35 protein-coding genes are annotated in these 41,612 nt (G+C 60.1%); 17 read left to right on the top strand and 18 right to left on the bottom strand.

All coding sequences use genetic code 11. The annotated features are described in order from the left end of the window. Positions 1-419: 419 nt before the first annotated feature. Entirely contained in the window at positions 420-1,772 is a 1,353-nt protein-coding gene (locus AC3WOB_RS24720) for an ImmA/IrrE family metallo-endopeptidase (RefSeq protein WP_492276472.1), read from the bottom strand. 258 nt (positions 1,773-2,030) lie between these two features. Between AC3WOB_RS24720 and AC3WOB_RS24715 the strand changes: the two genes are divergently transcribed. Beyond that, the gene (locus AC3WOB_RS24715) at positions 2,031-2,474 is read left to right on the top strand and encodes an IS3 family transposase (RefSeq protein WP_492276471.1); all 444 of its coding nucleotides are present in this window, start codon (positions 2,031-2,033) and stop codon (positions 2,472-2,474) included. Here the strand turns inward: AC3WOB_RS24715 and AC3WOB_RS24710 are convergent. The 3 genes from AC3WOB_RS24710 to AC3WOB_RS24700 all read right to left on the bottom strand — a co-directional run bounded on the left by AC3WOB_RS24710 (position 2,403) and on the right by AC3WOB_RS24700 (position 6,527). Further along, complete coding sequence (locus tag AC3WOB_RS24710) at positions 2,403-2,888, bottom strand: hypothetical protein (RefSeq protein ID WP_492276470.1); 486 nt, start codon at positions 2,886-2,888, stop codon at positions 2,403-2,405. The two genes, AC3WOB_RS24715 and AC3WOB_RS24710, sit on opposite strands and share 72 nt — an antisense overlap. Before the next feature lie 226 nt (positions 2,889-3,114). Beyond that, positions 3,115-5,340 carry a hypothetical protein gene (locus AC3WOB_RS24705; RefSeq protein WP_492276469.1) on the bottom strand — a complete coding sequence of 742 codons (2,226 nt, stop codon included), beginning with the start codon at positions 5,338-5,340 and terminating at the stop codon, positions 3,115-3,117. A gap of 8 nt (positions 5,341-5,348) precedes the next feature. Beyond that, positions 5,349-6,527, bottom strand: coding sequence for a hypothetical protein (locus AC3WOB_RS24700; protein ID WP_492276468.1), 1,179 nt, complete (start codon positions 6,525-6,527; stop codon positions 5,349-5,351). 710 nt (positions 6,528-7,237) lie between these two features. On the opposite strand from AC3WOB_RS24700, the gene AC3WOB_RS24695 reads away from it, so the two are divergent. Next, positions 7,238-7,567, top strand: coding sequence for a YciI family protein (locus AC3WOB_RS24695; protein ID WP_492276467.1), 330 nt, complete (start codon positions 7,238-7,240; stop codon positions 7,565-7,567). Between the two features lie 82 nt (positions 7,568-7,649). On the opposite strand, the gene AC3WOB_RS24690 is transcribed toward AC3WOB_RS24695, so the two are convergent. The 3 genes from AC3WOB_RS24690 to AC3WOB_RS24680 all read right to left on the bottom strand — a co-directional run bounded on the left by AC3WOB_RS24690 (position 7,650) and on the right by AC3WOB_RS24680 (position 10,780). Next, positions 7,650-8,450 carry a hypothetical protein gene (locus tag AC3WOB_RS24690; protein ID WP_492276466.1) on the bottom strand — a complete coding sequence of 267 codons (801 nt, stop codon included), beginning with the start codon at positions 8,448-8,450 and terminating at the stop codon, positions 7,650-7,652. Between the two features lie 306 nt (positions 8,451-8,756). Beyond that, positions 8,757-10,346: an SUMF1/EgtB/PvdO family nonheme iron enzyme gene (locus tag AC3WOB_RS24685; protein WP_492276465.1), complete on the bottom strand. Its 1,590-nt coding sequence runs from the start codon at positions 10,344-10,346 to the stop codon at positions 8,757-8,759. Further along, the gene (locus AC3WOB_RS24680; protein ID WP_492276464.1) at positions 10,346-10,780 is read right to left on the bottom strand and encodes a hypothetical protein; all 435 of its coding nucleotides are present in this window, start codon (positions 10,778-10,780) and stop codon (positions 10,346-10,348) included. The genes AC3WOB_RS24685 and AC3WOB_RS24680 overlap by 1 nt, the downstream gene beginning before the upstream one ends. A gap of 312 nt (positions 10,781-11,092) precedes the next feature. On the opposite strand from AC3WOB_RS24680, the gene AC3WOB_RS24675 reads away from it, so the two are divergent. Then, positions 11,093-11,422: a YciI family protein gene (locus AC3WOB_RS24675; protein WP_492276463.1), complete on the top strand. Its 330-nt coding sequence runs from the start codon at positions 11,093-11,095 to the stop codon at positions 11,420-11,422. Positions 11,423-11,502: 80 nt separating this feature from the next. On the opposite strand, the gene AC3WOB_RS24670 is transcribed toward AC3WOB_RS24675, so the two are convergent. From AC3WOB_RS24670 to AC3WOB_RS24660, 3 genes are all read right to left on the bottom strand, one after another. Beyond that, positions 11,503-12,303 (bottom strand): hypothetical protein, encoded by an 801-nt coding sequence (locus tag AC3WOB_RS24670; RefSeq protein ID WP_492276462.1) that lies wholly within the window; start codon positions 12,301-12,303, stop codon positions 11,503-11,505. A 97-nt stretch (positions 12,304-12,400) separates the two neighbouring features. Beyond that, positions 12,401-13,381: a Bug family tripartite tricarboxylate transporter substrate binding protein gene (locus tag AC3WOB_RS24665; RefSeq protein ID WP_492276461.1), complete on the bottom strand. Its 981-nt coding sequence runs from the start codon at positions 13,379-13,381 to the stop codon at positions 12,401-12,403. Between the two features lie 113 nt (positions 13,382-13,494). After that, positions 13,495-14,421, bottom strand: a complete 927-nt coding sequence (locus AC3WOB_RS24660; RefSeq protein ID WP_059373274.1) for a LysR family transcriptional regulator — start codon at positions 14,419-14,421, stop codon at positions 13,495-13,497. A 92-nt stretch (positions 14,422-14,513) separates the two neighbouring features. Between AC3WOB_RS24660 and AC3WOB_RS24655 the strand changes: the two genes are divergently transcribed. Next, the gene (locus tag AC3WOB_RS24655; protein ID WP_492276460.1) at positions 14,514-16,781 is read left to right on the top strand and encodes a DUF3604 domain-containing protein; all 2,268 of its coding nucleotides are present in this window, start codon (positions 14,514-14,516) and stop codon (positions 16,779-16,781) included. A gap of 12 nt (positions 16,782-16,793) precedes the next feature. Here AC3WOB_RS24655 and AC3WOB_RS24650 read toward each other — a convergent pair whose 3' ends face one another. Beyond that, positions 16,794-17,765: a LysR family transcriptional regulator gene (locus tag AC3WOB_RS24650; protein WP_207464206.1), complete on the bottom strand. Its 972-nt coding sequence runs from the start codon at positions 17,763-17,765 to the stop codon at positions 16,794-16,796. Positions 17,766-18,051: 286 nt separating this feature from the next. Here AC3WOB_RS24650 and AC3WOB_RS24645 point away from each other — a divergent pair, with 286 nt between their 5' ends. The 6 genes from AC3WOB_RS24645 (at position 18,052) to AC3WOB_RS24620 (ending at position 24,966) form a co-directional block, all read left to right on the top strand. Continuing rightward, complete coding sequence (locus tag AC3WOB_RS24645; RefSeq protein WP_492276459.1) at positions 18,052-19,380, top strand: MFS transporter; 1,329 nt, start codon at positions 18,052-18,054, stop codon at positions 19,378-19,380. Beyond that, positions 19,377-20,156 carry an SDR family NAD(P)-dependent oxidoreductase gene (locus AC3WOB_RS24640; RefSeq protein ID WP_492276458.1) on the top strand — a complete coding sequence of 260 codons (780 nt, stop codon included), beginning with the start codon at positions 19,377-19,379 and terminating at the stop codon, positions 20,154-20,156. Before AC3WOB_RS24645 ends, AC3WOB_RS24640 begins: the two co-directional genes overlap by 4 nt. Positions 20,157-20,190: 34 nt before the next feature. Further along, the gene (ilvD, locus tag AC3WOB_RS24635; RefSeq protein WP_492276457.1) at positions 20,191-21,933 is read left to right on the top strand and encodes a dihydroxy-acid dehydratase; all 1,743 of its coding nucleotides are present in this window, start codon (positions 20,191-20,193) and stop codon (positions 21,931-21,933) included. Then, positions 21,930-22,823, top strand: a complete 894-nt coding sequence (locus AC3WOB_RS24630) for an NAD(P)-dependent oxidoreductase (protein WP_492276456.1) — start codon at positions 21,930-21,932, stop codon at positions 22,821-22,823. Before ilvD ends, AC3WOB_RS24630 begins: the two co-directional genes overlap by 4 nt. Positions 22,824-23,225: 402 nt before the next feature. Further along, entirely contained in the window at positions 23,226-24,041 is an 816-nt protein-coding gene (locus AC3WOB_RS24625; RefSeq protein WP_148260612.1) for a hypothetical protein, read from the top strand. 49 nt (positions 24,042-24,090) lie between these two features. Beyond that, positions 24,091-24,966, top strand: a complete 876-nt coding sequence (locus AC3WOB_RS24620; protein ID WP_013394426.1) for a M15 family metallopeptidase — start codon at positions 24,091-24,093, stop codon at positions 24,964-24,966. A 131-nt stretch (positions 24,967-25,097) separates the two neighbouring features. On the opposite strand, the gene AC3WOB_RS24615 is transcribed toward AC3WOB_RS24620, so the two are convergent. Beyond that, the gene (locus AC3WOB_RS24615) at positions 25,098-25,715 is read right to left on the bottom strand and encodes a cysteine hydrolase family protein (protein WP_492276455.1); all 618 of its coding nucleotides are present in this window, start codon (positions 25,713-25,715) and stop codon (positions 25,098-25,100) included. Positions 25,716-25,866: 151 nt separating this feature from the next. Here AC3WOB_RS24615 and AC3WOB_RS24610 point away from each other — a divergent pair, with 151 nt between their 5' ends. Next, positions 25,867-26,817, top strand: coding sequence for a GlxA family transcriptional regulator (locus AC3WOB_RS24610; protein ID WP_492276454.1), 951 nt, complete (start codon positions 25,867-25,869; stop codon positions 26,815-26,817). 174 nt (positions 26,818-26,991) lie between these two features. On the opposite strand, the gene AC3WOB_RS24605 is transcribed toward AC3WOB_RS24610, so the two are convergent. Together AC3WOB_RS24605 and AC3WOB_RS24600 are read right to left on the bottom strand one after the other, a co-directional pair. Beyond that, the gene (locus AC3WOB_RS24605; RefSeq protein ID WP_492276453.1) at positions 26,992-27,753 is read right to left on the bottom strand and encodes a hypothetical protein; all 762 of its coding nucleotides are present in this window, start codon (positions 27,751-27,753) and stop codon (positions 26,992-26,994) included. Beyond that, positions 27,750-28,244, bottom strand: a complete 495-nt coding sequence (locus AC3WOB_RS24600) for a hypothetical protein (RefSeq protein WP_492276452.1) — start codon at positions 28,242-28,244, stop codon at positions 27,750-27,752. Before AC3WOB_RS24600 ends, AC3WOB_RS24605 begins: the two co-directional genes overlap by 4 nt. Before the next feature lie 260 nt (positions 28,245-28,504). Between AC3WOB_RS24600 and AC3WOB_RS24595 the strand changes: the two genes are divergently transcribed. Beyond that, on the top strand, positions 28,505-29,428 hold the full coding sequence (locus tag AC3WOB_RS24595; RefSeq protein ID WP_492276451.1) for a bifunctional helix-turn-helix transcriptional regulator/GNAT family N-acetyltransferase: 924 nt from the start codon (positions 28,505-28,507) through the stop codon (positions 29,426-29,428). A 60-nt stretch (positions 29,429-29,488) separates the two neighbouring features. After that, positions 29,489-30,385, top strand: coding sequence for a DMT family transporter (locus tag AC3WOB_RS24590; RefSeq protein ID WP_492276450.1), 897 nt, complete (start codon positions 29,489-29,491; stop codon positions 30,383-30,385). Positions 30,386-30,408: 23 nt separating this feature from the next. Here the strand turns inward: AC3WOB_RS24590 and AC3WOB_RS24585 are convergent, their stop codons facing one another. The 4 genes from AC3WOB_RS24585 to AC3WOB_RS24570 all read right to left on the bottom strand — a co-directional run bounded on the left by AC3WOB_RS24585 (position 30,409) and on the right by AC3WOB_RS24570 (position 32,896). After that, positions 30,409-30,981 carry an HD domain-containing protein gene (locus tag AC3WOB_RS24585; RefSeq protein ID WP_492276449.1) on the bottom strand — a complete coding sequence of 191 codons (573 nt, stop codon included), beginning with the start codon at positions 30,979-30,981 and terminating at the stop codon, positions 30,409-30,411. Positions 30,982-31,027: 46 nt separating this feature from the next. Further along, positions 31,028-31,336: a hypothetical protein gene (locus AC3WOB_RS24580; protein ID WP_492276448.1), complete on the bottom strand. Its 309-nt coding sequence runs from the start codon at positions 31,334-31,336 to the stop codon at positions 31,028-31,030. Between the two features lie 141 nt (positions 31,337-31,477). Further along, positions 31,478-32,122: a hypothetical protein gene (locus AC3WOB_RS24575; RefSeq protein ID WP_492276447.1), complete on the bottom strand. Its 645-nt coding sequence runs from the start codon at positions 32,120-32,122 to the stop codon at positions 31,478-31,480. Between the two features lie 243 nt (positions 32,123-32,365). Then, entirely contained in the window at positions 32,366-32,896 is a 531-nt protein-coding gene (locus AC3WOB_RS24570; RefSeq protein ID WP_492276446.1) for a hypothetical protein, read from the bottom strand. 82 nt (positions 32,897-32,978) lie between these two features. Between AC3WOB_RS24570 and AC3WOB_RS24565 the strand changes: the two genes are divergently transcribed. The 4 genes from AC3WOB_RS24565 to AC3WOB_RS24550 form a co-directional block, all read left to right on the top strand. Continuing rightward, complete coding sequence (locus AC3WOB_RS24565) at positions 32,979-34,079, top strand: NAD(P)-dependent alcohol dehydrogenase (protein WP_207464219.1); 1,101 nt, start codon at positions 32,979-32,981, stop codon at positions 34,077-34,079. A 243-nt stretch (positions 34,080-34,322) separates the two neighbouring features. Further along, a complete protein-coding gene (locus AC3WOB_RS24560) occupies positions 34,323-36,332 on the top strand; it encodes a DUF4034 domain-containing protein (protein ID WP_492276445.1) in 2,010 nt (669 codons plus the stop codon). A 4-nt stretch (positions 36,333-36,336) separates the two neighbouring features. Then, complete coding sequence (locus tag AC3WOB_RS24555; RefSeq protein ID WP_492276444.1) at positions 36,337-38,277, top strand: M48 family metalloprotease; 1,941 nt, start codon at positions 36,337-36,339, stop codon at positions 38,275-38,277. A gap of 687 nt (positions 38,278-38,964) precedes the next feature. Next, positions 38,965-41,612: beta strand repeat-containing protein (locus AC3WOB_RS24550; RefSeq protein ID WP_492276443.1), on the top strand; the 2,648-nt coding region annotated here is incomplete at its 3' end.

The raw sequence follows: 41,612 nt of genomic DNA, 5'->3' as shown, positions 1-41,612 counted from the left end.
GGCGCTTGGTATGAAGACCCCGGCTGAGACATTTGCATTAGCCGCTTAACCTGAGCAGGTTCTGCTGGGTCAATACAGACTTTCGGAAAATGGAGCGGGCTTGCGCTGCGATTTGGGCTATTGCTCGAATTGTGGGGAACGGCGCGAATGAGCCTGAGGCTAGTGGCGGGCAACCGCTGGATGCTTGGATTATGTCCAATTTGATCGGAGGAATTGAAAGCCTATGCGATCACATGGCGGAACTTGTGGGGTCGAATCTTGATGAGCCCAATCTTCGGAAAAGTGTGCCGGGCGACGATTGACTGCATGCGGGAGGCGAAATTGTAGTCTGACACCTCATCCGCGCCTGCGCGTGCACCAACCGCCAATTTCGACCGTTCAGTAAAATCGTGTCACGCCGGAGAGCGCCGCGTTTGCTATCAGCCAAGCAAGCCCGCCAAAATAGATTGCACTGATCTGTGCCCGAGCAGGTCTCTTGCATCCCTCAACAGTCCTAGCGATTCCAACCGAATTTTCACGGCCGATCGGGAAACGCCGTATCTTTGCATGAGCCCGCTAGTTACTGCATCGAAATGTTGCAGATTGCAAGGTTGGTTGTCGACATAGAGTTGTCCAAAACCTCGATTGGGAATCTCAAGTCCTCGTACAGAGCGGCGAAAGTCGTCCGTTACGTTATCCCGGGGCATCAACAAGCTCGCCGCTAGAAAGTTCGCTTGGAACTCCATGCGTGCAACATCAGCCCCCTCGAACGCGATGGAACGCTGCAGCGCAAAATCCTTGTCATCGCACGACTCCCGAACAAGAAAGCGTCCATGATTCAGCAGGTGATGGGAAAGCTCGTGTGCGAGAGTGAACCGGTCCCGTGCACGATGAGGAGAACCTACTGCGTACACTTGGATGACGGGAGGATCAAAAGTTATTCGACCGAGAACAGGGGGATTCGCGGTCGAGTTGGGAGAAGGAACATCTCTTTGCACCTTCAAACCGGAGCGGGCTGCCTCGCGCTCACACAACAAGTTGAGATCTACCTCTCCTCGAGAATAGTTTAGAGTGACCAGGATATCGGTTGCTAGACTCTCCAGCTCGTCCTTGTCATAGAAAGGAACTCGGTTACTCAGCTTGCTCCGCCGGTTCGCCACTCGACAAACGTCGTCTTGAGTGAGCACAGAATCAAGCACCAAATCTTCGAAGAAATCCCATAAGGAGTTCGTATCGCGTATCGGGGACTGCAAATAGAGGTCGAACGCTTGGCTTTGAAAGGAGTCAGCCGAGAGCGCAGAGCCTATCAACTCGGAGGCCTCGGGCGCCGTGGTTTGTGAGGAGGCTGAGAGAGAGCGTTTGAGTTCCCACTTGAAGTCTTCTGGACCAAAGTAGCGCATAAGGCCGATGCCTTTTGACTTCGCAAACTCGCGTGCGCCAGATTGAAAGGCAGCGGTGGATGCAATAACGGCGTTACCCTTGGCAGCTGCAACCTGCTGGACCTTTGCAAAGAACTCCTCCACATCGTCAACCGGAACTGAATGTTGGTAGTTCTTGCACTCGATCAACACAAGGCAGGAATAATTTTGCGCACCGGGAAGATACACCTCAATTGCGACGTCAAAGATAATATCGGTTCCCCGATCCCTCGAAAAATAGCCCTTCTTCCAGAAAATCTTACAACATTCCTTTTTCGCCCAGAACCTATCAGCTTCAATCTCTGCCTTGAACAGCTCAAATATGCGGTGCTCAAGTGAGTTTCCCTTCGCAAGAGTAGAGGATGCGGCGGCCATTTGTGCGATCTACGTTGGATGTAATGGACTGACAGGGACTATATTCCCCCCTTTAAAAGGAGGAGAATAGGTTGTATTCACAGCACTACTGATTTCGCTTATCAGAGTTTTAGGAGTTTACCGTAGTAAATTAAAAAAGGTGTCAGTCTGGGCCAACCCTGGTTTTCCGGACACTCGTAAAAGCAGGCAGTACTTTAAGGAGGTTTCCCATGGATAAATCCAACTCCGAGGGCAAGCCGGACGATACCAAGCGGCAGCGTGCTTTGTGCGGGAATTGCTGTGAGGCACTCCTTTGTGCAGGCTCATCAGCAGCTGTTTCGAGTCGCTCGGCTATGCTGGGCGTTGCACGTCAGCCGCAGCGGATATTTCGACTGGCAACGTCGTGAACCCTCGGCAAAGCAGCAAGAGAACGTCAAGCTGCTCGCGGCCATCGAGCGGACCCATCAAACTTGCCCGCAAGCGCATGGCGCAGAGAAGACCTGGCGGACGCTTAACGCCGGCGGTGTGGTGTGCGGCAAGCATCGCGTCGCAAGACTGCGGCGTCAGGCAGGCATCGAGGCACTGCACAAGCAGCGGTTTAAAAAAGGTGTCAGGCTAAAATTTAGCCAGTTAAATTGTAGTCTGACACCTTTATTTTATTTTATCTATTTTTCCCTCTTCGATCTTACGACGCTCAGCATTAAGCTGCTCCTTCATACTTGAGAGAAAAACACCCCAAACAACGAGACCGTAAAACCAAAACGGCGCAATCAATTTCAATTGATCAAATAGCTCTGAACAGAATATTCCAAACAATGCGAATGCAATAAGAACAACCGACGTTAGCTGTATTACCGGAAAGTCGACGTGGATATGGATCATGGTAAGAACGGCGTAGCCGACAACTCCAAAGAACGATGCCCATACAGACTTGAGCACGAAGATTACAATCAATCTTCGAAGCTCCACCTCGGGCGGTAGGCCCTCACCCAGACCAAACCAAATTGAGTCGTCCCAAGAAATCGCGGCACCAGTCTGGAGAAAATAAGCAACACAAAGCATCGGCAATGCAAGTAATGCACTGACACCTTTAATGCTTGATATATCTGCGATCTTGGGTGCAACAACTTCGACCACGAAGATTCCTTTAAATTGGTAGCGTGCGAAATTAAATTATCAGATCACGCTATCGCGGATAAAATCACCAAATAATATATTATTTCAATCGTGAAATTGAATTACCATTTTGCGATACCGAATTGCAGACCATCACGCCGTCCTTGAGCGTTGAAAGTCGCTGGAATAAAAATAATACCTCCGACAAGAATAACAGGATCCGCATCAACGGCTGCATCTTACCGATTTAGAACGATATTCTATCTATGAGGGCCCTCATATAGTCTGGAAAACTAGTGAGATCAAGCTCCCGCTTCAATGCCGCCATGTGCCGCTCGTCCAATGAAAGACGCGCGCAAGCCAGAGATAGCAAGAATTCCGGCAAAGCGTCGCCAGCATTACGCCCCCATGCTGCGATCTCATCGAAAATGATTTCCAGCATTTCCCCGCTACATACTTCGTCCGCCGCATATCGGAGTTCAGTCGGTCTAGCAAATCTCAGAAGAGCCGCGCGCAAAATTGGATCATTGTAATTTCTAAAATTCTCAGGACATATAAGAGCCTGCCCATATAAGGAAGAATCGGCCCGAAAGCTTCCATCTTTTCCCCTACCACTATGAATCGCACGATCTCGATAGCGCGCGCTAGTCAAAATACTGGCAACGACAAATCCAATATCCGCCTGAGATATTTTTTCCCGACTCAGCCCAGTGTCCAAATAAACGAAGTCATTGTTTATTGCCAGTTGGACCTCGGGACGAGATAGGAACAGAGTCGTCGACGCCGCAGGGGTAGCATTCAGAATATCTAGGCGCACCCGCAGTTCTTTTGGTGCTTTTGGCTCCGCGCAGATTTCAGCAAGCAATCCACGCTCCGCATCCCATGCAGACGGAGACTGACTCGATGGATATGCCAATTCGAAGACAGAACGGAAGACAAACGTATCTCGACCATGTTCTCCATATTCGAGAAATATTTTCAGATCAGCAAGATCGTCTGGACTCTCTGCAATAGTTAATGCAGAAATATAGGTTACGGAGCCCTTAGGAACGATGCGCCGAAGCGTAGCGTTAATTTGGCGCGCCCTCGCATGGTCATGCAAAAGCCCAAATAGAACAATTGCACCACCCTCCTCGACCAACGTTGCATTGGCCAAATTCTCCCACGCTATAAAGGCGACCTCACTTTCCTTGTAATAAACCCCTGCCTCTTGCAACAGCGATTTAGCTTCTTTTTCAGAAATATCGTCTAATACAACATACTTCAATGGAGATGGACCAAACCGCCGGATCTGCCGTATCAAATGCGGTCGAATTTCATCTTCAATAATCAACTTGTTTCCCGCGACGCACAGAGAACTCGACTCACCAGAATTTGGTTGCAGAACGATTTCAAATAGCCCCTTTCGCGCTAATTTCTCGACAGTGGTACGGGCCAATTGCCCTTGCGAAGTCTTCTTTATTTTTATGCGAATTGTCTCGCGCTTTTGAAATAGGAATTGATCGCCCTCCAACTCTGCAAGAATGTATCCCTCTGCGCACAATGGACAATTTTGAGAATTAAAATTTTTAATTGAAAGATAACCGAAGCTCTGGCCTGCTTGATGTGTCAGATTGCATACAGTTCCGTTTGGCATCGTCGACTCGGCATCCGATGCCAAATAAAACAGCGTCACTACGTTTCTCCGGGCCATTCCGCGTTCAACCAGCCTTTCCGCCAACGCCCCTGAAGTGGAAGCCGACACCAATGCAAGGTCACTTTGAGATTGTCGGGGTAAAGATTCGAGCCCCCCATATGAACTAAATGATTTTATCGGCACCGACTGAGTCCATAGCCCATATGCCGATGCGATTTGGAACATAGCCTGAGCGATTGATATAAGTGGAGCAGTGTCAACCAAGATCTGTCGAGGTGGTCGATGACCCAACTGAGCAAGGGAAAAAAAAGCTAGTGCACCACACGCGTGAGACGACAATAGAACATTCGCGGTACGCAGAAACTCGTTGGTGTGTTTGCCGGACCCTTTGCGAAAATGCACTCCTAGCGGCGCGGTTACTTTCCCATCATTTCGGTCAAATAGATCAAATAACCATGCATTTATCAGCGCCCCATCCACAAGGGTAGGCGAGTGCTTTATGACAGAATCATCCATCCAACCAAGTCGCGTTGCTACAACCTGCAGTTTATCTGCAGAGACATTGAGACTCAGAACATTAAAGCTGCCGTTTTGCTGAATGTAGGGCCTTGCTCGTGAAAGACTTGTGCCTTCTAGCAAACTAGACACAAGAGCCTCTGGCTCGCAAAATGGCGCAAGAATATAGATATGGGAAGTACCAGGACGGTTATTATAAATTTCCCGAATATCACTACTAATCCCTGCATCTTGAATATTCGGCTCGGCATATACGAGCAAACATGCACCACCATTTGGGCTGTTTTCACGGGACGGAGAGAATAATTGAACGGCGCGCATCTTATTAATCATTTCAAAGGAAATAGGACGCGCACCGCAGAGCCTACCAACTGCTCGTGCTCAGTCGGTATGGTTACGAATTTTCGATCAGCGTCCAAGAGAACCGGTTTCGGCATGCCGGGACGCGCATCCGAATCTCTAGATTCCAACTGAATTCTCATATCTCCTTCGAGAAATGTTCGATATGCGTAGGTTCGTCCAGAGCGAATTTCTATCAGGCCTTTAGCAGACATCAACGCACGCAACACTTCGTACAATCCCATCCCTCTATGCTCGAGCCGGTAATCAGGCATTTTCTTGTTATGGTGCCGTTGCAGGCAATGGTGCATGACATCCCATTCATCGTCTAACAAAACGGATGGATCGAGCCGATTTCGAGTAAACGAGGAGTAGAACCCTATGCCAGAGTCAAAAATCGATATCTCGAGATATTGCAAAGGGATTTCTCTTAACTGCCCACCAGGCGATCGAGATTTAGCCTTTTTTTCCACCCTTTTTATAATCATTCCCCGCAGAGAATTTTTAGCAAGTAGCCCGCCGCCAATATTTCTTTTCCCGTGCAGCTCAGTATTCTCAAAAAGCTCAGAAACAATAACGCCTAAAGCTTCTCTAAGCTTATAGGTGGATGATTGCTCAGTACCGGTGGCGAGATGATGTACTAGCAAGTCTTCTACTAGTGCCTCCATGCCATCTGTATCGTTTAGAACTCCATTTTTTGTATAGAGATCCGGGTGGGCCCCTCGACCTAGAGAATCGGCACAAAGCAAAATCTGGCAGTCCATAAATGAGTCAATCTTTAGACGATACGTGAGCAGACTTTTTCTTGCCGCACTTGCCAGCGCATTGCCATCATCAAGCTCTTTAGTTTTCCGATTCACCACCTTATGGCTAGAATTCTCTAAGCACAGCGATATTGATAGAACCGGAAAAATTGCGGGAGAGGAAAAAAATGTCTCAGCGGCCACCGCCTCCCATTCAAAAACTATCTCTGAATATATATGCGATAACGTAATCAATCGCTGGATAGCAACGACCTCAGACAAGGCCCCGTTATCCACTAAATTTATGTCTCGCCCAGATATTCCTATTCTTAAACAAGAAGCATCACCACCAAATTCACGCACGGGGGTCGCCTCAAAAAGCTCCATTACCCCTACATATGGCGGCGAATTCGCAGACTGATTCATGATAAGAGACTCAATAAGAAGTCAGATATGGATTGAGATTTCCTTGCGCGGGCCAGTTGTTACTGGCCGAAAAATCAAGCATTGATCTCTGATGTAGCGCGACACCGGCACCCTCTCGGCTCACGCATTCCCGGAACCGACGTATTGTTCCAGTTCGACCTTGTCCCGCAACTAGGTACGGGCGCGCGAAAATGGAAGGAGCCGCCGCTCTCCCCCGCTTCCCCACACTGCGAGTTCGAACAATAGATGCTACAACGCCGTAATTTTCGGCCGATACGGTGGTGCTGCACTCAATTGCTCTGAACGCTATACAGGCCGGCAGGATGGGACGCATAGTTTCTTTCCGTAATTTTTCTTTTATTCTGTCACATATTTGGTTAAAAATCCTCTGTAGCAAAAGCGGACTATCGATCACTCCGACGGAGCTAGGGCGCCGCTGGCAACAGAGCTGCGCCCCCTTCTCTCTTCAGTCACAACTCTCACTCACGTCGTCCATTGGTCTGGGCTCAAAGGCGGCAATTCAATCCACCTATTCCTCGCCGCTACACTTCCCAATGCTCCCATCGAAACGGCACCAGTCCGCTCGTCAAAACTCCCCTCATGCCCCTGCCTACCCTTCTTTCGACTCTGCAAAAAATGGTGTCAGACTACAATTCTCTCGCCAGATTGCAGTCAAACACCATTTCTCGCACGCACAAAGGGGGTAACCCATGCCAAAGTTCGTAACCATCGGATATGGCGACCAAGAGGGTTACGATCGCACCCCACAGGCCATCCGAAACGCAGCGCATGCGCACGACGCAAAACTGCAGAACGACGGTGTATTGATGGGCATTGCAGGCAAGCCCGTACAAGTACGCAACCACGAGGCCGCTCGGGTTGAAACAACGCCCGGCCCATTCATGAAATCTCCCTTACCAGTGGCCGGCTTCGCCATCATCGAAGCTGCCGACATGGCCGAAGCTGTAGCGATGGTGTCGCAAACACCCTGCGCCGTCGCACACGGGGTTGTTGAAGTGTGGCCGCTGGAACAGCCGTAGCGACACCTCTCATCGGCACCGCAGGTTTACGTCTCGCAACAACAAGGGAATAACAGCCCAGCGCCTCTCCCCTACTCCGCATTCACAAATGCCGATGGCTGCAAACCATAGCCTGCCCGGTCAGATCCCCGATCAACTTAGCCAGTCCCCGTGCGCTGCCGTCGTCCAGCCATTCCATCCGCACCATCCGAAACCCCATCGCCAAGCTGTACTGCCAATCCAGCTCCAATATCCGGTAATCGCGCCCATTCTCCGCGCAATGCCATTGCGCCGCCGGATCCTCATAAGCCGCCCCAATAAAATCAACATGCGAGTCAAACGGCGGCATGAATTCCAGCAGTTCATCTGACCCCGGCAAGCTAGGCTCGGACAGATTCTCCCCCACCGCCACATGCGGCTCAGGCCCGTCATAAGCCAGCAGCATCAACGGAAAATTCTTGGGGTCTGCATCATAGGAAGCCCGCGTGTCGTCGGTCAGATAGGCACGAGCCGCCGGCCCCAGGCAGTACTGCGGGCTGTTCCAGTCGCTGCTTTCGTTATCCGCATACCGGTCCCCCGGCGTAATACCGTGCTCAGCCAGCAACGCCATGGCCTCTTCCATCGTGTCGTTGTGGCGTATCGGCATATCCGCCGGCAGATACCCCGCCCCCACGTACATGGCGATCACGTCACCCGTGGTGCGCAGGCCTTCTTGATACTGGTACGACCCTTCGTTCAGACTGGCCAGGTCGAAGCTCAGATTCAACAGCGCGCGATACGGAATGCCGTCGCCGCGCGGTTCCATCACGTATCCCCCTTCCAGCAGTTTGGTTTCCAGCGCCCGCCAATCAGGCGGCGGCAAATGCATGTCGCGGGGGCACAGAAACTGGTGGTGTTCGGACATGGGCGGGACTCGCTCTGCTGAGGTGGCTGGGGCCGGCGAATTGTAAGCCGGCGCCCCGCGCATTTCCCCAGGCAGAGGAATCGGATAATAAAGGTGTCAGACTACAATTTCCCGGCCGTAAGATAACGAAAGTTTAGTCCGATACTTTTTCCACATGCAGCGCACGCAAGCCCCTCTCCCTCATAGGTCGCGCCACTCGATGCTTACTGCACGTTTCTCCGTGCTCTCGTGCTTTAAAATGGTGTCAGACCACAATGTAACTAGACAATTTTTAGTTTGGCACCATTTTTTCAAAAATGAACGACTTTAAGCTGCCTTTGGCAAACGTCGAAAAGGACGCTCGCGCGGCATCTTCGATGCCGATGAAAGCCGACTCACCACATCCGAGGGAAGATGGTCAAGCGCAATTTCCGCCGCTAACCGAAATCCCAAATCAGAGTGCTTAGTCCAAATACCGTCCTTCATGGCCGATGCCGAAAGCACGGGGTCAATTATTGCCAAATCGTCTAGAAACCCGCCGCCTCGAATCTGCTGATTTCGTTCGCGCCAGTCTTCTTCATCGCTGGATCGACCCAGCATTGCGACGCGCGATAAAAGCTCATGGTGTCCTAAAAGGGTCCACTCCCACACATTCCCGAAAAGGTCAATCAATCCATATTGATTCACTCTACCGTGACCTCCTGAGACCAAAGCAGGGGCTGGGCTTTTATCGTGTACCTTCAAGCCCATCCATTTTTCTCTTTCATATGAAGGTCTCGGAGCACCAAAAGCAGCAAAATCCCAGACATCCGTGGGAGCTAACTGTTGGGATAACCTATTGTCTATTTTGTTGACCCATAAGGTGAAAGCCAACGCATCTTTTAGATTTACGCAAACCACAGGCTGATCGGGATGAAAAAACCCTTCCTCCTCCCAAGGACGAAACGGCCCCGCCCATGCGCTCTTTCTCCCTTTCTCGAAAAAATGCTGACCAACCGGTTCTTCATATCTATTTTCTTTAACAAATCGGTGGTACTGGGAATTAGTTACGGGTGTTTTGCCTAGAGCCCATACTGAATTCTTGCTCGCCAAAAAAGGCAACACAATAAAATCCATTCCATTAACTGCCGAAAATTCTGACATAAGCCATTTCTCTGGTCCGCGAGTAAAAAAAAGCCTCCCTCGTTCCCGACCAAAGACAAACGGCACCGGGACGCGCGCGTTCGGGCTTTTTACATTATGAGCGTGCGCTCGATCGTTAAACCAAGCCCTCAAATCAGCAAGATCTATCGCACCATCTCTGTCTCGATCAGCGATGTCAAACGATGAGCCCAGCGCATCGCATATGCATCTCGTAAGAAAGCTCCCCCTTAATGCGTCAAATTCCCTCGCTCGCTCGAGCCTATCACTGGCAACGATAGCGATAAAAGAAGATCCTGCCTCACCAGTTTCAATGTTAGATTGTCCAAGAACGTTCTCCATGCGGGTACCGACGTCGTTCTTAAACCTACTCTCCGAGAAAACCATGCCCGCATGACAGCAGTCCAAGATCAAGATCTTGTGCCTGGCCGAACAGAATTTCATCGCCTTAACTATTGAATCAGCATGAAGTGCAGTTCTCAAAGGACGCTGAATTGTTGTTTTATCCAGCATTAACCACAGAGCAGCCCCTTCCACAAATCCGTGCCCAGAAAAGAAAATTATAAAAGTATCCTCGTCAGAGCAAGACTCTGCAATTTCATTGATAGATTTTTCGATATCTGACGGATCTTCAAGCGCTTGAGGTTCTTTTACCTCGAAACCACATCGGTGACTTCTCAAAACTTCTGCCATCTGTTTCGCATCATCACGCGCATACTGTAGCCTCCCGGATTCGGAAGGTCCATTTGAGCCAAACACGAATGCGCGACGCACCATTATTTATCTCCAAACGAGATCTCAATCCCGAATCCCTTGATCCCGCCCGATTGAATCGGGCTTTCTGGAATTAGCCCTTTTATCTCGTCCACCCATTGCAGAACCGGTTGACCGTTGGCGTCACGAACTAATTCACCTGAACTGTCTGCAACTGGCACCAACCGTCGTTCACGTATTACGGGATCCCTTCCCGCAAATGTTCGTAGGACCTCGCGCAGTATCGGGGTCGCTGCGGCAATCACGGCCGCAGACGCGAGCAATATCGTTGCGGGCTCCTTCTCTCCGCGGATATCAGGCGCCGGATTTTCACCAAGACGAATTGCTATTTTTTTCCCGGTCTGTTTTAGAAGCCACGAGGTATTAATATCATTGTCTGCGAGATAACGATGCACCTCGGGCGATAGAAAGAAATAGACTTCCTCAGGCTTGTCCATTGCACCTCCCTGTAAGTGCTAAGTCTTTGCGCTTTGCTCTGGATACTTGGAACACCCATCCGGTATTCGGTTGGATCCGGCAATGACTCTTCGTAGAACAAACAGAGGAAAAAGTCTATAGACTAAAAGATCTAGGCACGCCAAGTCATGAGCGCCCTGTCAAGTAGACATTGGCTGATAGATGATCGGCGAGGTTTAACCGAGGGATAACGTGCAACACCGAGCGCCCCTATCACATCGATGGTGCCAGACTACTATCTGCATTGATATTACCAATGCACCCGCATCCCATCCGAATAAAGGAGACAATCCATGCCAAAGTTCGTGACCATCGGATATGGCGATCAAGAGGGCTACGATCGAACCCCGGTGACCATCCGAAACGCAGCGCATGCGCACGACGCAAAACTGCAGAACGACGGTGTATTGATGGGCATTGCAGGCAAGCCCGTACAAGTACGCAACCACGAGGCCGCTCGGGTTGAAACAAAGCCCGGCCCATTCATGAAATCACTCTTGCCAGTGGCTGGCTTTGCCATCATCGAAGCCGCCGACATGGCCGAGGCTATAGCAATGGTGTCGCAAACGCCCTGCGCCGTCGCGCACGGGGTCGTTGAAGTGTGGCCGCTGGAACAGCCGTAGCGACACCTCTCGTTCGCACCGTTGATTTATTTCTAACGAGAACAAGGGAATAGCAGCCAGCGCCTACCCCTACCCCGCATTCACAAATGCCGATGGCTGCAAATCATAACCTGCCCGGTCAGCCCCTCGATCAACCTGGCCAGCCCCCTCGCACTGCCGTCATCCAGCCATTCCGTCCGCACCATCCGAAACCCCATCGCCAAGCTGTATTGCCAGTCCAGCTCCAGTATCCGGTAATCGCGCCCATCCTCCGCGCAATGCCATTGCGCCGCCGGATCCTCGTAAGCCGCTCCAATGAAATCAACATGCGAGTCAAACGGCGGCATGGATTCCAGCAGTTCATCTGACCCCGGCAAGCTAGGCTCGGAGAGATTCTCCCCCACCGCCACATGTGGCTCAGGTCCGTCATAAGCCAGCAGCATCAACGGAAAATTCTTGGGATCTGCATCATAGGAAGCCCGCGTATCGTCAGTCAGATAGGCACGCGCCGCCAGCCCTAGGCAGTACTGCGGACTATTCCAGTCGCTGCTCTCGTTATCCGCATACCGGTCCCCCGGCGTAATACCGTGCTCAGCCAGCAACGCCATGGCCTCTTCCATCGTGTCGTTATGGCGTATCGGTATCTCCGCCGGCAGATACCCCGCCCCCACGTACATGGCGATCACGTCACCCGTGGTGCGCAGGCCTTCTTGATACTGGTACGAGCCTTCGTTCAAGCTGGCCAGGTCGAAGCTCAGGTTCAACAGCGCGCGATACGGAACACCGTCACCGCGCGGTTCCATCACATATCCACCTTCCAGCAGTTTGATTTCCAGCGCCCGCCAATCAGGCGGTGGCAAATGCATGTCGCGGGGGCACAGAAACTGGTGGTGTTCGGACATGGGCGGGACTCACTCTGCTGAGGTTGCTGGGGCCGGCGAATTGTAAGCTGGCGTCCCGCGCTTTTAGGCAGGCAAAGGAATCAGGCAGTGCGCACGCTTAATCCACTTTCGCCCCCGACCGCTGCACCAGCGGCACCCATTTGGCGATATCCGCCTGGATAAATGCCGCCAAGCCACTGGGCGGCCCGTCGTGGAAGATTTCATACCCCAAGTCCTGCAGCCGCTGGCGCTGTTCGGCGCTGTCCATGACTTTGCGCGCCGCGGCGTTGAGTTTTGCCACGACGTCCGGCGGCGTGCCGGCGGGGGCCATCAGGCCGAGGTCGACGGTGATCACGTAGCCCGGCACGCCCTCTTCCATCATGGTCGGCACGTCTGGCAGCAAGGGGGATCGGGCCTCGCCCGTGACCGCCAGGGCGCGCAGCTTGCCTTCCTTGACCAGGCCGGACACGCTGGGCATGTTGTAGAAGGCGAAGGCGACCTCATGCGCCATGACGGCGGCCACGCCTTGCGGGGCGCCGCGATAGGGAATGTGCGCGGCCTGGGTGCCGGTGATCGACAGCAGCAGTTCGGCCGAGAGGTGGTGCGTGGTGCCGTTGCCGCCGGACGAGTACATCAGTTTGCCCGGTTGAGCTTTCAGGGCCGAGACCAGTTCGGGCACGGAGCGGTACGGGCTGTCGGACGGCACGACCAGCACATTGGAGCCGCCCGCCAGATAGGCGACCGGCACGAAGTCCTTGGTCGGGTCGTAGGACAGCTTCGAGAACAGTCCCAGATTGATGGCCCAGGTATTGTTGGAGCCCAGCACCAGCGTATAGCCATCGGGCGAGGCCTTGGCGACGTAGCTCATGGCGATCTGGCCGCCGCCGCCGGGCTTGTTCTCGACGACGACGGTTTGCCCCAGTTGCTGGCTAAGGCCGGGCTGGATGGACCGCGCCAGGATATCGGCCGTGCTGCCCGCCGCAAGGGGCACGACCAGCGTGATGGGACGATCGGGAAACGGCGCCGCCTCGGCTGGCGTCGCGACAAGCGACGCACAGGCCAGTACAGCCCCCAGTAGAACCCCTTGTAGTGTTTTCATGATGCCTCCGCGCTGGCGCGAGCTATGGAAACCATGCGGGCTTGCATGATGCCAAGCAGCGTATCGGAGGAGGCAACCCCGAAAAATAGGCGGGGTGCTATAGCGTCATGCCATCACGGCATGGCGGCGTCGCGGCGCAGGCGCTGGGAGACGGAACGGACCACGGCGACGAAGGCCTGAGCTGCGGGAGACAGTGGGTAGTTGGCCAGGCGCGCGATGGAGATCGGCCATTCCAGCGCCGGGTTGCGCAAGGCGATGCCCTTGATGCCGGCGGGCATCTGCCCGCGCGCGATCTGCGGCAGCATGGCCACGCCCATGCCGGCCTGTATCAGGCCGATGGCCGTGGACAGCAGGACGACGCGCTGTTCGACGCGCGGATAGATGTTCGCGGCGATCAAGCGGCGGCTGATGTTGAGCCAGGCGGGCGCTTCGGGATTCAGCTGGATACAGGGCAATTCGGCCAGCACCTTGGCGTCGACCTGGTCCAGCCTGGCCAGGGGATGATCCATGCGCGCGAACAGCGCGACGCCGCTGTCCGAAAGCTGTTCCACCATGATGCGGGAGTCGTCGTCCTGCATGACCGCGCCCAGGCCGACATCGGCCTCGTGCGAGAGCAGGCGCGTGCGGATCTGCTGCACCATGCAATCGACCACGATCAGGTCCAGTTGGGGGTGGCGCTGGCGGAACTCCATCAGGATGTGCGGCAACAAGGTGGCCGCGCTGACGTGGCCCACGGCGACCATGACTTTGCCCCGCTTCAGGTCGGAGTGCTCGCGGCACTCCTGGATGGAACTATCTATGGCCAGGATGGCGCGCCGCGCCGCGTCGACCATGGCCTGGCCGTCGCGGGTCAAGGAGACCTCGCGGCCGCGCACCACCAGCGGCTGGCCGACTTCGGCCTCCAAGCGGCGGATCAAGTGGCTGACCGAGGGTTGCGACAGGCCCAGGCGTTCGCCGGCGGCCGTGAAGCTGGCCGTTTCACCGATAGCGACCAGCGCGCGCAACTGGCGCAAGGAGACGGATTCGATCGGCTCGGTCATGTAGCGACGTCATGATGGAATAGTTTGCATACTATAGCTATATGGATGTGCGGTCCCTAAGATGGGATTTCCCTAACCCGCCAGGAACCGCGATGCCCCACTCTTCCTACGCCGCCGACCGCATGGGATCGGCCATCGTCGAACCTACCGGCCGCTTCGAAGCGGGCAGCTTCGCGTCGTTCACGCTGACGTACACCGCGGGCTATTTCGGCATCGACGACACCGGATCGATCAAGATCGTGCACCGCTTCGCCAGCGACATGGGCAAGCCGCAGTTCGATCAGCCGGACGGCTGGAACTACACCACGGTCGAGGCTTCCAACGGTGCGGTGTTGCAGGTCGAGTACGACGGCAAGCGCAATATCCGGCCCTGGGACAAGACACTATTCATCCGGGTGGTACGCGGCTACCTGGAGGAAGGCGATCGCATCGTGGTGCGCTTCGGCGATACGCGGCAGGGCTCGCCCGGCATGCGGGTGCAGACGTTCAGCGAGCCTACGTTCGAATTCAAGGTGCTGGTGGACGCCTTCGCCACCTATAACTACACCGAGCTTCAACACTCGCCGACTATCGCCGTGGTGGCCGGGCCGCCAGTCGCCTACAAGGCCATCCTGCCTAGCCAGGCGGTGGCGGGCGAGCCCTTCAGCCTGGGTTTCAAGGGCGAAGACAAATGGGGCAACCCCAGCGATCAGGTAGCGGGCGAGTTCACCCTGCGCAGCAGCCTGCCGCTGCGCGGCCTGCCCGCCACGTTCTCGATGCGCGAGGGCGAGTTTGCGGCGCGGCTTGAGGGGTTGGTGGCCGAAGCGCCCGGCGAGCTGCGCATCGAGGTGCTGCGCGACGGCCTGCCCGTGGCGCAAAGCACGCCCTGCCGCGTCGTCGCGGCCGGCGGCGGCACACGCGGGCACTACTGGGCCGACCTGCACGGGCAGTCCGAGGAAACCATAGGCACCAATTCCGCCGAGGACCTGATCCTGTTCGCGCGCGACCGCGCCTTTCTGGACGTCATGAGCCACCAGGGCAATGACTTCCAGATCACCACGCCGTTCTGGGAACAGTTGAACCAGCTGACCGCGCAATACAACCAGGATGGATCGTTCATCATCTTTCCCGGCTATGAATGGTCGGGCAACACCGGTTTGGGCGGCGACCGCAACGTGCTGTACCTGAAGGAAGGCCGCCCCATCCATCGCTCCTCGCACGCGCTGATCGACGATCTGTCGGACCTGGCGCTGGACGCCAACGACGCCGATGCGCTGTTCGACGCGTTGAAGGACGAGGACGTGGTGGTGTTCGCGCACATAGGCGGGCGCTACGCCGACATTACGCGGGCCCATGACGCGCGGCTGGAGCGCTCCATCGAGATCCACTCCGACTGGGGCACCTTCGAATGGCTGCTGGAGGATGCCTTCCGGCTGGGCTACCGCGTGGGCATCCTGGCCAACAGCGACGGACACAAGGGCCGGCATGGCGCCAGCCATCCTGGCGCATCGATGTTTGGCGCGTATGGCGGCCTGAGCTGTCTGATTGCCGACCAGCTGACTCGCCAGTCGATCGCCGAGTGCCTGCGCCAGCGCCGCCATTACGCCACCACCGGATGCCGCGCCTACCTGGACGTGCAAGCGCATTTCGATAGCCCGGCGCAGCGCTATTCCGACGATCCCAAGCTGGGCGCCCCCGTCACGCACGAGCCCGTCACGCAGGCCGATATGGGCGCCATCCTGTCGTACGACGGCGACTCGCTGGAACTGTCCTTCGAGGTCCTGACCCATGGCGCCATCGAGCGCGTGGAAGTCCGCAACCGCATGGACGTGGTGCAGACGCTGTACCCCTACGACGAGGCCGCGCTAGGCAGCCGGATACGCGTTGTCTGGGAAGGGTCCGAGTACCGCGGGCGCGGCCGCCAGACGGTCTGGGACGGTAGCGCGACCCTCGAGGGCAACACCTTCGTGGATCCGCTACCGATCAATTTCTGGAACCTGGACAAGACCCTGGCACAACCCCGCCCCGACATGCTGAGCTGGCGCTCACTGACCACCGGCGGCTACAGCGGCATCGACGTGCGGCTGAGCAATCCGCGCGCCGGCGTGCTGAAAATCGACACGCCGGTCGTGCGTACCGAGATCCCCGTCGACCAGATCGGACTGGAGCCGGTAGTCGTCGAAAACGGCGGCATCCGGCGCCGGCTTCAGGTCTATCGCCTGCCAGACGAGAACCCGGTGCAACGGATGCAGGCCCGGGTGCGCGTGCCGCTGCACACAGGCTCCGACAATGCGGTGTACCTGCGCATCACGACCGAGGACGGCTTCTTCATCTACTCCAGCCCGATCTATGTGGAGCGGGCCGGGTCCGGGCCGAAATAAGATGACTGTCCGCTAGGCGCCGGCGGGATCGATCAATTCCGCCGACGACTCCCGCAAACACTCGGCGAATAGCTGCGTGGTGGATGTCGTAGTGTCTTCGCGCCAGTACAGGATGGCCTCGCCCAAGGGGCCCAGCGGCGGCAGCGGCAGCATCCGCATCGTTCCGCGCTGCACGTAGCGGCGCGCGAGCGACAGCGGCAGGATCGAGACGTAGCCCCCGTCGCGCAGCAAGGACAGGTTCAGCGCCAAGGAACTGGATTCGATGGTCGGGCGCAACAGGGTCACGCCATGTTCGGCCAGGATCTCAACCATGGTCGCAAAAGCGGGCGAACCCTGCATCGGCGTGATCCAGCGCACGTCCTGCAGGTCGCCCCAGGCCACGGGGGTGTCGGGGCCGCCCAATGGGTGGCGCGTACCCACCACGAACACGAACGGCTCGTGATGCAGTGACTCGTGGCGCATCACCGGCAGATATCCGGTCACGCGGTTGCGTCCCAGGGCCAGGTCGAGGTTGCCTTCGTCCATCATCTTGAGCAGGCGATCGAGCGTGGCTTCGACGAACGAGAACGAGGCGTTTGGCGCGCGCCGCGTGAACAGTTCGACGGCATGCGCGATCAGGGGTTGGGGGATCGTCACCACGGCGCCGAATCTGACGTGGCCCGCCGTGCCAGAGGCCAGCGCCTTGACGTCGCGCCGCGCCAGTTCGATCTGGCGCAGGATCTCGCGCCCGCGTTCGACCAGCACGCGGCCTATGCGCGTCAATTCGATGGCGTTGCCCACGCGGCGCACGACCGGCGTGGCCAGCGCCTCCTCGATCTCCGCGATCTGCTTGGAGATGGCAGGCTGCGTGACGTGAAACGCGGCGGCCACCCGCGTCACCTGGCGCAGCTCGCCCAGCGCCACCAGGATGCGCAGATGCCCAAGCTTCAGGCCGCTGCGGAAAAAACGTTCTATCGAGTTGTCGGACGGCGTGCTGGCGGACATGGCGAGATTGGAAAGACAGGTGAGTGGGTCGCCATCGCATCTTGGCGCAAGCCGCCAATCATAACCAAATGGTAATGCCGAATGCGCAAAGTGTGATTTGCCGCGAGTAACGGGCAGCCCGTACCCTTCGAACGGACAGCACTGTAGTGCAGGCTTTTTCGTGAAGCATCGATGAATGGCCGGGAACAACGATGGATCCCGCGCCGATGCCAAACGCATAACCGAATGCGCAGGCTGCCGAATAACTCGATGTGCCCCATGGCACACACCCACGGAGACAACACCCATGAGCACGTCCCTTTCCGGCGGCGCGCCGGCCTATGCCGGCGCGCAGGCCACGCGGAATCCTGCGCAGCTAGACGCGCTGTACCGCAAGCTGGCCTGGCGCATCATGCCGTTCCTGTTCCTGTCGTTCATCGTCGCGTACATCGACCGCGTGAACGTGAGCTTCGCCAAGCTGCAAATGCTGGCCGACCTGTCGATGTCGGAAACGGTCTATGGCTTGGGGGCCGGCATTTTCTTTCTGGGCTACTTCATCTTCGAGGTGCCCAGCAATCTGATCCTGCATCGCGTGGGCGCGCGCATCTGGATCGCGCGCATCATGGTCACGTGGTCGATCATTTCGTCGCTGACGATGTTCGCGCAAGGACCGCTGTCGTTCTATCTGCTGCGTTTCCTGCTGGGGGTGGCCGAAGCCGGCTTCTTCCCGGGCATCGTGCTGTATCTGTCGACCTGGTTCCCGTCGAGCCGCCGCTCGCAGATCATCGCCCTGTTCATGGTGGCCATTCCGGTGTCGGGCGCCATCGGCGGTCCGCTTTCCGGCTGGATCATGGAGCGGTTCGGCGGCATGCATGACCTTGCGGGCTGGCAGTGGCTGTTCCTGGTCGAAGGTATCGGGTCGCTGCTGGTCGGGATTGCCGCCTTCTTCATGCTGCAGGACCGGATCGAGACGGTGAAGTGGCTGAACGCGGACGAGAAGCGCCTGCTGGCGCAGGATCTGGCCGCCGACGACAGCACCCGGGCCCGCCATAGCGTGCGACAGGTGTTCGGCGACCGCAAAGTGTGGCTGCTCGGCCTGCTCTATTTCTGTATCGCCATGGGCAACTACGGCCTGGTGTTCTGGCTGCCGACGATGATACGGGCCGCGGGCGTGGCCAACCTGGGCAGTATCGGCCTGCTGTCGGCGGTGCCGTCGCTGGTCAGCGCGGTGGCGATGATACTCATCGCGCGCCATGCGGACCGCACGAACGAGCGCCGCATCCACGTTGCCGTGTGCTGTGTGCTGGGCGCCGTCGGCATGCTGGTTTCGGTGCTGCTTGCCGAGCACCTGTGGTGGTCGATGGCCGCCCTCATCGTCGCCGCCATCGGCATCAATTCGATCGCGCCGGTCTTCTGGGGTATCCCCACGGCGATGTTGAGCGGCGCGGGCGCTGCGGCGGCCATCGCGCTGATCAATTCGGTCGGCAACCTGGCCGGTTTCGTGAGTCCCTATGTCATCGGCTTTCTCAAGGACACCACGGGACAGCTGCTGCCCGGCATGATTCTGTTGGCCTGCGCGCTGGTCGGCGGCGCCTTCATCGCGCTGTCGCTGCGCACGAAGCGGGGTCAGGCATGAGCGTGCCCGTCTGCCTGGTGACCGGCGCGGCCAGCGGCATCGGGGCCGCCACGGCCCTGCGTTTCGCGCGTGAAGGCTGGGCGGTGGCCATCAACAATTTCGACGACGGCACCCGGGCGGCGGCCGAGGCGGTGGCCGCGCAGTGCGGCGAGGCCGGCGCCCAGGCCATCGTCGTGGATGCCGACGTGGGCGACGACGCTGCCTGCCGCGGCATGGTCGATGCCGTCGCGGCGCGGTGGGGACGGCTGGACGCAGTCGTGAACAGCGCGGGCACGACCCGCGTGATTCCGCACGGCGACCTGGAAGCGATCGACGCCGGCGAGTTCGAACGCGTCTATCGCGTGAATCTCATCGGCATGTTCCAGATGACGCGCGCCGCGGCTCCCCTGTTGCGCGAGCGTCCGGCAGGCGCGGCGTCTGGCTGCGTCATCAATATTTCTTCGCTGGCATCCCTGAATGGCACCGGATCGTCCATCGCCTATGCGGCCTCCAAGGGCGCGGTCAATTCGCTGACGCTGTCGCTCGCGCGCAGTCTCGCCCCGCAGGTCCGCGTGAATGCCATCGCCCCGGGCATGGTCGACGACGGCCTGCTGCGGCGCGTGCTCGGCGACGAGGCCTACGCCCGCGTGGTCGACGGCATGCGCGAGAACGCGCCGCTCAAGCGGGTGTCGCAGCCGTCGGAAGTCGCGGAACTGGCCTGGTTCATCGCCGCCCGAGCGCCGGCGATGACCGGCCAGGTGCTGGCCCTGGAAAACGGCTTGATGCTCAACACCTGAGCCTCCTCCGATACTGATACTAGGAACTCCATCCATGAAAGATCTGCACAAACACCGCTCCCGCACGGTCACCGAGGGCGTGACGCGCGCGCCGCACCGCGCTTTCCTGCGCGCCACGGGCCTGGACGACGAGGCCATCGACAAGCCGTTCGTCGCCATCGTCGACACGTACGGCGAGAACACGCCCTGTTCCATGTCGCTGAACCAGATCTCGGACAACGTCCGACTCGGGGTCGCGGCGGGCGGCGGCGTGCCGATACGCGGCTCGGCGATCTCGGTCTCCGACGGCACGTCGATGAATCACTCGGGCATGCGCTTCTCGCTGGTGTCGCGCGAGACCATCGCCGACAGCGTCGAGTTGTTCGTGCGCGCCCACTGCTACGACGCGCTGGTCGGCGTGGCCGGTTGCGACAAGACCCTGCCCGGCATCCTGATGGGCATGGTGCGCGTGAATGTCCCCGGCGTGTTCCTGTTCGGCGGCGCGATGTTGCCGGGCGTGGCCCCGGACGGCTCCCAGGCCACGATCCTGACGGCCATCGAGGCCGTAGGCGCGGCGCAGCGCGGCGATATGTCGGCCGAAACGCTGCGCGGCATAGAAAAGCGTTGCACGCCGACCGCTGGATCCTGCCCGGGGCAATTCACGGCCAACACCATGGCGATGGTCGCTGAAGTGCTGGGGTTGGCCCCGCTGGGCTCGGCGATGGTGCCGGCCGTCTACAGCGAACGCATCGCGATTGCCCGCCGCGCCGGTGCAAACGTCATGCGCGCACTGCGCAACGGCGGGCCGCTGCCGCGCGACCTGGTTACCCGCAAGAGCTTGGAGAACGCCTGCGCGGCCGTCGCCGCCACCGGGGGGTCGACCAATGCCATGCTGCACATCCCGGCCATCGCGCACGAGGCAGGCATCACCTTCACGCTCGATGACGTCTCCGAAGTGCTGGCGCGCACTCCGCTGATCGGCGACATGCAGCCGGGCGGACGCTATCTTGCCGTGGACCTGCATCATGTCGGCGGCGTGCCGGCGGTGCTCAACGCGCTGCTTGCGGGCGGGCATATACACGGCGACACGCTCACCCAAAGCGGCGAAACGCTGGAAACGGCGCTGCGCGCCTTCCCCGGCCCCGACGGCCGCGTGGTCAAGCCGCATGACGAGCCGCTCTCGCCCAACGCGGGGCTGGTGGTCCTGCGCGGCAATCTGGCCCCGGACGGCGCCGCGCTGAAGACCGCCGGCCTCAGGCAGCTGGTGTTCTCGGGCACGGCGCGGGTCTTCGAGACGGAAGAGGACTGCATGGCGGTGGTTGCCGCCAGCGCCTATCGGGAAGGCGACGTCCTGGTGATACGCAACGAAGGGCCCAAGGGCGGCCCGGGCATGCGTGAAATGCTGAGCGTGACCGCCGCGATCTACGGGCAAGGCATGGGAGAAAAGGTCGCGCTGCTGACCGATGGCCGGTTCTCGGGCGCCACGCGCGGCATGTGCATCGGCTATGTCGGCCCCGAAGCCGCGGCAGGCGGTCCGATACGCCTGCTGCGCGACGGCGACCGCATACACATCGATGCGGTCAAGGGAAGCCTGGACGTCGAACTCTCCGACGAGGAACTTGCGCAGCGGGCGAAGGCCAGCCAGCCGTTCGCGCGCGGCAGGCTGGGCGGCGTGCTTGAGAAGTATGAAGCGCTGGTGCGTCCGGCCAAGCTGGGCGCCGTGACCCATTCCGGGGCCGTGACGTGGCCTTACGAAGCATCTCTTGGGGAAACGCCAGCCCAGGGAGGTCAACAATGACGAAGACGCCACGCATCGGGTTTTGCGGCATCGGCCGCATGGGCGAACCCATGACCCGGCGGCTGTTGGCCGCTGGGTATGAGGTCGCTGTCTGGAACCGCTCCAGCGCGAAGCTCGGCTCCCTGCTCGATGCCGGGGCCGTGGCAAGCGCCACGCCTCGGGCGCTGGGCGCAAGCGTGGACATCGCCCTGCTTTGCCTGGGCGACGGCAAAGCCGTCGAGGACGTGGTGTTCGGCGAACACGGGCTGGCGCACGCCGCCACGCCGCCCTCTTCTCTCATCGACCATTCGACCTTGTCGCCCGCACTCACCCGCGCCCTGGCCCAGCGCTGGACGGCAGCAACAGGCGGCGTGTGGATCGATGCTCCTGTCTCGGGCGGCACGGACGGCGCGGCCGCCGGCAAGCTGGCCATCATGACGGGCGGCCCGGCGGACACAATCGAATTGGTAACGCCCGTGCTGCGCACGTACGCCGCGCGCGTCACGCGCATGGGCGATGTCGGCGCGGGCCAGACCACCAAGCTGGCCAATCAAGCCATCGTCGCGACCACGCTCGCCGGTTTGGCCGAAGCCTTCGTGCTGGCCAAGCGCAGCGGCATCGATACTGCCGCCCTGCCGTCGGCCCTGCAAGGCGGCTGGGCCGATTCCGTGCTGCTGCAAACCTTATGGCCGCGCATGGTGACCCCGCCCGAGCATGCTACCGGTACGGTGCGCGTGTTGCTCAAGGATCTCGACGCGATTGCCGAACTCGCCGAAGCGAGCGCCACAATCCAACGCGTGCTGCCGGAAGTTCGCCGGCTGCTGCAGGATGCCGCGCAGCGTGGGATGGGGGACTGGGATCTGTCGCAGGTATTCCGGATCGGCGAAGCGGAGAGTCAGGCCGGCGTGTAGCGGACTGGGCGTCAGGGAGCGTTTGGCGGCGCGGGACGCGTCGGGATGGAATTCGATCCCGGCGCTGCCCTGCCGCCTATCGGAAGCAGTTTCGGCAGTGGTGATGGCGGCAGGGGAAGCGTGGGCGGCTTCCACATTTCCGAGGTAAGAGCAGCCTCAAACTGACACCACTTGACCGGCGTTGAAACCCGTCTCTGCAACGCGCCTGGATGGGTTCACTGGGCCTTGGGCATCATGCTTTTGGATGGCTAGGCGCGTCGACGCCTCGTTGCTACGCTGGCTACCAGCATTCGTCAGAAACGCTCGGTCCAGTTATCGACACCCAAAAACATGCTCAGGCGCCGGACGCGTAATACCCCTCTTGCTCCGCGATTGCACGGAATGGCGTTCGTACGCCGCGGGATGCCATCAGTCCTGGTACTGGTTCTATTGACCGCCTGTGCCGCCCGCCCCCCAGGCGCCTATCCGATATTCACTCCAGAGTCCCGTGAGCCCTTCGCCACCGTCGCCGACGGCGGCAAACGCCTTATCGAAGAACGGAAAAAATACCAAGACCGCGCGGATCAGGCGCAACTTGGACTATATGAACAAAGCGATTGGACGCTGGCAGGCGTGGTCGTCGGCGTCACGGGCGGCTTGATTGGAAATGTGGCCACCACGGCCGCTGGCGCCGGCATTGCGGCAGGCGCGAGTCAATTGGCCGCGCGGTATCACTTAGAGGCTCAGCGCGGCTTTTTCGATGCGGCGGCGAAGAAGGCGGGCTGTGTGGTCACGGTGACGTACGTCTTGCAGAACAGCGCCCCACCGTCGTTGGTCGAAGCGCTCGACAAGCTGCCCATGCTGGTACGGTCCATGAATTTTGCGTCGATGGAGATTCAATCGCAGCTGCGCCAGAATCTCAATACGCTGACGCCGGCCCCCATCGATGCTGCGGCGGTACTGGCGGCGTACAACAGTTACTACAAGATGCAGAGCACACCGCTACAGGGTTCAGGCAAGAAGGTCGCAGGCGTCGCCATTCAAAATTATCAGGCGGCTGAACTACTCGCCAAGGAGGTAAAGCTGGCCCTCCTGGATATCGAGTCGTGTGTAAAGACGGGGGCTCCGGTCGCTCCATCCACACCGGCAGCTGCCCCGTCTTCAGCCGATACTGCGACGCCCTTGACGCAAGCCGATCCAGTCTTCGGTTGGTTGTTGAACGCCCCTGCAACGCAATGACACTCCGCCCCCGCGCATAGACGACGCACCAAAAACACTGGAGACAATCATGCCTAGATTCAACCCGGGTGATTCAGGACTGCTGGTCGAGCGCTGGAATCAGTTCCTGAAGGACCACAACTTCGCGCATGGGGCAAAGCAGTTCGATGGGGAAAGCGAAAAGGGAACCCGCAGTTTCCAGGTCGCGTTCAACAAGAAGGCGAACGCGAGCATCCTCACTGTCGATGGGATCGTGGGGAACATGACCTTGGGTTGCGGCCTGGCCTTCGACACCACGGACGATTTCGATGCTCGCCTGGCGGCCAAGCTTTGGGGCTATTCCTATCCCGAAATCGCCGCGCAAACCAAAAGCCCGCTCAGCCAGGAACAGATGCACGACGTGTTCGGCCGCATCGAAGCCAAGCCGGCGGGCGAACCAGGCAATAAGGAACGCCTGATCATTACCAACGGGTGGGAGGCGAAGCACTTGCAGTCGGTGGCCCTGCCGCAATTGAAGGGCATTGCTGGCGGGCAGCCCAAGGTGCCGTTTCATAAGGAGCTGGCGTATCAGCTGACTGCGCTATGGAGCGCCTGGGAAAAAGCCGGCCTGTTGCCGGATGTGAAATCCTTCGAAGGCACTTTCAGCCGGCGCTACAAGCGCGGCAGCACGCATGAGTTGAGCAACCATTGCTGGGCAACCGCGTTCGATATCAATTACAGCGCGAACAAGTTGAATGCCTTCCCGGCGACACCGGACGAGATCGGCTGTGTCTATCGGCTGGTTCCGGTGGCTCAGGATTTCGGCGCTTATTGGGGCGGCTTTTATAGAGGCCGTCTGGATGGCATGCATTTCGAATTCACCCGGATCATGAGTTCCGATGAGGTGGATGCGGCGTCGGAGCGCGTGGTCAAAGCGGCCGGGACCGGGGTGCGCAGGCGGCGCTGATCAAAAGCGGAACCGGCCTGCAATTTCAGCAGAGATGGAGCAGACCGACACCACGCGACCGTAGGCGCGCTCAAAAGCAAAACGCCCACGAGCGCGCATCAGGTCGGCTCACGCCCAACCCCTTCCCGTTATCAAGCCAGCGGCAGTTCCAGCACCCGCTTCGTCGTCATGATGTCCCCGAAGGTGTCATCGATGCTCGCCAGCGCAGCGCGATGCAGCATCGCATGCGGCAACGCAGCCTGCTCCCCCGCACCCGTATCCAGGTCGCGCGTGGCGCAGGCATCGGCCGCCACGATCACCTGATAACCCAGCGGCACCGCGTCGCGGGCCGCGCCGGCAACGCAAGCGTGGGTCATGAGACCGGTGATCAGCAGCGTGTGCACGCCTGCTGCCTTGAGGCGCTGGTCGATGTCGGTGCTGGGAAACACGCTGACGGTGGACTTGCGCAGCACCGTATGGCCCGGCGCGGGGCTCAGATCGGGATGGAATTCAATGCCGGCGCTACCGTCAGCGAAGACGGGACTGCCGGCCGGGGTGGCGTGCTGGATGTGGAAGACCGGGATGCCGTGCCGATCGGCGTGGGCGACGAGCTTGGCGGCGTTGCGCAGGGCCGCGGGGCCTTCGGGAATGGGCAGCCTGCCGCTGAAGTATTCGTTCTGGAAGTCGATCACCAGCAAGGCGGTGCTGGCCGGATCTATGGACTGCGGGGCGGTGGCGCCGGCGATGGCGCGGATGGTCGGGTGGTTCATCGTAGGTCCTTGATCTGTGGGCGTTTAGTGTGCAGTTCACGCATGAGGGCGAACACCATCAAGGATCCGCCATCGGCCCGGAACCGGAAAGTGGCCCGAATACCAATAAATGATAGGATCGGGCCAAATCCGCATTTTTGCGTAGAGCGCCATGCATACCATCGCCGTCGTCGCCTTCGCGGGCATCAGTTCCTTCCACCTGTCCGTGCCCTGCATGGTGTTCGGCGACGACCTGGCCCGCCTGGGCGCGCCGCGCTATCGCCTGCTGGTCTGCGGCGAAACGGTCGGGCCGGTCGCGACCATGTCAGGGTTCGATATCCATGTGCCGCATGATTACTCTGCCCTGGCCGAGGCCGACACGGTGATCGTACCGGCATGGCGCGATCCGGACGAGCGCCCGCCCGAGACCATGCTGCAAGCCTTGCGCGATGCACATGCGCGCGGCGCGCGGGTCATCGGTCTGTGCCTGGGCGCCTTCGTGCTGGCCGAGGCCGGTCTGCTCGACGGCCGCCCCGCGTCGACGCACTGGGTCTGGAGCGACGACTTCGCCCGCAAGTACCCGCAGATCCGGCTCGACCGCAAGGCTTTGTACGTGGACGACGGCGACATCCTGACCTCGGCCGGCACTGCCGCTGCCATCGATTGCTGCCTGCACCTGCTGCGCTGCGACCATGGCGCGGAGCTGGCGAACCGGGTGGCCCGCCGCATGGTGATGGCGCCGCACCGCGATGGCGGGCAGGCGCAGTACATCGAACGACCGCTCACGCGGGAGGACGGCGGCGACCCGATAAGCGTCGCGATGGAATGGGCCATCGAGCATTTGCAGGAGCCGCTGGGGCTGGACCGCCTGGCCAGCGAGGCCGGGCTCAGCCGCCGCAATTTCACGCGGCGCTTCAAGCTGAAGACGGGCACGACGGTGACGCAATGGGTGCTGAACCACAGGCTGGCCGCAGCGCAGCGGCTGTTGGAGACGGGCGGATTGTCGGTGGACCGGGTGGCCGAGGCGACGGGGTTCGGGTCGACGGTGTCCCTGCGACAGCATTTCACGGCGGCGTTTTCGGTGTCGCCTGCCGCTTATCGGAAGCAGTTCCGGCAGCGGTGATGGCGACTGGCCGCCGCCGCCCTCCGGATCGCCTCCAGATAGAGGCATGGGACTGCCGTTTCACCCAAGAGGGCAAAACCCCAACTTTTTTCTGCCGCATTTCGGTTTTCACGCTTTTAAAACGCCAAACCATGCGCGCAAAAGATCCTGTTGCGGTAGCAAAAGCTCTCTCAACTAATCTGGTTTGTGGGGGAACACCAGCATTGGAATCGGTTTTTCTGGCTTCGCAAAATATAGGAATGCGCTCATGACTGAACTGTTCTTTCCTTCGAAGACTGTTTCATAAGTCGTTCGAACGCCAAAACCCATGGCCATGAAGGCCAGGCTCATGCTGCCATCGCTATTTTTGTTCTGATTTCCGTATTCATGAATCAAAACATCAGGAATTTCAGGAACGAGGCCGGCCCCAATCAAATCGTAGCCTTCGGGAAAATTAACGAAGCGCTTTAGCTCGGACACGGTGGCGATTGGAATACTCTGTGCCCCCTGCGCTTCGACAGATAACGTCTCGAGCATTTTCTTCGTAAACCCTCGCACAGGCTTCATGGACAACAGTCGAGACTGGGATTCACCATGATTAAGTGAAGCCAGCAGCACTGTCTTGACCTTGTACCCTGGCATGTTGCTGGAATTCTTTATATCAAGGGTAAGGACCTTTTCATCCTCACCTAACCATCTAAGCAGACGAACGTCGCCGAGGTAAATCTTGGTAGGATTGGTCGCCTCGAGAAATCGCACAATCTTGTTTAACGAATCAGCAACGTCCCTGGTGGCAGGCGATGGCTCAGACAAGGAATAATTAACCAATCCACCCGCTTGATTATTGATCGTATGATTTCCGTTACCGCTTACGCTCTGAAAATTTACCGCGCTGGCAGAAAATGAAAGCGCCACCCCAATAGTTGCAACAAAAATGTCCCTAAAGTGCTGTTTCATGGCTTTCCATTGATGCCGCTATTTATATTTACACTACCATTGGAATTATTGACCGTGACATTTCCAGACCCTTCAACCGTCTGAAAATTGATCGAAGCAGGTGAAGAATTTTTTGGCCTGATCGACGCCCCCGAGGATGGTTCCTCTTTTTTTCTGTTTCCGTCTCCTTCCTTGATCAGTATGACCAATAGAACCAACACTGCCATAGCAGCCAATCCGAGGATGCCGACAAGGTACGTTCTTGGCAACCTTTCTCGCACAACAAACGTCGTAGCTAGGGCGCTTAGAATCAAAAAAATAAAACCAATAAGTGCGTATGGATTATTTAAAGACGGTGCCCATGCACTGATATTCATACAATGCTCGCCTTGTAAAACGAAAACTCGATTGAAAAACGGACGTTCGATGATGCCATGAACCGCCCTACCGCCTGAAGTCCAAACGGTGGATTGATCAGTAAGGGGGAGGTTTTCTTGCGAGAGCCAATTCATCCTAAAACAGTCGTAGCCTCTATTTTGTCGTGGCAGACCTCCGACCCACTTCCCGAGTTGAGGCACGAATTGCCGCTACTAGCGGCTTTACCGCCAGTTTGAGCGGTGCTGGCTGGGGCACATCAACAGCCGGATGGAGAATGTAGGAGAGGCACAATAAAGATCATATCTATTGAATTTAAGTTTCCAATAGATAAAATTCTCCAAATACATGCCCAAAGCAAATAATAATATGCTTAAAGCAATAAATTGGACGCACCATGCATCAGCAATCGCTCCAGGACCGCGCCGAAGCGGTCCGATCCTTCAACCGCTTCTACACCCGCCAGATCGGGGTTTTGCATGAGCACCTGCTGGCCAGCGAGTTCTCGCTGACCGAAGTCCGCATTCTTTATGAACTGGCCCACAGGCCGGCGCTCAGCACCTCGGACCTGTGCCGGGAGCTGAACCTGGACGCCGGGTATGTCAGCCGCGTGATCTCGGGCTTCGAAAAGAAAGGCTTGATCGCCAAGACGCGCTCGGCCGCGGACGCCCGCGTCGGCCTGCTGGAACTGACAGAGGCCGGCCGGGCGGCGTTTGCGCCGCTCAACGAGGCGTCGCGCAACGAGATCATCGCCATCCTCAAACAGCTATCGGAGCCGGCGCAAGCGCAGCTGGTCAATGCCATGAACGAGATCCAGAACCTGCTCGGCGACAAAGCGCCCCTGCCCTATGTGCTGCGCGATCCGCGGCCGGGCGACATGGGCTTGGTGGTGGCGAACCAGGCCATGGTCTATGCGCAGGAGTTCGGCTGGAACTCGGAGTACGAGGCGCTGGTGGCCGAGATCGTGGCGAAGTTCATCCGGGAGTTCGACCGCAACAGCGAGCGCTGCTGGATCGCGGAGAAGGACGGGAAGATGGTGGGCTCGGTCTTCGTGGTGCGGCAGGACGAAACCACGGCGAAGCTGCGCCTGTTGTATGTGGACGGCTCCGCGCGTGGGCTGGGCATGGGCCACAGGCTGGTGGACGAGTGCCTGCGGTTTGCGCGGCAGGCGGGCTATAAGCGCATGGTGTTGTGGACCAATAGCGTGCTGACCGATGCGCGCCGGATCTATGAGAAGGCTGGTTTCGAGCTGATCGAGGAAGAACAGCACCACAGCTTCGGCAAGGATCTGGTGGGGCAGTATTGGGCGCGGGATCTGTAAGGAAGGCGATGCATCCCTGCTGTCAGATGAGGTCCGTATTTGCGGACAGGCGCGGCTGCGATGAGTGAACGCACTCAGGCAGTATTTGCCGCCGCCGTCACGGGCGCGCTGGTTGGGGCCGCGATGGTGTCCACTCGCGCGGTGTCGGCGGACGTATCGCCGGAGACGCTGGCCTTCCTGCGTTATGCCATAGGAGCGGTCGTGCTTGCCGCGCCCATGTTGCGGCGATGGTCGGTGCGGTTTACGGCCAAGGATTTCTGTGCCGTCGCGGGCCTGGGCATTCTGCAATTCGCGATGCTCATACTGCTGTTGAACTATGCGTTGGCCCGGCTACCCGCTGCCACTTGCGCCTTGGTGTTTTCCACGCTGCCGCTGGTGACCCTGTGCCTCGCGATCGCCACGGGACGCGAGCGGTTCAGTTGGGCCCGGTTGATAGGCGCGGGCGTGGCGGTCTCGGGGATTGCGCTGTTGCTGCAGCCCACTGCTGCTGCGGTTGGCGGCGCTGCCAATGGCTGGGCTTGGGCCGCCTTGCTGGGCGCGACGTTCATCGGCGCGGCTTGCAGTCTTTTATATCGTCCCTACCTGCAGCGTTATCCGTCGATGTATATCAGCGTGGTGGCGATGTTTGTCTCCGTTTTGTTCCTGGCGGGCGTCTGCCTGATGCGAGGCGCACCGCTATTGCCCAGCCTGTCGGGCTTTCAATGGGCGAATGTGGTCTTCATCGGGCTTTCCAGTGCGATGGGCTATTTCTGCCTGCTGTGGGCGCTGACTCGATTGGAAGCGAGCCGGGTGATGTCATTTCAGGCGCTGGCGCCGATCACGGCGGTATTGATCGAGTTGCTGAGCGCCTCGTATCCGCTGACCTGGCGCCTGACGGGGGCATTTGTCCTGGTGCTTTCGGGGGTTTGGTTTGGCACTCATGAACGGCGTGCGGCTGCACGCGCGACCGCAACGTAGTTAGCCGCCGGGTCGCTAACTTCTCAGGTTTCCGGATCCATGCGCTCGCGCGTTTTCTCATCCAGGACGCTGCGCACCAATGCAAACAAGGGGTCCGCGTCGGTGTGCTTCTGGCCATAGGTCAGGTTGAACCCATAATCAAAATCCGGCGGATTCTGGCCCTGCGTGTGCTGGAGGATGGTTTCCAGCTTATCCAGGGCCTTGACGGCCTTGGCCTCCGGCGTGGCAGCATCCTCATATTCCTGCCAAAGCGCCATGATGCCGGCTCGCTGTTTCTCGTCCAGGGATCGGGTCAGAAGCAAAAGGTCGGCTTTCTCCTGCTCGCTCTTGTCCGGATGCTGGTGTTTCTCGATGGCCGGAACGTCGCCATGGATGGCCTCGCCCAGATCGTGCAGCACGCACAGCTTCAGAACCTTGAGCATGTCCAAGCCGGCTAACTCGTCTTCGAAAGCCATGGCCATCAGGCACAGGCGCCAGCTGTGTTCGGCCGTACTTTCGGGACGGCCGGTGGACGTGAATCCGCTACGCAGCACGCTTTTGAGTTTTTCGGCTTCCTGCAGAAAGGCCAGCCGGCCTTTGATGTTCTCGATATTCACACTCAGTCTCAGCCCATTGCAGCGCGGCCATAAGCCGCGCCCGTCATCACAAGGTCGGCTGCGGAATGGGGATATCCTTCGATATCAGGTCCCCGCCATTGATCCTCGTGTCGCAGCCGGAGCTCAGGCCCCACTTGGTGACATTGCCATCGTCAATCCTGAATTTCTCCGTGCATCGGTAGATGGTGTTGTTGATGATGCCACGGACGTATTCGTACGAAATGATCTTGCCGCCGCTGGACAAGGTATAGCTGTTGGTGGGCGGCCCCCATTTGGAAACCAGCTTTTCTTCGCTCTCGCCGACCCACGATTGCATCATGTCAGCCCGGGTTTCCTGGCGTTCATTATTGATCATGTTGCTTATCGGGGACCCCGCACACCCGGCAAGCAGTTGAGTCGCAAGAACCGTCAAGACTAGCTTCTTCATTTTATTGTTTTCCCCTGGAATCGGCCTGGCATGGCCGTGGATTACAAAGACAGCAGTTCGCAGCGCGACCTAGCGGCAAGATTCCTTCGGCAGATCAAACCCGATCTTGACGCTGGTCGCGGTCACGTTCTTGAAAGCGGCCGCCGCCACATTGTTGTAGCGGGCATCGCAATTGAATTTGTTGTTGAGCAGGTAATCCTTGCCTTCCGCCTTTTCCATCTGCGTGGCCCATTTATCGGCCGCGTCCAGCGCGTCGCCTCCGGCCTGCACGAAGCCCAGCATGACTTCCATGCGGCCCGCCGCACGGGGCGCGGTCCAGCTTGCGTAGACCCAAGGGTCGGCGGCATTGCCGCAGTCCGTCAGGCAATCGGCCGTGTACGTCAGGCCCGAGTCGAAGGCGGCGGGGATGATTTTCTGCCCAGGCTTGGGCGCATACTCGCCAATGAAACTGGCGAGGTCGGGCTGGCAGGTTTCGGAGGGTTCCATGCTCAGCGCCGATACCTTGTCCGACTTGATCGTCGCGGTGATCAGGCAACCCTGTACGTCGAACACGCGATCGTCGCCATAGGATTCCTGCGGCGCGCCGGCTATCGTTTCGAAATGCGCCTGGCTCTTGCCCAGCATTTTTCCGTTGAAGACTTCCTGCACCGTGGCAGCCTGCGCAACACTGGCGCCCGCCATCAGCAACCCCAAGGTCAAAACTCTGAAACGCATACTGGACAAAGCTCCGTGGAGTATGAGTCGCGCGGCTGGCACAGCCGCGCGCAAACGGAGCGTATTCAACCATAGATGCCATTGCGCGGATGGCAAAAAAATCAGCTATCCCCGGCCATAAGCCGCGGATTTTCCGCATGCCCTCGAAGCCGCCGATTCAAGCGGTAACAACTGCGCCGACGGCGCAACAAATTATCACGTTTACGACATCGCCCTGGCAACGCGTGGATAACCGGCGGCCTATTACTGCTTGGGCGCGAATGTCACCTGAACTGGCGAATTCTGTTTGAACGTCCGGGCCCATGGGCCATTCTTCGGCTCGAACGCAGGATGCCAGGCGCGGAGTTCCGTATCGGAAAGCCATTCAAGCTGCAGTTGCTCGTCAGGGGTATACGATCGGAACTGCGTCAGCGCCACGATGAACGCATTGCACTTTTCCGACACGCCCGCTTCAACCACGGAAACCTGGGTCTGCTCGTCCCAGGTCAGCGACCCGCGCTGCGGGCATTTGCGGACCTCAACGTGATACTTCCCGTCAGGCGAAGGCAGATCGGCGATGATTTTGTCGGGACCACAAGCCGTCAGCAGCATGGACGACAGCAATACCAGCGGAATGCTTTTTTTCATTGAAAAGCCTTCTGACCATGTAGGAGGTCGATCCGTGAAAACCTGGGCATGATACCTTGCGACGCTTGTGTCATTGAGGATTGCCAGCATTTGCGAAGAGCGCGCCACCGCCGCGCTTTCCGCCTGCCGACTTGTCTTGACCCACATCAATTGATTGCGGCACTACAGTTGGCCTGCGAACCGCTCCGGTTTAGCCTGAGGAATCACCTACCGCCCCAAGGAGACTCTGATGCCCGCTCTCATGAAAGCTGCAATCTTCGTCGCGCCTGGCCGGATCGAGCTGACCGACAAGCCCATCCCGGACGTCGGCCCCAATGACGCACTGATCCGCATCACCACCACCACCATCTGCGGCACGGACGTGCACATCTTAAAAGGTGAGTACCCCGTCGCTCAGGGTCTCACCGTGGGGCACGAACCGGTGGGCGTGATCGAGAAGCTGGGTAGCGCCGTGATCGGGTACCAGGAGGGCCAGCGCGTGATCGCCGGCGCCATCTGCCCGAGCTTCACCTCGTATCCCAGCCAGGATGGATTCCCGAGCCAGGATGGCGCTTATCTGATTCCCAGCGGGCGCTGCGGCTGCCACGGCTACAAGGCCACGGCGGGCTGGCGCTTCGGCAATATGATCGACGGCACGCAGGCCGAGTACGTGCTGGTTCCGGACGCGCAGGCCAACCTGGCGCCCATTCCGGACGGGCTGACGGACGAACAGGTGCTGATGTGCCCGGACATCATGTCCACGGGATTCAAGGGCGCGGAGAACGCCAACATCAAGATCGGCGACACGGTGGCCGTGTTCGCGCAAGGACCTATCGGCTTATGCGCCACGGCGGGCGCCAAGTTGCGCGGCGCCACCACCATCATTGCCATCGACGGCAACGACCACCGCCTGGACATCGCCCGCAAGATGGGCGCGGACGTGACGCTGAACTTCAAGAACTGCGACGTCGTGGCCGAGATATTGAAGCTCACGGGCGGGCGCGGCGTGGATTCGTCGATCGAGGCGCTGGGCACCCAGGGCACGTTCGAATCAGCCCTGCGCATCCTCAAACCGGGTGGCACGCTGTCCAGCCTGGGGGTGTATTCCTCCGACCTGCGCATTCCCATGGATGCGTTTGCCGCGGGCCTGGGCGATCACCAGATCAACACCGCGCTGTGCCCGGGCGGCAAGGAACGCATGCGCCGCCTGATGAATGTGATCGAATCGGGCCGTGTGGATCTGGGTCTGCTCGTCACCCACCAGTACAAGCTGGATGACATCGTCGCGGCATACGAGCTGTTCGCCAACCAGCGCGATGGCGTGCTGAAAGTCGCTATCAAGCCTCATTGACCGCCGCTCCCCGTGCGGCGACGCTGATCGCACGGGGGAATACGGTATGGCCAAGATCATCGAATCTGGCCATGCTCCGGCCGACCAAGGGCAATAGTGCAGCGGAGACATCGCAAAAAACACATTTAGACATATTTATTTATTTTTTATCGCTTTTATTCCTTGGCCTGACTTCCAAGTAAGGCATCATTTGCCCCGCCCCGCCCGCGGGCAGATTCCCGTTCATCCCCCTCAGGTGCCTCCTTGCGATCCCTCACCGCCATCCGCCGCGACGTCCGCGCCCTGGTTCAATCCCGCGCCTACGCGCAGCTCGACGCCTATTACGCCGACCTGGAACAGCAAGACTGGGCAAATACGGAAGACCCTGGCGCGCCCTATTTCGAGGCGGCCAATTCCGGCACCCTGTTCGATTATTCGACGGTGCCGTACCAGGACGCCTCGGATTTTCTGCAAGCCTGGATCGCCGCCTGCCCGGATTCGTATCACGCGCAGTTGGTGATGGGTAATTTCTGCTACGGCCGCGCGGCCGACATACGCGGTTATGGCTGGGCGGACAGCGTGACCCAGGATCGCTGGCTGGGCGCGGCGCTGGCTTGCGAAAGCTCCGCCGCTGCCTTGCTGCGGGCGATGGCGCTTTCCACGCGCCCGATTGCGGCCTGCGTGACGATGATGCAGCTGGCCGCGCATTTCAAGGAACCGTACTGGCTGCGCGCGCTGTACGTGGGCAATCCGCCCGAGACCTTGACGCATGACGATATCGAGGAAGAAGGCCTGATGGATGCTGCGCTGGCGCATCTGGCGTCAGTGGGCGTGCCGCGTCTCGCGCAAGCTCCGCAAGCCTTGCCGGCTTGGCTGGCGCCGCGCGCCGAGCATGAAATGGAACAGGCCAAGGATTATTGGCTGCTGCGCGCCCTGGAGCTGCGGCCCGGACATCTGGGCGCGCTGACGGCTTACGCGCAATACCTGCAGCCGCGTTGGGGCGGCAGCTATGAGGATATCGACGGCATGGCGGGCGGCCCGCTGTGCGCGGCGCTGACCGAACCGCAGCGCAATGCGATCCGCTGGATCGGCATTCATGACTCGCTGGACAGCTATCCGGAGCCGGACGACGTCGAGGCCGTGGAAGAGTACCGCCGCATTTTCGAGTCGTTCCTGGCGCGCGAGCTGCGGCCGACGGAGCGCGGCATGGCGCTGGGCTATTACGCGCAATTCGCCAGCTATTCGCTACAGGACCAGGCGCGCGCCCGCGCACTGCATGGCCAAAGCGTGGCGGCGTTTGGACCGAACGAGTATTTTGCGCAGGTGGACGGGCCGTTCCGCAGCTTCGCGCACGTGAGCATCATCCATCATCAGCCGGACGAGGATGGCGCGTTCAAGCGCGTGCTGGAACGCATGTGCGGCTGGGACCAGGTGGCCACGGCGCAGGCGCTGACGGCGGTGGCGCATCAGTTCGGCCGCTGGGGCTTTGCGCAGGATCCGGTGCGGGCGCAGCAGTTGCTGGACCGCGCGGCGGAGCTGGCGGCAGACCAGATGGACGACGATTTCAACGTGCTGGCTGCGGCCGCGATGTTGTGGGACGGCGGCGACCATGAGCAAGGCTATTTCCTGACGCGCCAATTGGCGGACCGGCGCGTGCCGGACGCGGCCAGCAGCATGTATGACATCCACCGCGGCTTCCGCGACAACACGCCCGACAGCTACCTGGACGACGCCGTGCGCGACCAGTGGCTGCAACGCGCAGTGGACGACGGCTCGCCGCTGGCCATGTACAACATGGCCCATCGCAATATCTTCGACGGTGGGATGGACTTCTCGCGCCGCGAGAACCTGGACAAGGTGCTTGGGCTGCTGCAAGGCGCCCGCGAGGAGCCGCGCGCGGAAGCGCTGGCGCGCCTGCGCATCGGCGTGCTGCTGCGCGACCATGGCACCGGACAGGAACAGCAGGAAGGCGTGCGCGCTTATCTGCGTCCGTTGGTCGAGGAAGACGACGACTGGCGCGCCGGCCGCGCCAGCGCCGAGATCGCGCTAGCCTACACGCATGGCCGCGGCGCCAAGAAGAACCGCTTTGCCGCGATCGAATGGGCCCAGCACGCCTGCCGCCTGCAACCGGACGACGAGGACATTGAAGATATCCAGGCGCAGGTGTTGAACTCGCACAGCTTGGTCAAGACCATAGGCACGGTGTTCGGCGCCTATCTGGGCCGCGGCGGCGTTTCGGCCGAAGACCTGCCGCCCAAGCCGGCCGCACAGTAAGCACATGGCGCGCCGCGGGCTGTCGGGATTGAAGTTGTCGGCCCGGCTGCTGCTGGGCGATGCTGCGCTGGTAAGTGCGGGCGTGGCGCTATGCACCGCGCCCGCATGGCTGTATGCGGCGCTGCCGGGTGTGCTGGGCGTTGCAGCAGGAGCTCTCGCCCTGCCGCTGCCTTTCGCGGGCTGGGCAATGCTGCGGCTGCCATTCGCGGCGCGGCCGCCAGCCGCGGAGGATGGCATCCGCCTGCGGGCCGAAGACGCCCCCGCGCTGTTCCGCGAGATCGAGCAGGTGCGCGCGCGCCTGGGCGCGCCGGCGCTGGACGCGGTCTATCTGAACAGCGAGTTCAACGCCAGCATCCGGCAGCACCGGCAGCTGCTGGGCCGCACGCGCAACGTGCTGTGGCTGGGGCAGCCGCTGCTGGAGATGCTGTCGGCCGATGCTTGCCGCGCCATCCTGGCGCACGAGTGCGCGCACATCGCCGGCAGCCATGGGCGCTACGCCAGCCGGGTGTATTTCGCGCGGCTGCAATGGCAAGAGGCGGCGCGGCAGCTGGAGCGGCGCAAGGGACTGTCGACGGGGCCGCTGCGCCTCTTCATGAATTGGCATGTGCCGCGCTTTCTGACGGCCAGCCTGGGTTTTGCCCGGGAATGCGAGTACGAGGCCGATGCGCAATCGGCGCAAGCCTGCGGCGCGGCTGCGGCTGCGAATGCGCTGGTAGCGGTGTCCCTGCAAGCCCGGGCGCTGCGCGAGTATTGGCCCGCCGCCTACGCGCAAGCCGCCGACGCTCAGCCGCCCTCCCCCCATGCGCGGCTGGCCGGACATACCGAACTGGCCTTGCCGCGAGACGAAGCCGAGGCGCAGGCCTGGCTCGATCAGGCGCTGTGCCGTCCGACCACGGGCGACGACACTCACCCTTCCCTATCTGACCGTCTGGCCGCGCTGCGTGCCCTGGACCCGCTGCACAGCACGGCATCGCCGGAACCGCGAGCTACCGGACCTTCGCGCCAAAACGCAGCACAAACCTCAGCCCCGCAAGCGGCGCCAACAAGCACCAACCCACTGCCCTGGCGCCGCGCCTCGCCCACCGCAGCTGAAGAATGGCTCGGCGACCAACGCCTGCCGCTGGCCCAGGCCCTGGACGCATCGCAACGCGACGCCATCGAGCAGACTGCCCGCGAGCTGCGGAACGAACGCGACGAAGCCATCGCCGGCCATCATGACCTGATGCGCAAGCAACGCTTGCGCGCGCTGTCGGCCGACGAACGGGCCAGCATGGCCTGGTACGCCGACATGCTCACCGGCGATGCGGACAGCGCCGCCGTCCTGCTGGAACAGAACCTGCGCGCACACCCCGGCCACGTGCCTACGCTTTGCCAACTGGCTGCGCTGCAGCTGCGCAGGGCGCGCATGGATCCTACCGAGGCCTCGCGCCTGGAAGCAGCGGCGGAAGTGTTGTGGACGCAGGCCGCCAACGAGCCCGGCCCGCAGCGCCTGCCCTGCCTGCGCCAACTGACGGCGGCGGCGCTGCGGCGCGGCGACCTGGAGCAGGCGCGAGCCTGGCGCTTGGAAGCGGACCTGCTGGAACGCCAGACCCAGGCCGGCGACGCCGCGCCGCGCTTTCAGGCGCACGGCTTGAACGAGTCCGATCTGCGCAAACTGGCCGACACGCTGGACCCGCTGCTGCGCACTGCCACCGGCGTCTGGCTGCTGCGCGACACCGCCAGCAACCGTCTGGCGCTGCTGGTACTGGCGCGGGACTCTGCATTGGCGCGCGCCATCGGCAAGCTGACGGGCGAGCAAAGCTATCTGCGGCGCGATTGCGAAATGCTGTTGGCGCGGCTGCTGCCGCGCGTGCGCCAGCCTGTCGAACCAATACTGATGGAAGCCGGCGATCCCTTGCTGAACCAGTGCACGCAAGCCTGCCTCCTGCGCAGAGCCGGAGCCTGAGCGGGACTTGATACCGGACGCGACGCTGCTTATCCGCGTCGCGTCCGCAACACTATTGCTGCCGGTTGCGGCAACACGACAATGTTCTGCGCATGGACAGCCGATTAAGCACGCGCCGCGCACTGCCATTGATTTACATCAATCGCACCCGGATTTTCCAGCACTAATCTGAACCTGACCTCCTTTGCAAAACCCTCGTTCGTGCATTTCCAGACCATGTGCTGAATCCGGAGGTCCAAGCAGCTCTGCCATGGAACAGAACTACTGAGGCTAGGCATTTTTTGTCGGTTCTATCTGTCATGCGCGTTGCCTGTACGTCCCCCCTCCTCCCCGGCCAGACCTGCCATCGCTCCGCCTTGCGCGCGCGCCTTGGCCTGGACACCGTCCCTACTCAGCCTCTGATCGGAACCGCTTCGGTTCCCTGATCGCCCGGCTCTTCCACGCACACCCAAGGCTCCCGTTTGAAAAAGCGGGAGCCTAGACATCGCTGCGCCTCCAGCATCCGCCCCTTTTTATTGTTGTAACCACAGCAATAAACAGGCTTATGCTAAATGCCTGCCCTTGCCCGGGAATAGACCCGCCGGCAACTTCAATTGGCAGGCATTACGCGCAGACGATCACTTCACTGAATTTCTTTTGATTAAGTGAGTAGAGAAGATGCAGCCCTTGTCACCAATTGACGTCCGCTTGTCATTCAAGCTTTCCAGCGCATTCCTGATCGCGTTGGGCGCTTTCCCCGCCTATTCCCAGACCATCGATGGCGGTTCGGTGGTCACCGTTCCGGGGTCGCAGAGCTCGCCCTGGAACCTGGGCGCCAGCTCCCTGACGGTAGGCAACACCAGTACCGGGACATTGCAGATCGGCGCGACCGGCGTGGTGTCCAACGGCTCCGGCTTTGTTGGCCGGCAGGTCGGCAGCACCGGCCATGTAACCGTGAGCGGCGCCGGGGCGCAATGGACTAACAGTTCGGGCCTGTCCGTGGGATTCTCGGGCACTGGCACGCTGGGCGTTTCGAATGGCGGCATTGTAAGAAGCACCACCAACACCTATGTGGGCGTGGCGGCTGGCGGCACCGGCACCGTGACGGTCAGCGGCTTGGGATCGCAGCTGAACAGCACCGGTTTCATGCGCGTCGGCCAGACCGGCAACGGCACGTTGCAGATCAGCGACAGCGCGGTCGTGAGCAATGGGCTGGCCTACGTAGGCTATGACTCGGGCAGCGTGGGTCTGGTGACGATCAGCGGGGCGGGAACGCAGTGGAACAGCAGCGCCGAACTTACTGTGGGCTTTTCCGGCAACGGCCGGGTCAACGTCACCAATGGCGGCGCGGTTGCCAGCACGAATGGCACCATCGGCGCCGGCGCGAATTCGACGGGCGCGGTCACAGTCGACGGCACCGGCTCCTCTTGGACCAACTCCGGCGTCCTCACGGTGGGCAACTCCGGCTCCGGCGCGCTGACCATTTCGAACAACGCCACCGTCAGCGCAGCCAGCGCGCGCGCAGGCGTGGCGGCCGGCTCGCAGGGCGTCATCAATATCGGCGCGGCCGCATTGTCCGCGGCGGCGGCCCCCGGGACGCTGACGTTGACGGGTCCCAGCCCTAATCTGACGCTGGGCGCCACCGGCGGGCTGGTGTTCAACCACACCAATACCAGTGGCTATCTGTTTGTCCCCGGCATCACGGGCGCGGGCAAGCTCAGCACCTACAGCGGCACCACGATCCTGACCGCCAACAACAACTACACGGGCGGCACCACGATAGCCGGCGGCACGCTGCAGTTGGGCAATGGCGGCACCAGCGGGGCCATCGTCGGCAATGTGAGCAATAACGGGGCCTTGAACTTCAACCGCAGCGATAGCGTCACGTTCGCGGGCCTGGTCTCGGGCAGCGGCGTAGTCAATCAGAACGGCACGGGCGCCACGATACTGACGGCCAACAATACCTATACCGGCGGCACCACCATCTCGGCGGGCACCTTGCAGCTGGGCAATGGCGGCACCACCGGCGCCATCGTCGGCAACGTGGCCAACAACGGGACGCTGGTATTCAACCGGTCCAATACCCTCTCGCTCGGCGGCCAGATTTCCGGCAGCGGCTCGGTCAGCCAGATCGGCGCCGGCACCACGGTCCTGACGGGAAACAACACGTACACGGGCGGCACCACGATTTCGGCGGGCACGCTGCAACTGGGCAATGGCGGCACCTCGGGGGCAATCGTCGGCGACGTAGCCAACAACGGCATGCTGGCCTTCAACCGCTCCGATAGCGTCACGTTCACGGGCCTGGTATCGGGCGGCGGCGCAGTCAACCAGATCGGTACAGGCACCACGATCCTGACGGCGGACAATACCTACACCGGCGGCACCACGATTTCCGCGGGCACGCTGCAACTGGGCAATGGCGGCGCCACGGGCGCCATCGTGGGCAACGTGGTCGACAACGGCGCGCTGACCTTTAACCGCTCCGATGTAGTGACCTTCGCCGGCCAGGTATCCGGCAGCGGCGTGGTCAACCAGATCGGCGCAGGCACCACCATCCTGACCGCAGACAACACCTATACCGGCGGCACCACGATTTCGGCGGGCACGCTGCAACTGGGCAGTGGCGGCACGTCGGGTGCCATCCTGGGCAATGTGATCGACAACGGCGCGCTGACCTTCAACCGCTCCGATGTCCAGACCTTCGCGGGCCAGATCTCCGGCAGCGGCGTGGTCAACCAGATCGGCGCCGGGACCACGATCCTGACCGCAGACAACACCTATGCCGGCGGCACCACGATTTCGGCGGGCGCGTTGCAGCTAGGCAATGGCGGCACTTCGGGGTCCATCCTGGGCAATGTGGCGAACGACGGCTTGCTGGCCTTCAACCGCTCCGACACCATGACGCTTGCCGGCCAGATATCCGGCAGCGGCGCGGTCAACCAGATAGGCTCGGGCACCACCGTGCTGACGGGCAACAACAGCTACACGGGCGGGACGACAATCGCCGCAGGCACCCTGCAATTGGGCGACGGCGGCACCTCTGGCGCCATTGTGGGCAATGTGGCGAACAACGGGGCGCTTGCGTTCAATCGTTCCGACGTCCAGACATTCCCGGGCCTGATCTCTGGTAGCGGCACGGTCAGCCAGATCGGCGCCGGCACCACGATCCTGACGGCCGACAATACCTACACCGGCGGCACCACGATTTCGGCAGGCACGCTACAGCTGGGCAACGGCGGTACTACGGGCGCCATCCTGGGCGACGTGACGAACCATGGCGCGTTGAATTTCAACCGCTCCGATGTCCAGACCTTCCCTGGCCTGATTTCTGGCAGCGGCGTGGTCAACCAGAT

It is taken from the genome of Achromobacter sp. FW305-C-30-7, from assembly GCF_058783105.1.
Note: the sequence above shows the minus strand (reverse complement) of the source record. Positions and strands in the feature narration are given on the sequence as shown.

Excerpts from the sequence above, each read along its gene's own strand:
- AC3WOB_RS24720 (WP_492276472.1), bottom strand. The coding sequence starts at position 1,772 with ATGGCCGCCGCATCCTCTACTCTTGCGAAGGGAAACTCACTTGAGCAC.
- AC3WOB_RS24705 (WP_492276469.1), bottom strand. The coding sequence starts at position 5,340 with ATGCGCGCCGTTCAATTATTCTCTCCGTCCCGTGAAAACAGCCCAAAT.
- AC3WOB_RS24700 (WP_492276468.1), bottom strand. The coding sequence starts at position 6,527 with ATGAATCAGTCTGCGAATTCGCCGCCATATGTAGGGGTAATGGAGCTT.
- AC3WOB_RS24695 (WP_492276467.1), top strand. The coding sequence starts at position 7,238 with ATGCCAAAGTTCGTAACCATCGGATATGGCGACCAAGAGGGTTACGAT.
- AC3WOB_RS24690 (WP_492276466.1), bottom strand. The coding sequence starts at position 8,450 with ATGTCCGAACACCACCAGTTTCTGTGCCCCCGCGACATGCATTTGCCG.
- AC3WOB_RS24685 (WP_492276465.1), bottom strand. The coding sequence starts at position 10,346 with ATGGTGCGTCGCGCATTCGTGTTTGGCTCAAATGGACCTTCCGAATCC.
- AC3WOB_RS24680 (WP_492276464.1), bottom strand. The coding sequence starts at position 10,780 with ATGGACAAGCCTGAGGAAGTCTATTTCTTTCTATCGCCCGAGGTGCAT.
- AC3WOB_RS24675 (WP_492276463.1), top strand. The coding sequence starts at position 11,093 with ATGCCAAAGTTCGTGACCATCGGATATGGCGATCAAGAGGGCTACGAT.
- AC3WOB_RS24670 (WP_492276462.1), bottom strand. The coding sequence starts at position 12,303 with ATGTCCGAACACCACCAGTTTCTGTGCCCCCGCGACATGCATTTGCCA.
- AC3WOB_RS24665 (WP_492276461.1), bottom strand. The coding sequence starts at position 13,381 with ATGAAAACACTACAAGGGGTTCTACTGGGGGCTGTACTGGCCTGTGCG.
- AC3WOB_RS24660 (WP_059373274.1), bottom strand. The coding sequence starts at position 14,421 with ATGACCGAGCCGATCGAATCCGTCTCCTTGCGCCAGTTGCGCGCGCTG.
- AC3WOB_RS24655 (WP_492276460.1), top strand. The coding sequence starts at position 14,514 with ATGCCCCACTCTTCCTACGCCGCCGACCGCATGGGATCGGCCATCGTC.
- AC3WOB_RS24650 (WP_207464206.1), bottom strand. The coding sequence starts at position 17,765 with ATGTCCGCCAGCACGCCGTCCGACAACTCGATAGAACGTTTTTTCCGC.
- AC3WOB_RS24645 (WP_492276459.1), top strand. The coding sequence starts at position 18,052 with ATGAGCACGTCCCTTTCCGGCGGCGCGCCGGCCTATGCCGGCGCGCAG.
- AC3WOB_RS24640 (WP_492276458.1), top strand. The coding sequence starts at position 19,377 with ATGAGCGTGCCCGTCTGCCTGGTGACCGGCGCGGCCAGCGGCATCGGG.
- ilvD (WP_492276457.1), top strand. The coding sequence starts at position 20,191 with ATGAAAGATCTGCACAAACACCGCTCCCGCACGGTCACCGAGGGCGTG.
- AC3WOB_RS24630 (WP_492276456.1), top strand. The coding sequence starts at position 21,930 with ATGACGAAGACGCCACGCATCGGGTTTTGCGGCATCGGCCGCATGGGC.
- AC3WOB_RS24625 (WP_148260612.1), top strand. The coding sequence starts at position 23,226 with ATGCCATCAGTCCTGGTACTGGTTCTATTGACCGCCTGTGCCGCCCGC.
- AC3WOB_RS24620 (WP_013394426.1), top strand. The coding sequence starts at position 24,091 with ATGCCTAGATTCAACCCGGGTGATTCAGGACTGCTGGTCGAGCGCTGG.
- AC3WOB_RS24615 (WP_492276455.1), bottom strand. The coding sequence starts at position 25,715 with ATGAACCACCCGACCATCCGCGCCATCGCCGGCGCCACCGCCCCGCAG.
- AC3WOB_RS24610 (WP_492276454.1), top strand. The coding sequence starts at position 25,867 with ATGCATACCATCGCCGTCGTCGCCTTCGCGGGCATCAGTTCCTTCCAC.
- AC3WOB_RS24605 (WP_492276453.1), bottom strand. The coding sequence starts at position 27,753 with ATGAAACAGCACTTTAGGGACATTTTTGTTGCAACTATTGGGGTGGCG.
- AC3WOB_RS24600 (WP_492276452.1), bottom strand. The coding sequence starts at position 28,244 with ATGAATTGGCTCTCGCAAGAAAACCTCCCCCTTACTGATCAATCCACC.
- AC3WOB_RS24595 (WP_492276451.1), top strand. The coding sequence starts at position 28,505 with ATGCATCAGCAATCGCTCCAGGACCGCGCCGAAGCGGTCCGATCCTTC.
- AC3WOB_RS24590 (WP_492276450.1), top strand. The coding sequence starts at position 29,489 with ATGAGTGAACGCACTCAGGCAGTATTTGCCGCCGCCGTCACGGGCGCG.
- AC3WOB_RS24580 (WP_492276448.1), bottom strand. The coding sequence starts at position 31,336 with ATGATCAATAATGAACGCCAGGAAACCCGGGCTGACATGATGCAATCG.
- AC3WOB_RS24575 (WP_492276447.1), bottom strand. The coding sequence starts at position 32,122 with ATGCGTTTCAGAGTTTTGACCTTGGGGTTGCTGATGGCGGGCGCCAGT.
- AC3WOB_RS24570 (WP_492276446.1), bottom strand. The coding sequence starts at position 32,896 with ATGTGGGTCAAGACAAGTCGGCAGGCGGAAAGCGCGGCGGTGGCGCGC.
- AC3WOB_RS24565 (WP_207464219.1), top strand. The coding sequence starts at position 32,979 with ATGCCCGCTCTCATGAAAGCTGCAATCTTCGTCGCGCCTGGCCGGATC.
- AC3WOB_RS24555 (WP_492276444.1), top strand. The coding sequence starts at position 36,337 with ATGGCGCGCCGCGGGCTGTCGGGATTGAAGTTGTCGGCCCGGCTGCTG.